General features: G+C 74.9%; 61 protein-coding genes (2 of these 61 only partly in view). 39 read left to right on the forward strand and 22 right to left on the reverse strand.

Translation table 11 applies throughout. The annotated features are described in order from the left end of the window. A protein-coding gene (locus tag AB8M62_RS08635; RefSeq protein WP_369069236.1) for a glycoside hydrolase family 3 C-terminal domain-containing protein crosses the window boundary here: on the reverse strand, positions 1 to 729 show its 5' portion. 1,530 nt of this gene lie to the left of the window's left edge; only the first 729 of its 2,259 coding nucleotides appear in the window; its start codon is at positions 727 to 729; its stop codon lies off the left edge, out of view. Between the two features lie 47 nt (positions 730 to 776). Here AB8M62_RS08635 and AB8M62_RS08640 point away from each other — a divergent pair, with 47 nt between their 5' ends. Beyond that, on the forward strand, positions 777 to 1,382 hold the full coding sequence (locus tag AB8M62_RS08640; RefSeq protein ID WP_369069237.1) for a TetR/AcrR family transcriptional regulator: 606 nt from the start codon (positions 777 to 779) through the stop codon (positions 1,380 to 1,382). Positions 1,383 to 1,392: 10 nt separating this feature from the next. Continuing rightward, positions 1,393 to 2,445, forward strand: coding sequence for a GmrSD restriction endonuclease domain-containing protein (locus AB8M62_RS08645; RefSeq protein ID WP_369069238.1), 1,053 nt, complete (start codon positions 1,393 to 1,395; stop codon positions 2,443 to 2,445). Positions 2,446 to 2,528: 83 nt separating this feature from the next. Here AB8M62_RS08645 and chrA read toward each other — a convergent pair whose 3' ends face one another. The 3 genes from chrA to AB8M62_RS08660 form a co-directional block, all read right to left on the reverse strand. After that, positions 2,529 to 3,974 carry a chromate efflux transporter gene (chrA, locus tag AB8M62_RS08650; protein WP_373694892.1) on the reverse strand — a complete coding sequence of 482 codons (1,446 nt, stop codon included), beginning with the start codon at positions 3,972 to 3,974 and terminating at the stop codon, positions 2,529 to 2,531. Positions 3,975 to 4,051: 77 nt separating this feature from the next. Next, complete coding sequence (locus tag AB8M62_RS08655) at positions 4,052 to 4,483, reverse strand: chromate resistance protein ChrB domain-containing protein (protein WP_369055688.1); 432 nt, start codon at positions 4,481 to 4,483, stop codon at positions 4,052 to 4,054. Beyond that, positions 4,480 to 5,010 carry a Chromate resistance protein ChrB gene (locus AB8M62_RS08660; RefSeq protein WP_369055687.1) on the reverse strand — a complete coding sequence of 177 codons (531 nt, stop codon included), beginning with the start codon at positions 5,008 to 5,010 and terminating at the stop codon, positions 4,480 to 4,482. The genes AB8M62_RS08655 and AB8M62_RS08660 overlap by 4 nt, the downstream gene beginning before the upstream one ends. A gap of 200 nt (positions 5,011 to 5,210) precedes the next feature. Here AB8M62_RS08660 and AB8M62_RS08665 point away from each other — a divergent pair, with 200 nt between their 5' ends. The 3 genes from AB8M62_RS08665 to AB8M62_RS08675 are packed head-to-tail and all read left to right on the forward strand — an operon-like array spanning position 5,211 to position 8,446. After that, entirely contained in the window at positions 5,211 to 6,170 is a 960-nt protein-coding gene (locus tag AB8M62_RS08665) for a ComEA family DNA-binding protein (RefSeq protein WP_369069240.1), read from the forward strand. After that, positions 6,167 to 6,997 carry a ComEC/Rec2 family competence protein gene (locus AB8M62_RS08670; RefSeq protein WP_369069241.1) on the forward strand — a complete coding sequence of 277 codons (831 nt, stop codon included), beginning with the start codon at positions 6,167 to 6,169 and terminating at the stop codon, positions 6,995 to 6,997. Before AB8M62_RS08665 ends, AB8M62_RS08670 begins: the two co-directional genes overlap by 4 nt. Positions 6,998 to 7,021: 24 nt before the next feature. After that, positions 7,022 to 8,446 carry a recombinase family protein gene (locus AB8M62_RS08675; RefSeq protein WP_369069242.1) on the forward strand — a complete coding sequence of 475 codons (1,425 nt, stop codon included), beginning with the start codon at positions 7,022 to 7,024 and terminating at the stop codon, positions 8,444 to 8,446. 1 nt (position 8,447) lies between these two features. On the opposite strand, the gene AB8M62_RS08680 is transcribed toward AB8M62_RS08675, so the two are convergent. Continuing rightward, positions 8,448 to 9,029 (reverse strand): hypothetical protein, encoded by a 582-nt coding sequence (locus AB8M62_RS08680; protein WP_369069243.1) that lies wholly within the window; start codon positions 9,027 to 9,029, stop codon positions 8,448 to 8,450. 107 nt (positions 9,030 to 9,136) lie between these two features. Here AB8M62_RS08680 and AB8M62_RS08685 point away from each other — a divergent pair, with 107 nt between their 5' ends. The 3 genes from AB8M62_RS08685 to AB8M62_RS08695 are packed head-to-tail and all read left to right on the forward strand — an operon-like array spanning position 9,137 to position 9,944. Continuing rightward, the gene (locus tag AB8M62_RS08685; protein ID WP_369069244.1) at positions 9,137 to 9,382 is read left to right on the forward strand and encodes a hypothetical protein; all 246 of its coding nucleotides are present in this window, start codon (positions 9,137 to 9,139) and stop codon (positions 9,380 to 9,382) included. Continuing rightward, positions 9,379 to 9,765: a hypothetical protein gene (locus tag AB8M62_RS08690; RefSeq protein WP_369069245.1), complete on the forward strand. Its 387-nt coding sequence runs from the start codon at positions 9,379 to 9,381 to the stop codon at positions 9,763 to 9,765. The genes AB8M62_RS08685 and AB8M62_RS08690 overlap by 4 nt, the downstream gene beginning before the upstream one ends. Further along, complete coding sequence (locus AB8M62_RS08695; protein ID WP_369069246.1) at positions 9,762 to 9,944, forward strand: hypothetical protein; 183 nt, start codon at positions 9,762 to 9,764, stop codon at positions 9,942 to 9,944. The genes AB8M62_RS08690 and AB8M62_RS08695 overlap by 4 nt, the downstream gene beginning before the upstream one ends. Positions 9,945 to 9,962: 18 nt before the next feature. On the opposite strand, the gene AB8M62_RS08700 is transcribed toward AB8M62_RS08695, so the two are convergent. The 3 genes from AB8M62_RS08700 to AB8M62_RS08710 form a co-directional block, all read right to left on the reverse strand. Next, positions 9,963 to 10,469 (reverse strand): hypothetical protein, encoded by a 507-nt coding sequence (locus AB8M62_RS08700; protein WP_369069247.1) that lies wholly within the window; start codon positions 10,467 to 10,469, stop codon positions 9,963 to 9,965. A 67-nt stretch (positions 10,470 to 10,536) separates the two neighbouring features. After that, entirely contained in the window at positions 10,537 to 11,064 is a 528-nt protein-coding gene (locus tag AB8M62_RS08705; protein WP_369069249.1) for a hypothetical protein, read from the reverse strand. A gap of 41 nt (positions 11,065 to 11,105) precedes the next feature. Then, positions 11,106 to 11,711, reverse strand: a complete 606-nt coding sequence (locus AB8M62_RS08710) for a hypothetical protein (RefSeq protein ID WP_369069251.1) — start codon at positions 11,709 to 11,711, stop codon at positions 11,106 to 11,108. A gap of 264 nt (positions 11,712 to 11,975) precedes the next feature. On the opposite strand from AB8M62_RS08710, the gene AB8M62_RS08715 reads away from it, so the two are divergent. From AB8M62_RS08715 to AB8M62_RS08745, 7 genes are all read left to right on the forward strand, one after another. Next, positions 11,976 to 12,296, forward strand: coding sequence for a hypothetical protein (locus AB8M62_RS08715; protein WP_369069253.1), 321 nt, complete (start codon positions 11,976 to 11,978; stop codon positions 12,294 to 12,296). A 148-nt stretch (positions 12,297 to 12,444) separates the two neighbouring features. Next, positions 12,445 to 12,804 (forward strand): hypothetical protein, encoded by a 360-nt coding sequence (locus tag AB8M62_RS08720; protein WP_369069254.1) that lies wholly within the window; start codon positions 12,445 to 12,447, stop codon positions 12,802 to 12,804. After that, positions 12,801 to 13,301, forward strand: coding sequence for a hypothetical protein (locus AB8M62_RS08725; protein WP_369069256.1), 501 nt, complete (start codon positions 12,801 to 12,803; stop codon positions 13,299 to 13,301). The genes AB8M62_RS08720 and AB8M62_RS08725 overlap by 4 nt, the downstream gene beginning before the upstream one ends. Further along, positions 13,298 to 13,681 carry a hypothetical protein gene (locus AB8M62_RS08730; RefSeq protein WP_369069257.1) on the forward strand — a complete coding sequence of 128 codons (384 nt, stop codon included), beginning with the start codon at positions 13,298 to 13,300 and terminating at the stop codon, positions 13,679 to 13,681. The genes AB8M62_RS08725 and AB8M62_RS08730 overlap by 4 nt, the downstream gene beginning before the upstream one ends. Before the next feature lie 2 nt (positions 13,682 to 13,683). After that, positions 13,684 to 14,160 carry a hypothetical protein gene (locus tag AB8M62_RS08735; protein ID WP_369069258.1) on the forward strand — a complete coding sequence of 159 codons (477 nt, stop codon included), beginning with the start codon at positions 13,684 to 13,686 and terminating at the stop codon, positions 14,158 to 14,160. Positions 14,161 to 14,190: 30 nt separating this feature from the next. Beyond that, positions 14,191 to 14,571, forward strand: coding sequence for a hypothetical protein (locus AB8M62_RS08740; protein ID WP_369069259.1), 381 nt, complete (start codon positions 14,191 to 14,193; stop codon positions 14,569 to 14,571). 310 nt (positions 14,572 to 14,881) lie between these two features. Next, positions 14,882 to 15,625, forward strand: coding sequence for a hypothetical protein (locus AB8M62_RS08745; RefSeq protein ID WP_369069261.1), 744 nt, complete (start codon positions 14,882 to 14,884; stop codon positions 15,623 to 15,625). A gap of 30 nt (positions 15,626 to 15,655) precedes the next feature. Here AB8M62_RS08745 and AB8M62_RS08750 read toward each other — a convergent pair whose 3' ends face one another. Both AB8M62_RS08750 and AB8M62_RS08755 read right to left on the reverse strand, forming a co-directional pair. Further along, entirely contained in the window at positions 15,656 to 16,381 is a 726-nt protein-coding gene (locus AB8M62_RS08750; protein ID WP_369069262.1) for a GIY-YIG nuclease family protein, read from the reverse strand. Between the two features lie 337 nt (positions 16,382 to 16,718). Next, positions 16,719 to 17,696, reverse strand: coding sequence for a hypothetical protein (locus AB8M62_RS08755; RefSeq protein WP_369069263.1), 978 nt, complete (start codon positions 17,694 to 17,696; stop codon positions 16,719 to 16,721). Positions 17,697 to 18,126: 430 nt separating this feature from the next. Here AB8M62_RS08755 and AB8M62_RS08760 point away from each other — a divergent pair, with 430 nt between their 5' ends. Next, the gene (locus AB8M62_RS08760) at positions 18,127 to 18,372 is read left to right on the forward strand and encodes a hypothetical protein (RefSeq protein WP_369069265.1); all 246 of its coding nucleotides are present in this window, start codon (positions 18,127 to 18,129) and stop codon (positions 18,370 to 18,372) included. Positions 18,373 to 18,867: 495 nt separating this feature from the next. Here AB8M62_RS08760 and AB8M62_RS08765 read toward each other — a convergent pair whose 3' ends face one another. Then, entirely contained in the window at positions 18,868 to 19,500 is a 633-nt protein-coding gene (locus AB8M62_RS08765) for a hypothetical protein (RefSeq protein ID WP_369069266.1), read from the reverse strand. A 77-nt stretch (positions 19,501 to 19,577) separates the two neighbouring features. Here AB8M62_RS08765 and AB8M62_RS08770 point away from each other — a divergent pair, with 77 nt between their 5' ends. Continuing rightward, positions 19,578 to 20,018, forward strand: a complete 441-nt coding sequence (locus AB8M62_RS08770) for a hypothetical protein (protein ID WP_369069267.1) — start codon at positions 19,578 to 19,580, stop codon at positions 20,016 to 20,018. Here AB8M62_RS08770 and AB8M62_RS08775 read toward each other — a convergent pair. Then, complete coding sequence (locus AB8M62_RS08775) at positions 20,015 to 20,464, reverse strand: hypothetical protein (protein WP_369069268.1); 450 nt, start codon at positions 20,462 to 20,464, stop codon at positions 20,015 to 20,017. The two genes, AB8M62_RS08770 and AB8M62_RS08775, sit on opposite strands and share 4 nt — an antisense overlap. Before the next feature lie 55 nt (positions 20,465 to 20,519). Here AB8M62_RS08775 and AB8M62_RS08780 point away from each other — a divergent pair, with 55 nt between their 5' ends. The 5 genes from AB8M62_RS08780 to holA all read left to right on the forward strand — a co-directional run bounded on the left by AB8M62_RS08780 (position 20,520) and on the right by holA (position 26,209). Continuing rightward, the gene (locus AB8M62_RS08780) at positions 20,520 to 22,112 is read left to right on the forward strand and encodes a terminase large subunit domain-containing protein (RefSeq protein WP_369069269.1); all 1,593 of its coding nucleotides are present in this window, start codon (positions 20,520 to 20,522) and stop codon (positions 22,110 to 22,112) included. 112 nt (positions 22,113 to 22,224) lie between these two features. Then, a complete protein-coding gene (locus AB8M62_RS08785) occupies positions 22,225 to 23,505 on the forward strand; it encodes a phage portal protein (RefSeq protein WP_369069270.1) in 1,281 nt (426 codons plus the stop codon). Then, a complete protein-coding gene (locus AB8M62_RS08790) occupies positions 23,483 to 24,505 on the forward strand; it encodes a hypothetical protein (RefSeq protein WP_369069271.1) in 1,023 nt (340 codons plus the stop codon). Before AB8M62_RS08785 ends, AB8M62_RS08790 begins: the two co-directional genes overlap by 23 nt. Before the next feature lie 169 nt (positions 24,506 to 24,674). Next, on the forward strand, positions 24,675 to 25,112 hold the full coding sequence (locus AB8M62_RS08795) for a DoxX family protein (RefSeq protein ID WP_369055684.1): 438 nt from the start codon (positions 24,675 to 24,677) through the stop codon (positions 25,110 to 25,112). An 83-nt stretch (positions 25,113 to 25,195) separates the two neighbouring features. Continuing rightward, entirely contained in the window at positions 25,196 to 26,209 is a 1,014-nt protein-coding gene (gene holA, locus AB8M62_RS08800; protein ID WP_369069272.1) for a DNA polymerase III subunit delta, read from the forward strand. A gap of 105 nt (positions 26,210 to 26,314) precedes the next feature. On the opposite strand, the gene rpsT is transcribed toward holA, so the two are convergent. Next, positions 26,315 to 26,575, reverse strand: coding sequence for a 30S ribosomal protein S20 (rpsT, locus tag AB8M62_RS08805; RefSeq protein ID WP_369055682.1), 261 nt, complete (start codon positions 26,573 to 26,575; stop codon positions 26,315 to 26,317). A 187-nt stretch (positions 26,576 to 26,762) separates the two neighbouring features. Here rpsT and AB8M62_RS08810 point away from each other — a divergent pair, with 187 nt between their 5' ends. From AB8M62_RS08810 to lepA, 3 genes are all read left to right on the forward strand, one after another. Beyond that, positions 26,763 to 27,080 (forward strand): hypothetical protein, encoded by a 318-nt coding sequence (locus AB8M62_RS08810; RefSeq protein WP_369069273.1) that lies wholly within the window; start codon positions 26,763 to 26,765, stop codon positions 27,078 to 27,080. Between the two features lie 84 nt (positions 27,081 to 27,164). Further along, a complete protein-coding gene (locus AB8M62_RS08815) occupies positions 27,165 to 28,133 on the forward strand; it encodes an SDR family oxidoreductase (protein ID WP_369055680.1) in 969 nt (322 codons plus the stop codon). Between the two features lie 119 nt (positions 28,134 to 28,252). Next, positions 28,253 to 30,103, forward strand: coding sequence for a translation elongation factor 4 (gene lepA / locus AB8M62_RS08820; protein WP_369069274.1), 1,851 nt, complete (start codon positions 28,253 to 28,255; stop codon positions 30,101 to 30,103). A gap of 238 nt (positions 30,104 to 30,341) precedes the next feature. Here the strand turns inward: lepA and AB8M62_RS08825 are convergent, their stop codons facing one another. Genes AB8M62_RS08825 through AB8M62_RS08835 form a run of 3 tightly spaced genes read right to left on the reverse strand, consistent with a single transcriptional unit; the run spans position 30,342 to position 32,428 of the window. Continuing rightward, on the reverse strand, positions 30,342 to 31,031 hold the full coding sequence (locus AB8M62_RS08825) for a hypothetical protein (RefSeq protein WP_369069275.1): 690 nt from the start codon (positions 31,029 to 31,031) through the stop codon (positions 30,342 to 30,344). Further along, on the reverse strand, positions 31,028 to 31,588 hold the full coding sequence (locus AB8M62_RS08830; RefSeq protein ID WP_369055677.1) for a Uma2 family endonuclease: 561 nt from the start codon (positions 31,586 to 31,588) through the stop codon (positions 31,028 to 31,030). The genes AB8M62_RS08825 and AB8M62_RS08830 overlap by 4 nt, the downstream gene beginning before the upstream one ends. 27 nt (positions 31,589 to 31,615) lie before the next feature. Beyond that, entirely contained in the window at positions 31,616 to 32,428 is an 813-nt protein-coding gene (locus AB8M62_RS08835; RefSeq protein ID WP_369069276.1) for a DUF1206 domain-containing protein, read from the reverse strand. 126 nt (positions 32,429 to 32,554) lie between these two features. Here AB8M62_RS08835 and hemW point away from each other — a divergent pair, with 126 nt between their 5' ends. The 7 genes from hemW (at position 32,555) to AB8M62_RS08870 (ending at position 39,797) form a co-directional block, all read left to right on the forward strand. Next, entirely contained in the window at positions 32,555 to 33,775 is a 1,221-nt protein-coding gene (hemW, locus tag AB8M62_RS08840) for a radical SAM family heme chaperone HemW (protein WP_369069277.1), read from the forward strand. Positions 33,776 to 34,030: 255 nt separating this feature from the next. After that, complete coding sequence (gene mbhE, locus AB8M62_RS08845; RefSeq protein ID WP_369069278.1) at positions 34,031 to 36,871, forward strand: hydrogen gas-evolving membrane-bound hydrogenase subunit E; 2,841 nt, start codon at positions 34,031 to 34,033, stop codon at positions 36,869 to 36,871. Further along, positions 36,868 to 37,275, forward strand: a complete 408-nt coding sequence (locus tag AB8M62_RS08850; RefSeq protein WP_369069279.1) for a sodium:proton antiporter — start codon at positions 36,868 to 36,870, stop codon at positions 37,273 to 37,275. The genes mbhE and AB8M62_RS08850 overlap by 4 nt, the downstream gene beginning before the upstream one ends. After that, on the forward strand, positions 37,272 to 38,804 hold the full coding sequence (locus AB8M62_RS08855; protein WP_369069280.1) for a proton-conducting transporter transmembrane domain-containing protein: 1,533 nt from the start codon (positions 37,272 to 37,274) through the stop codon (positions 38,802 to 38,804). Before AB8M62_RS08850 ends, AB8M62_RS08855 begins: the two co-directional genes overlap by 4 nt. Then, positions 38,801 to 39,208 (forward strand): Na+/H+ antiporter subunit E, encoded by a 408-nt coding sequence (locus AB8M62_RS08860; protein WP_369069281.1) that lies wholly within the window; start codon positions 38,801 to 38,803, stop codon positions 39,206 to 39,208. The genes AB8M62_RS08855 and AB8M62_RS08860 overlap by 4 nt, the downstream gene beginning before the upstream one ends. Next, complete coding sequence (locus tag AB8M62_RS08865) at positions 39,205 to 39,459, forward strand: MrpF/PhaF family protein (protein ID WP_369055670.1); 255 nt, start codon at positions 39,205 to 39,207, stop codon at positions 39,457 to 39,459. Before AB8M62_RS08860 ends, AB8M62_RS08865 begins: the two co-directional genes overlap by 4 nt. Beyond that, positions 39,456 to 39,797: a monovalent cation/H(+) antiporter subunit G gene (locus AB8M62_RS08870; RefSeq protein ID WP_369055669.1), complete on the forward strand. Its 342-nt coding sequence runs from the start codon at positions 39,456 to 39,458 to the stop codon at positions 39,795 to 39,797. Before AB8M62_RS08865 ends, AB8M62_RS08870 begins: the two co-directional genes overlap by 4 nt. A 12-nt stretch (positions 39,798 to 39,809) precedes the next feature. Here the strand turns inward: AB8M62_RS08870 and AB8M62_RS08875 are convergent, their stop codons facing one another. Further along, the gene (locus AB8M62_RS08875) at positions 39,810 to 40,778 is read right to left on the reverse strand and encodes a calcium/sodium antiporter (protein WP_369055668.1); all 969 of its coding nucleotides are present in this window, start codon (positions 40,776 to 40,778) and stop codon (positions 39,810 to 39,812) included. 225 nt (positions 40,779 to 41,003) lie between these two features. Here AB8M62_RS08875 and AB8M62_RS08880 point away from each other — a divergent pair, with 225 nt between their 5' ends. Beyond that, positions 41,004 to 42,053 (forward strand): LLM class F420-dependent oxidoreductase, encoded by a 1,050-nt coding sequence (locus AB8M62_RS08880; RefSeq protein ID WP_369055667.1) that lies wholly within the window; start codon positions 41,004 to 41,006, stop codon positions 42,051 to 42,053. An 83-nt stretch (positions 42,054 to 42,136) separates the two neighbouring features. Here the strand turns inward: AB8M62_RS08880 and AB8M62_RS08885 are convergent, their stop codons facing one another. Together AB8M62_RS08885 and AB8M62_RS08890 are read right to left on the reverse strand one after the other, a co-directional pair. Next, positions 42,137 to 42,739 carry a DUF4870 domain-containing protein gene (locus AB8M62_RS08885; RefSeq protein ID WP_369069282.1) on the reverse strand — a complete coding sequence of 201 codons (603 nt, stop codon included), beginning with the start codon at positions 42,737 to 42,739 and terminating at the stop codon, positions 42,137 to 42,139. Positions 42,740 to 42,949: 210 nt separating this feature from the next. Next, complete coding sequence (locus tag AB8M62_RS08890) at positions 42,950 to 43,804, reverse strand: DUF3097 family protein (RefSeq protein ID WP_369055665.1); 855 nt, start codon at positions 43,802 to 43,804, stop codon at positions 42,950 to 42,952. 143 nt (positions 43,805 to 43,947) lie between these two features. Here AB8M62_RS08890 and hrcA point away from each other — a divergent pair, with 143 nt between their 5' ends. Both hrcA and dnaJ read left to right on the forward strand, forming a co-directional pair. After that, a complete protein-coding gene (gene hrcA / locus AB8M62_RS08895) occupies positions 43,948 to 44,985 on the forward strand; it encodes a heat-inducible transcriptional repressor HrcA (RefSeq protein WP_369055664.1) in 1,038 nt (345 codons plus the stop codon). Between the two features lie 69 nt (positions 44,986 to 45,054). After that, entirely contained in the window at positions 45,055 to 46,176 is a 1,122-nt protein-coding gene (dnaJ, locus tag AB8M62_RS08900) for a molecular chaperone DnaJ (RefSeq protein WP_369055663.1), read from the forward strand. A gap of 75 nt (positions 46,177 to 46,251) precedes the next feature. Here dnaJ and AB8M62_RS08905 read toward each other — a convergent pair whose 3' ends face one another. Beyond that, positions 46,252 to 47,439: a Gmad2 immunoglobulin-like domain-containing protein gene (locus tag AB8M62_RS08905; RefSeq protein WP_369069283.1), complete on the reverse strand. Its 1,188-nt coding sequence runs from the start codon at positions 47,437 to 47,439 to the stop codon at positions 46,252 to 46,254. Beyond that, positions 47,436 to 47,987, reverse strand: a complete 552-nt coding sequence (locus AB8M62_RS08910) for an RNA polymerase sigma factor (protein ID WP_369069293.1) — start codon at positions 47,985 to 47,987, stop codon at positions 47,436 to 47,438. Before AB8M62_RS08910 ends, AB8M62_RS08905 begins: the two co-directional genes overlap by 4 nt. Before the next feature lie 208 nt (positions 47,988 to 48,195). On the opposite strand from AB8M62_RS08910, the gene AB8M62_RS08915 reads away from it, so the two are divergent. The 4 genes from AB8M62_RS08915 to AB8M62_RS08930 all read left to right on the forward strand — a co-directional run bounded on the left by AB8M62_RS08915 (position 48,196) and on the right by AB8M62_RS08930 (position 53,583). Next, positions 48,196 to 48,594, forward strand: coding sequence for an HIT domain-containing protein (locus tag AB8M62_RS08915; RefSeq protein WP_369055661.1), 399 nt, complete (start codon positions 48,196 to 48,198; stop codon positions 48,592 to 48,594). A gap of 22 nt (positions 48,595 to 48,616) precedes the next feature. After that, positions 48,617 to 50,401, forward strand: coding sequence for an N-acetylglutaminylglutamine amidotransferase (locus tag AB8M62_RS08920; RefSeq protein ID WP_369055660.1), 1,785 nt, complete (start codon positions 48,617 to 48,619; stop codon positions 50,399 to 50,401). 25 nt (positions 50,402 to 50,426) lie between these two features. Further along, the gene (ngg, locus tag AB8M62_RS08925) at positions 50,427 to 52,220 is read left to right on the forward strand and encodes an N-acetylglutaminylglutamine synthetase (RefSeq protein WP_373694893.1); all 1,794 of its coding nucleotides are present in this window, start codon (positions 50,427 to 50,429) and stop codon (positions 52,218 to 52,220) included. A 67-nt stretch (positions 52,221 to 52,287) separates the two neighbouring features. After that, on the forward strand, positions 52,288 to 53,583 hold the full coding sequence (locus AB8M62_RS08930) for an osmoprotectant NAGGN system M42 family peptidase (protein WP_369069284.1): 1,296 nt from the start codon (positions 52,288 to 52,290) through the stop codon (positions 53,581 to 53,583). Positions 53,584 to 53,611: 28 nt separating this feature from the next. Here the strand turns inward: AB8M62_RS08930 and AB8M62_RS08935 are convergent, their stop codons facing one another. Further along, positions 53,612 to 54,762, reverse strand: the 3' portion of a protein-coding gene (locus AB8M62_RS08935; protein ID WP_369069285.1) for a sodium/glutamate symporter. It continues 277 nt past the right edge of the window; 1,151 of the gene's 1,428 nt are visible here — the last part of the coding sequence; its start codon lies beyond the right edge, outside the window; it ends in the stop codon at positions 53,612 to 53,614.

Genomic DNA, 54,762 nt, shown 5'->3' on the forward strand with positions numbered 1-54,762 from the left:
GGCGCCCCAGTCGGAGACGACCAGGCCCTCGAAGCCCCAGTCGCCGCGCAGCACGTCGGTCAGCAGCCACGGGTCCTGGGAGGCGTACACGCCGTTGATCCGGTTGTAGGAGCACATGACCGTCCACGGCTGCGCGGTGCGCACGACCCGCTCGAAGGCGGGGAAGTAGACCTCGCGCAGCGTGCGCTCGTCGACGTCGGCGGAGATCGTCATCCGCTGCGTCTCCTGGTTGTTGGCGGCGAAGTGCTTCAGCGACGTGCCGACGCCGCGGCTCTGCACCCCGCGCACGAGCGCGGCCGCCAGCTCCCCGGCCAGGCGCGGGTCCTCGGAGAAGTACTCGAAGTTGCGCCCGCACAGCGGGGTCCGCTTCATGTTGACGCCCGGCCCGAGCAGGACGGCGACGTCCTCGGCGCGGCACTCGGTGCCCAGCGCGCGCCCGATGCGCTCCAGCAGGTCCGGGTCCCAGGAGGAGGCCAGGGCCGCCGCGGGCGGGAAGCAGGTCGCCGGGACGCTGTCGGACAGGCCGAGGTGGTCGCCGCCCTCGCGCTGCTTGCGCAGGCCGTGCGGGCCGTCGGTGACCATCACGGCGGGGATCCCGAGGCGCTCGACGGGCTGCGTGCGCCAGAAGTCGGAACCGTCCAGGAGGGAGGCCTTCTCCTCCAGGGTCAGCTGCCGCAGCAGCTCGTCCACGCGGTCGCCGGGTCCGGGGGTGGGGGCGTCGTCGCTCATGGCGGGGAGGCTAGCCCGAAAGCCGACCAGGTGGTAGGTGTTCACCGGTGACGAGCAGGGGCGACGGCTACGCCAAGGGACGCGCGCGCCGCGAGCTGATCCTCGACGAGGCCGTGCGCCTGTTCGGCGAGGTCGGCTACCGGGGCGCCTCGCTGCGCGAGCTCGCCCAGCGCTGCGGGCTGTCCCACCCCGGCCTGCTGCACCACGTCGGCGACAAGCAGTCCCTCCTGCTGGCCGTCCTCGCCCGCCGCGACGAGCTCGCCGCCGCCGAGGTGGGCGCGGGGAACCGCCTGGACGCGCTCGTGGAGCTGGTGCGCCGCAACGCGGACCAGCGGGCCGTCGTCGAGCTGTTCACCGTCCTGTCCGCCGAGGCCACCGCGCCCGACCACCCCGCGCACGCCTTCTTCGCCGCGCGCTACCGGCGCACCGTCGACGAGCTCGCGGCGGCCTTCGCCGACGCCGGGCACCCCGGCCCGCGCCCGGCCGCCCGCCGCCTCGTCGCCCTCCTCGACGGCCTGCAGGTGCAGTGGCTGCTGGAGCCCGGCGACGTCGACATGGCCGCCGAGGTGCGCCGGCACCTCGACACCGAGCTCGCGGCCGCCCGCGCCGCGCGGTCGGACGGCCGGGGGCACGGCGACGGGGGGCAGGGGTGAGGATGGCCGGGTGACGTCCCGACCGCGCGCCGCCGCGCTGGCGCTCGCCGCCGCCCTGCTGGCCGGTTGCACGCCGGGCGGGTCCTCGGCGTCGGGGCCGTCGGCGTCGGGGTCCTCGGCGTCGCCGTCCGCGTCGCCGTCGACGTCCGCGCCGGCCGCCCCGTCGCCGTTCAGCCCGCCTCCCGCGGAGGAGGCCGGTGACGCCCTGGCCGTCCTGGCGACCCTGCCGGTCAAGGGCCGCGCCCCCCGCGCCGGGTACGACCGCGAGCGCTTCGGCCCCGCGTGGGCCGACGTCGACGGCAACGGCTGCGACACCCGCAACGACGTCCTGCAGCGCGACCTCGCGACCTTCGTCGTGCGCCCCGGCTCGCAGGGCTGCGTCGTCGCCTCCGGCGAGCTGCGCGACCCCTACTCGGGCCGCACCATCGCCTTCGAGCGCGGCCCGGACACCAGCTCCGCCGTGCAGGTCGACCACGTCGTCGCGCTCTCGGACGCCTGGCAGACCGGCGCGCAGGCGTGGGACACCGCCGAGCGGACCGCCTTCGCCAACGACCCGCTGAACCTCCTGGCCGTCGACGGCCCCCTCAACCAGGCCAAGGGCGACGCCGACGCGGCCACCTGGCTGCCGCCGGTGCGCTCCTCCCGCTGCCCGTACGTGGCCCGCCAGATCGCCGTGAAGGCCGCCTACGGGCTGTGGGTCAAGCCCGCCGAGCGCGACGCGATGGTCGAGGTGCTCGCCGGCTGCCCCGGCGAGCCGCTGCCCGACGCGAGCGTGCCCCCGGTCCTCGACCCCGGCGCCGAACCGCCCGCCGACCTCGACGAGCGCGGGCCCGCCGAACCGGACGGTCCCGTGCCCGACGGCCCGGACCCCGAGGTCCTGTCCCCGCAGGACCAGGAGCAGGCGCCGCTGCCGCCCGAGCCGGACGAGCCCGACCCCGGTGAGCTCGTCGTCTTCGAGGACTGCGCCGCCGCGCGCGCCGCGGGCGCCGCTCCGCTGCGCGCCGGCGAGCCCGGCTACGCCGCCCGCCTGGACCGCGACGGCGACGGGGTCGCCTGCGAGTGAGGACCGAGGGGTCCGGGCGGGACCCCGCGGGTGCTCCTGGCGCGACCAGCGCCGTTCGAGCGGTGCCCACCGGGGGCTGCCCGTCAGGTGAGGGGCAGGGTCGCCAGCCCGATCAGCGCGCACGCGCCGAGGGTGCGCAGCACCGACCACTTCAGGCGGAACACCATGACGGCGGCCGCGGCGGCGGTGACGAGCGCCGTCCAGCGCAGTGAGGCCAGCACGGGCAGCTCCAGGTGCACCGGACCGGCGCTCCAGCGCGTGGTGCCGGCGAACAGCGTGTGCAGCGCGAAGTACAGGGCCAGGTTGGCGATGACGCCGACGACGGCGGCGGTGATGCCGCTCAGCGCCGCCGACAAGGACCGGTTCGTGCGCAGGCGCTCCACGTACGGGGCGCCCAGGAAGATGAAGAGGAAGCAGGGCACGAAGGTGACCCAGGTGGTCAGCAGCGAGGCGAGCACCGCGGCCACCCACGGCTCCAGACCGCCCGGGTCGCGGTAGGCGCCCAGGAACGCCACGAACTGCACCACCATGATGAGCGGACCCGGGGTGGTCTCGGCCAGCGCCAGACCGCGCACCATCTCTCCCGGAGCCAGCCAGTGGTAGCGCTCGACGGCTTGCTGGGCGACGAAGGCGAGCACGGCGTAGGCGCCGCCGAAGGTGACCAGCGCGGTGCCGGAGAAGAACAGTCCTTGCTGCGTCAGGGTGCTGCCCGCGCCGGTGAGCAGCGCGACCGCCGCCACGGGCAGCGCCCACGCCGCCAGGCCGATCGTGAGGATCCTCACGGCCCGGGCGGTGGAGGGCTTCTGGGTGTGCAGGACGTCGTCGGGGACGACCGGCGCGGGACCGTCCGCGACCCCGCCGTGCCGGCCGCCGGCAGCGGCCAGGACGTGCGGCGCCCACCGGTGCAGGGCCCACCCGGCGAGGGCCGCCACGGCCACGACGAGCGGGAACGGCGCCGAGAACGCGGCGAGGGCGGTGAACGCCCCGACGGCGAGGGCCAGCAGGGCGCGGTGCGCCAGCGCCCGCCTGCCCACGCGGACCACAGCCTGGACGACGACGGCCAGGACCGCGGGGCCCAGGCCGGCGAACAGGCCGGCGACCAGGGCGGTGTCGCCGGCGGCGGCGTACAGCGCCGACAGCGCCAGCAGCGCCACGACGCCGGGCAGGACGAACAGGGTCCCGGCGACCAGTCCTCCGCGGGTGCCGTTGAGCAGCCAGCCGGTGTAGACGGCCAGCTGCTGCGCCTCGGGGCCGGGCAGGAGCATGCAGTAGTTGAGCGCGTGCAGGAAGCGCTGCGGGCCGATCCAGCGCTTCTCCTCGACCAGGGTGCGCTGCATGACGGCGATCTGCCCGGCCGGCCCGCCGAAGGTCTGCAGCGAGATGGCGGTCCAGGTCCGCACCGCTTCGGGGAAGGGCACCAGGTCGGGACCGGGCGCCCTCCCGCGGACGGGGGTGTCCCCGCCGGGGCGGGTGCTGGGACGACCGGTGCCGGCGCTGCCGGTGTCGTCGGTGGTCTCGTCGGTCGTCACGGTGGTCCTCGTCGCTCGGGCGGGTGGCGGGGCTGGAGGTGCGCGGCCCGCGGTCGGCGGGACGGCCGGGACCGAGCTCAGGCGGGTTCGCGACCCAGCAGCAGGGCGCGGCGGTGGAACTCGTAGAGACCGTCGAAGACCGGGCCGGCCACGGCCAGCGTCGCCTCGTCGTCGCCGATCAGCGACAGGCCGCGCAGCACGACGTCCAGCCCCGGTGCCTCGGGGGCGTCGAAGCGGCCGTCGTCCAGGTCGGCCTCGTGCACGATCTCCGCCAGGCGCCACAGGACCGGGTCGTCCAGCTCGTAGCGGCGCAGGACCGTCTCGAAGGTGCAGCCACCGGCGTGGTGACCCAGCTCCACCCCGCGCATGTCGAAGGGTGTGGCGTCGGGCGGTACCTGGGCGGGGTCGGTGACGAAGAGGAACTCCGCGCGCCGGTCGACGAAGCGGCGGATCAGCCAGGCGCAGGCGGCGCGGTCGATGTGGATCCCGGCGCGGGTGGCCCACTTCACGGACCCACCGCCTGGCCGCGCTCCTGCGCGGCAGCGCTCAGCTCGCGCAGGGCCGCTTCCGCGGCCCCGCGCTGCGGTGGGGGGAAGAAGTCGCGACGGGTGATCTCGCGCCACTGCCCGCGCAGCCGGCGCAGCGCCCGCGCCCGCTCTGCGCCGGTCGAGGTCAGCGCCTGCTCGGCACCGGTGGTCAGCGCGGAGTACTCCTCGGCCCGCGCGTCGGCCATCCGCTGCGCCAGGGCGCGCTCCTGCGCGGCGGTGACCGGGCGGGCCAGCCACACCCCCGCCGTGCCGCCCGCCTGCACGACCTCCTCGGCCAGCCAGTCGAACTGCTCGCGGGTGCGCGCGTCGGCCGGCAGGGCCACCAACCCGTCGCCCAGCTGCGCGGCGCCGCAGCGCTTGAGCTTGCGCCAGATCGCGATCCGCGCGGTGGAGGGCTCGCGCGGCACGCGGTAGCTCAGCAGCACCCACTGCTCCGCTGAGGTGGCCAGCCGCTCCCCGCGCTGGTCGTCCCGCTCACCCTCGACCACGCGGTGATGCAACCACGGTTGCACCTCTTTCGTCCAGACCCGTCGTCCGGTCCCGTCGTCCACCCGCCCTCCGTGCCCGTCCCGGTGCGCCGACTGCCGCACGAGCGGCGAGGGGTCCACAGGCGGACCGGGCCCCGGCCGTCCACAGGGGGCGGCCGCGGGTGGGGGAGGAGCGGTGGCCCCGGCCTAGCGTCCGCCGCGTGCCCGCCCCGACCTCTCGCCGCGCCGACCGCGACCGCGCGGTGGCGCGGGCGCGCGCCCTCGCCGCCCGGCAGCTGTCCGCACCCCCCGCCCGGGACGACGTCCTCACCGGCAGGGGCGCGGACGCCGGTGAGCCGGAGGAGGGCTCCCGGCCGCGGCACCGGGCGGGCCTCGTGCCCCTCGGCGAGGAGCTGCGGCAGCGGGTGGCCGACCGGCTGCCCCCGGGTCTGCGCGCCGTGCGGTGGCGCGTCTCGCGCCCGGCCGTCGCCGGCGCCCTCGCGCTCGCCCTGCTCGTGGTGGCCGCCACCGCGTGGTGGACCTGGCAGCGCTGGCCCGCCCCCGGCGCGGCGCCGGGGGCGGTCGCCGGCGAGGTGGTTCCCGCCCGCACCGGCACCCCCGGCCCGGAGGCCGCTGCGCCGGGGACCGCGGCGCCCGCCGCGGAACCGGGTGCGGGGACGGACGGGGTCCCGGGAGGACCGCCCGTCGCCGGGGAGCCGGCCGCGGCACCCACCGGCGTGGTCGTCGTGCACGTGGCGGGGCGGGTCGCCGCGCCCGGGGTCGTGACGCTCGCCGCGGGCAGCCGGGTCGCCGACGCCCTCGCGGCGGCCGGCGGTGCCGCCGCGGACGCGGACCTGGACCGTCTCAACCTGGCCCGCCCCCTCGTCGACGGCGAGCAGGTCCTCGTCCCGGCGCCCGGGGAGGTCCTCCCGCCGGCACCGGGCGCACCCGCGCCGGCCGCGGGCGGGTCCGCGCCCCCGGCCGCCGATGGCCCGCTGGACCTGAACACCGCCACCGAGGCCGACCTGGACGACCTGCCTGGTGTCGGCGAGGTGCTCGCCGGACGGATCGTCGCCTGGCGCCAGGAGCACGGCCGCTTCACCAGCGTCGACGAGCTGGCCGAGGTGCACGGCATCGGCCCCAAGGTCCTCGACGGGCTGCGGGACCTGGTGACCGCGTGAGCGCCACCGCCGCCGCCCCGGCCGGCGGCGCGGTCGCGGGGGGTACCGGCGCCGCGGTGCCCCCGCCGCTCCTGGACCTGCGGCTGCTGCCGCCCGCGCTCCTCGCCTGGGCGGCCGCCTGGTGGGCGCTGACCCGCCCCGTGCCCGACCAGGCCGTCGCGGTGGCCGTCGCCTGCCTGGCGCTCGCCGTCGCGTTGACCGCGTTCGTGCGCCGCCGGCGCGGCACCGCGGCTCCGCTGACCGCCACCGCGGTCGCGACCGTCCTGGCCGCCGGCCTGGCGCACAGCGCGCTCGCCCGCACCGGCCCGGTGGCAGAGCTCGCCGCCCAGCGCGCGGCGGTGCAGGTGGTGGCCGAGCCCCGCGGGGACCCCCGGCGCGTCGGCCCGTCCCGCCCCGGTGGTCCGGAGCGCGTGGTCGTCGACGTCCTCGTGCGCGAGGTCACCGGCCGCGGGCGCACCCGCTCGGCGCGCACCCCCGTCCTCGTCTTCGCCGACGCCGCCGACTGGACCCGGGCGCCCACCGGCGCCCGCGTGCGGCTGACCGGGCGCCTGGCTCCCGCCGACCCCGGCGACCGCGCCGTCGCCCTGCTGACCTCCACCGCGCCACCGGCGCCCGTCGCGCCCGCCGGGACCGCGCAGCGGATCGCCGAGGACCTGCGCGCCGGGCTGCGGCGGGCGTGCGCCGGACTGCCCGCCGACGCCCGCGGTCTGCTGCCCGGCCTCGTCGTCGGCGACACCTCCGCGCTGCCCGCCGACCTGGAGGAGGCGATGCGGGCCGTCGGGCTGACCCACCTAACCGCCGTCAGCGGTAAGAACCCCAGTCGCTGAGGTGGGTCCTGTCATGCTGAAGACGTGCCTCCCGTGACCTCGAAGCAGCCCCTCCGCTGCCTGCTCTACGCCCGCGTCTCCCGGGACCTGCGCGGGCAGATGGAGAGCCCGAAGCAGCAGCTCGACAGTCTCCGCGAGTGGGTCGCCCGCGAGCAGGGTTGGACGGTCGTGCTGGAGATCGTCGAGGAGGGGAGCGCCAGCGCCTACGCCCGCAAGGCACGGGACCGCTGGCCGGAGGTCGCCGTCGCGATCAAGGCGGGCCGGGCGGACGCCCTCCTGCTCTGGGAGGCATCCCGCGGCACCCGGGAGCTGAGCGGGTTCACGGAGCTGAAGAGCCTGCTCCTGGAGCACGGCGTCCTCCTCGGCTACGGCGGCAAGCTCTACGACCTCGCCGACGAGAGCGACGCCTTCCGGACCGGGCTCGACTACCTGCTCGCCGAGAGCGAGAGCGCGAAGACCTCGGCGCGGGTGAGGCGGGCGATGGCGGCTCGCGCCCAGGAGGGCCGCCCGCATGGGAAGAACCTCTACGGCTTCCGCCGCGAGTACGACCCGGCGACCGGCCGGCTCCTGGCGCAGGTCCCGGACGAGGTGACCGGCCCGATCGTGCTCCGCCTCTTCGAGGAGGTCGCGGCCGGGCACAGCATGTACCGGATCTGCCAGCGGCTCACGGAGGAGGGCATCGCGACGCCCCGCCCGTCCGCGCGCGGGTGGTTCTCGACGACCGTCCTCCAGATCGTCCGCAACCCCGCCTACATCGGGAAGAGAGTCTTCCGCGGCGAGGTGATCGGGGACGCGAGCTGGGCGCCGCTGGTCCCGCAAGAGCTCTGGGATCGCTGCCAGGCGGTCGCGACGGCGGAGAACCGAAGGCGGAAGCCGGACGCCCGCTTCAGCCACTTCCTCTCCGGGATCGCCCGGTGCGGCGTCTGTGGCGGGCCGATGTACGCGCTCTGCAACCGCGGCCGGTACTGGAGCTACGCCTGTCACTGGAAGCACTGTGTGACCCGGAGCGAGCGCCTGCTCGACGAGTACGTGCGCCGCGCCTTCGTGGCACTCCTCGACGAGTACCGGGACGAGCTGGTCGCCGGCCGGGAGACGGCGATCTCCAGTGCCGTCGAGGCGCAGCGCCGGCAGCTCGACGGCCTCCGGCAGCGCCTCGACGACGTCGCCGCCGCCTACGCCGCGGACCAGGTCAAGCTCGCCACCCTGCTCGCCGTCGAGCGGGACGTCCGGCCGATGATCGAGAAGGCGGAGGGCGACCTGCGCGCCCTCCTGGTCCCCGGAGTGCTGCGCGGCCTCGGCCCGGACCCGGCGGCGGCCTGGCAGACCCTCGATGACGAGGACGCCCGCCGGTACCTGAAGGCGGCGGTCGAGGTCATCGTGCTGCCCGCCACCCGGCGCGGGCTGCGCTACATCGAGCCGGAGTGCGTCGAGCTGCGCCCGACGTGGTGACTCAGCGCCGCGCGTGCGGTCCGGTGCGCGGGGCGAGCCATCTCTGGAGCCGTGCCCAGACCCCGCGCCGTGCCGCGCGCTCGGCTTCCTCCGCCGCCTCGTTCGCGGCCTTCTCCTCGGCTTCCTGGCGGTTCCGGACGAGCAGTCGCATCGCCGACTCCTCGCTCCGCTGCCGACGACGCAGCAGCCGCCACAGAAGATACGCTGCTTGATTCAAGAGAAGAAAGCAAACGATAAGCGCTCCGATACTCCAGGCGTCCAGGTCATTATTTGTGAAGGGCGATTCTTGCGTGCTGAGCCATGCCCACAGAATGCTTGAAATAAGCAATAGATAGATGGCGATGCTCCGCCGGAGGCGGTTCGTCCGACTGTGCTCGTGCAAGATGTAGCGCAGCAGGCGGACGCGGACGTGGTCGCGAAGGTGGACCCGGCTTGCCTCGTCCGGCAGCGAATCGAGCAGGTCGAGCTCCTCGCGGATCGCCTCGCGCTCCCGCTTGTCGTGGCGCTGGCTCTGAAGACCGCTGACCACGGTCGCGAGGACGCCGATCAGTGCGGCGAGGACGACGGCCCAGGCATCGGTCACGGGAGGCATTCAAGCGGCTGCACTCCGTCGCCGGCGCCTGGACGCGCGAGCGCGGAGACGTCCTCGACCTGTAGACATGACTACAGCTCACCTGTAGAGTGCTCTACATGGACAGCCTTCCCGCCGAGATCACGAGCGAGATGACCCGTGAGGTCCGGCAGCTCTGCGCCGCCTGGCGCCGGAGCGCCGATCTCCTCGCGCGGGCGACGATGCCGGGTTCCTACCGCGCGATCGCCGAGCGGACCGAGCGCGAGCGGCACGCCGCCTACGCGACCGCCTACCGCGCGATGCTCGTCCGCCGGACGGTGCTCCGGACCGGGGCGCCCGCCGAGTGGGCGGAGGCGTGGGCGTGAGCGACCTCGGCGACCTCTTCGCCCGGCTCCACGCCGAGGCCGACCGGGTGCAGCCCGCGCACCGGGCGCTCGCCTCTCGGCTGGACGGCCTGACGCTGCGCCCGCCGACCGACCTGCGCCGCGTCGGCGCAGAGCGCGCGTGGCGGGCGTTCGCGGACCTGCGCGCGCTCTGCGAGGAGGAGACGATCCCGCCCGGCGCCCCGGCGCTGGTCGAGGAGCTCGTCCCGCTGCTCTGGCCGCCGCTGGACGACGACGGGGAGCCCGTCGTGCCGCGGGAACGCCGGCAGCGCCGGACGCGCGTCCTGGCGGATCGGCTGACCGCCGCGATCCGACGGCACCGGTTCGGGGACGCGCCGGACGAGTGGATCGAGGAGTGGGCGTGAGCGACCTGGACGCGCTGGCCGCGACGGCACGGGAGGCGCAGGAGCGCGCCGCGGCGGCGCGGAGTGCTCTCTACGCCGCCGTCGTCGCCGCGGTGCGTGACGGCATGAGCGAGAGCGAGGCGGCCCGCCGGGCGGGGATCGACCGGATGACGGTCCGGAAGCTGCTCGGCAAGCGCTGACTCAGGACGGTGCAAGAACTACGACCACCAGCGTTGGCGGCGGGCAGGCGCGGACGGAGCCGGAGGAGTGGGCGGCGAGTCATCCTCGAAGACGGGCAGCCGGGCGCTCGGAGACAGGATCCTCTCTCTCGGGTAGACGACGAAAACCGTGCCTATTCCGAGGAGTGCGACAGCTAGCACGAAAAGCACGATGTTGAGAACTCTTATGCCCGTCGGCGAGTCCCAGGAGATAAGCGCGAAGCTAGAGAATACCCAGGCAAAGAAGAGGGCGAGGTAGCCCATTCCGCGCATGTAGCGGTACGCGGCTTTCGTCCACTCGCGGGTCGTGTATTCGTGCATCTGTCGTTTCGCGAGGGCGACGAGCTCCTTCGACTCCTTCGTGCCCGGCAGCTTGCTCGCGAGGTCGATCGCCTCTGCGATCGCCTCACGCTGCCGCTTGTCGCGGGCGTAGCTGAGCAGGGCGACGACCAGGGCTGCGAGACCGCCGATGCCCGCGGCGACGACGGCCGCCCATGCTTCGTTCACGGGGGCATTCAAGCGGCTGCACCCGTCCGCCGACGCGAGGGGCGCGTGAGCTCAGCGACGGGCGAGACTACGGCGCGGTGTTGCGCCGGCGGGGTAGGCGAAGCAGCGACCGCCCACTCGGGGGCGCGGGGATCGGTTGACCGGTGTCGTCGAACGTCGGGGGGCGGTCCTCCTTACCCAGCAAGATGCGCGCCGGGAGGATCAATGTGACCGCGCCGAGCGCGCTGATGATGCCTCCTATGACGCCGAAGACGATGCTCTCCGTGCTCCACGCCCCCTGTCCGGCCAATGCAGCCGGGAGTATCGCATCGACCGCTACGAAGGCCCCGGCAACGAGCATGAGGACACCCATCGCGCGTCCCCAGTACCGCTCTGCCTTCGCCCACTCGCGCGTCACGTACCGCTCGGCGACATGCTGCGCATGAGCGTTCAGGAGGCGTCGGTGCTTGCCAGGCGGCATGAGCTTCGCGAGCTCCAGCCCCTCGCGGATCGCCTCTCTGTCACGCCGGTCGCGGGCGTTCGGCCGGAGACCGACCAACACGGTTGCGGCGGCGGCGAGCACCGCGGCGAGGAGGGCGGCCCAGGCATCGCTCACGGGAGCATCTAACCGGGCGCCTGGCGCGAGCGTCGAAGAACTCAGGAGTCCAGCGCGGACTCGTCGTCGTCCGCTGCCGCGGGCAGCCAGGGGGAGTCGTGCCAGAAGGCGTCCTCGGCCAGCTCCCGCCCGGTCGAGGGATCGAGGACCCCGGCCGCCTGCCCGACGGTCGCGGGCACGAGCGCGAAGCGGCGCAGCGGTAGCCGGGAGAGGGCGTAGTCGACGTGCTCGCCGCCGCGCCGGCTGAGCTGCCGCCCGACCGCCTCGGCGTTCCGGACGACGTAGCCGTGCGTCCGCGCGACCTCGGTCGGCACGACCCAGGGGGAACCCTCGACCGCCTCGGCGAGTGGGGCGCGGAGCTCGTGCCCGAGGTAGGCGAGGTCCCAGGCGCGCGGCGGCCGGACGTCGAGGTCGAAGCCGGCCGCCAGGACCGCGCCGTCCTCGAAGACGGCGAGCTCGCGCGGCCCGGCGGCGAGCAGCGCGCCGACGTGCGCGAGGAACGCCCCCTGCCAGGGCGCGCGGGGGACCTCGATGCCCTCGACGACCTCGATCGGGGCGTCCCCGGTCCAACGCCGCCAGCCGGCGAGGAAGGCGTCGAGGCGGGCGTGGGTGCTCGGCGTGGTCAGGACGACGGCGCGGGTAGGCATGGAGGCATTGTCCCGCAACGGTTTTCGCCGGACCGGTCCCGCGGTCGCTGCACTCTAGTTGAGCATATCCGTTGCAGCAGAACGAGAGTTACCAATCTGTGACCGGATTAGGCGCCCGAAGTTCGCGCGTTCGGTGCCGCGCGCGGGTAACGTCGTCTCCACAAGCCGGGAACACGCCTAGAGCGAGATGACCGGCGGACGCAGAGCGAGAGCCGTGACGAGCGGCCACCCTCCGATCCGCCCACTCTCTCCTCTGGAGCCACCATGAGCACGACCACCCTCGGCCCGATCTGGACGCTCGTCGGCCTCATGCCCGATCACACGGGCTACAGCAGCGTCACGGACCTCCTGCTCGGCTGCGACCCGGACGTCAGCGACCCGACCTACTTCGCCGTCGCCGCGATCGCGCAGGAGGCGGAGCGGCAGCTCGTCGAGGCCGGGTACACGACCCTCGGCAACGGCGAGGTCGTCGTCACGCTGACCGCGCCTCAGTTCGGCGCCGAGGCCGTCGTCAGCGAGAACCCCGCGATGACGCCGAGCGCCATCTTCGAGCGTGCCCGCGAGGCGATCTCGACCCTCTACTGACCCGCCGCCGGGCGGGTCGACGTCGACCCGCCCGGCCCCTCCTCCCCGCCACCACGTAGAGAACGGACCCCCCATGACCCGCCGCCACACGACCGAGACCGCCGCGCAGCACCTCCTCCGCGTCGCGCACGAGCTCTACCCCGCCCGCATGACCGCGGACAAGTACGCCGACTGCCGCCTCGACGGCGAGGCGAGCCTGACCACGATCTACCGCCTCTTCGGCTCCTGGACGAATGCCGTCGCGGTCGCGAACGCGGCCCTCGGCGCCGCCTACCCGAACGTCCTGCCGACCGAGGCGACCGTGCCCGCGCCCATCGAGCAGACGCCGCCGGCGAGCGACCTCGACGAGCTGGCCGAGGAGCAGGCGCTCCTCGCCGACGTCTTCGCACGCTCGATCGCCCGCTTCCACCACCGCGTCCTCCTGGAGACCGACGACCCGACCCTGGCGCTCGACCTGACCGACCTCTACCTCTCCGCCCTGGTCGCGCACGGGGAGCACGGCGCATGACCGCCCGCGTCAAGCCGCTGACCCGGCACGCCCGCGGCGCGCAGCAGACCCTCGTCGGCAGCCTGCTCCTGCTCCGCCGGGACGCGACGCACCGGGACCGCCAGGACGTCGCCTACTTCGTCCTCGCCGGTCCGCGCGCGGCCCACTCGGCGCACTGCCTGAAGCCGCGTCGGCTCGCCCTCCACGGCCCGACGCTGCTCCGGCAGCTCGCCGCCGTGCCGCCGGGCGCCTGGACGGCGGGCTGGCTGCTCCGGGACGACGAGCACGCCGACGGTCGGCTCTGGCTCATGCCCGCGGACGACGAGGGGGAGCTCTCCGAGCACGCCGCCGCGGACGCCCGGCTGCGTCGCTGGATCTCGGAGACCGACCCGGCGCCCCGCCGCGGTCGCCGGGACCGCCGGGTCCGGCTGCGCAAGCTCGTCGACACGGCGGACCTCTGGGACGGGCTCCTCGACTACTGCTCGTCCGAGCCCATCCCGCGGACGGTGTCGCTGTGAGGCCGCGCAACCTCGCCCGGCGCCGCGAGCACGACCGCGCGGTCGTCGAGGCTGAGGAGGCGCGGGTCGCGCGCCTCGAACGAGTCCGGGCCGCCGACCCCCTCGGCGTCGACACCGCCTACAAGGCGATGCAGACGGCGGCGGCAGCCGATCCGCGCGGAACCTTCGACTGGAACACGGTCCGCGCGGCTCTCGACGCCGCCGGGGTCGTCCTCGGCGACGGCCCCGGGGAGCTCTCTCAGCGCACCCTCTCCGCCTCCTACGCCGGAGCGGTCGCCTCCCGGCGGGCCGTCTCCCTCGGCGAGACCACGACGCGCAGCCTCGGTACGCGCGGCAACTCGGACAAGCACGTCACCCTCTACCGCTGGATCGGAGCCTGACCATGACCACGACCACCCCCGCCGCGACTCCGCTCGGCGAGACCTGGAACTACACCTTCGGCGCCCTGGCTTCGGACCAGGCTGAGCAGGTCGGCCACGCCGTCGTCGCCCGCGCGCAGCACCTCGTCCGCCTCCTCTCCGAGCCGGTCCGCCGCGTCGCCCTCTACTCCACGGTCCCCGCGGAGCAGCAGGCGCTCGGGCGGCTGGCGGACGCCGCGCTGATCCTCGGCCCGAACCGCGTCCAGCTCGGCACCACCCGGGGTATCCCGGCGATCCGGCTCCGCTGGGAGGTCCGCGACCACCAGGGCCGCCGCCAGCCGTTCGCCGACCTCACCGTGACCGGGGAGGAGTACCGGGGCGTCCTCTACGACGACGGCGAAGTCCTCGACGTCGCTCACTTCTCCGGCGCGGGCGACGTCGCCGAGGCCGTTGAGTGGGCGTGCTCCGAGCTCGCCGTCCTGACCGTCCCGACCCCCTGACCACCCCGACCCCGAGAGGAGGCACTCCCGATGATCGACACACTTCCCCGGATCCGGACCGCGCAGCAGCGCTGGCTCGACACGGTCGACGCCCACGCCGGCAACGGCCGTGGGCGGGCCGGGCAGGGCTACGAGGAGCTGATCCCGGCCGGGGCGCGGCTCTTCACCCCGGACCTCACCGAGCACTCCTGGGCCGACGCCCGGCTCGCCTTCCTGGACCCCGAGCGCGTCGCCCGCCGCGTCATCGCCCTCGACCTCGGCTACCCCTGGCCGCGGGCTGCCGCCGCGGTCCGCGCGCTCCTGGACGCCGGCGGACGCCGGGACGTCTCCGCGGTCATCTGGCTGACCCACGGGCACGACGGGCCGCGCTACCTCGTCCTCCTCGACGTCCTCCGGCGGCGGTTCTGGTGACCGGCCGGATCCGGCTCAACGTCACGAAGGCGACGGGGGAGCGGCGACCGGTCGCGAAGCGCGCCGAACCGCCCCGGACGGCACCGCGAGCGCCCGCGGCGACCGCGGACCCGGACCACGCCCGCGCCGCCGCGCGCAAGGCGGCGACCCGCCGGCTCCTGGCCGGGCAGGGCCTCACGGTCACCTCGGCGACCGTGGCGCAGGTCGACCGCGCCTGGGCGCGAGCGGGACGCGAACTCCGGTGAGGACGGAGGGCGTCCCGGACAATGGGAACAGAGAGAACCGCTGCCACAGAAGGACTTCCGTAACCGTGACCGAGACGCCCTCCCTCCTCGATCTCCACTACGACCTCGTCGCCGACGTCGTCCAGCTCGCCGCCCGCCGGGTCCGCCGCCTCTACGGCGGCCCGACCGTCGAGGATCTCGCGCAGGAGGGCTGGTGCTGGGTCCTGGCGCACCCGGGCCGGCTTCGCTCGATCCTGGGCGGCATCGTCCCCGAGGAGCAGGCGACGGTCTTCCTGGCGCGCAAGCGCCTCCGGGACGGGCTGGAGGAGATCCTGCGCGGCGTCGTCGTCGCCGAGCACGCGGCCGGGAACGGCTACTCGACCAGGGACCTCGTCTGGTACCGCCGGGAGCTGGTCATGGATCTGCTCCCGGCGGTCTGGGACGACGCCTACTCCCTGGCGGCGCCGAACCGCCGCAAGCGGCACGACGACGAGGCCGGGCCGGCGGACGACGCTCCGGGCGGACGTCGGGACCCGGCGGAGCGCGGCGAGTGGCAGGCGGCCTGCCTCGACGTGCAGCGCGCCTGGCGGACCCTCGACCTGCCCGAGCACGTCGTCCGCGCCGCCCGGCTGATCGCGGAGGGGTACACGCGCAGGGAGGCGGCGAAGGCGCTTCACGTCTCCGCTTCGACCGCGCACGGCTACTACCTGGACGCGGTCGACGCCCTGGTCGTCGCCCTGAACGGCGGGCCGCACGTCCCGCGCTGGTGGGACCAGGCGAGCCGAGGCATCCCGCGTCCGGTGCGGGCCGAGTTCGAGGAGAGCGCATGACCTGGGCGGGCCGCTGGCTGGACTCGAACGTTAGCTCGGCTTCGTGTTGCGACCCTCCTCGGCCATGACGGCGCGGTAGATGTCGGCGATCTCCTCCGGTGTGGTCAAGAACCACTCCGCGCCGCCGCCACTGGCGAAGCGCCGTCCGCGCAGCTCCAAGACGCCGTGCAGCACCTTCTCCAGCGCCCCGGCACGCGGGGTGCGCAGCAACAGCGCGGTCACCGGTCGCTCCGGCATGAAGGTACGAGCGTTACCGGTGCGGCTCTCGACGGTCAGCGCGGTCCGCCCAATCTTGACGGGCCAGCGGGTATCGCCGCCCAACTCAGCGTGACGGCGGTAGATGTCGAAGTAGCAGCAGTAGACGGTCTCTGCGCCCTCTCCGAGTCGCTCCACGGAGTCAGGCATGACGTCCTCGACATCCTCGACATCCTCAGCGTTGGGCACTGGCACCAGCGCCGGGAGAGGCATCGAGGCGGCTTCGTCTGAGGATGCGTCTGTGTCGACGACCGCATAGACACCCCGCGCCGGTGTTGACACGATCCGACCCTGCTCAAGGAGCTGCTCGATCGCCTTCTTCACCTTCGAGACCGCGTTAGTACGCAACGGCCGGCCGGCGATCTGCTGCCAGGTCTCTTCGAAAGCTCGCACCATCGTGGCTCGACGCTGCGGCCCGTGCATGGTCAAGAAGTCGACGATGAAGGTGCCGGCATCGGTCGGGCCGGGCTCACCGCCGTACTGGGCGATCGTCTGGAGCACGGGAGCTACATCGGTCGTCGTCTCGGCCATCTTGACCGGTACCGCGCTTCGTGCCCGCCACGCGATGCCGTCCGCGGTGCCCCAGCCTCTCGCGCAGTTCATCCCGTGGCAGCGCCGCCGTGCCCTTCCGGAGCCTGCTTGCCGACGTCACCCGCGAGGACGTCGGCGAGGACGTCGGCGAGGACGTCGGCGAGGACGTCGGCGAGCACGAGACCTGACTCCTGATCCGGGATGCGATCCGAGAGCGGCTACCACCGTGAGCTCACTGCCTACCTGGAGCAGCGCCGCTTCGTGCAGGACGCCGGCACGGCTCTGAAGTGGGCGGGGCGCGGGTAGCTCACTTCCCGCGCCGCTCCTCGTCCTTCAGAGTCTCAGCTCGCTCAACCTCGTAGCCCATCGTGCGGACCATCGTCTCCAGCGGCTCCAGGTCGTCCTCAAAGTCGGCGAAGGCCGCGAAGGCGTCGAGAGGGCGCTCCTGTGCCTGGATCCGCGTCGGGGCCTCTCGCATCCGGCCGAGGTCCGAACCGCTCAAACTTGCAACCTGCCTACGTTGCCGCGCTGTGAGCCCGTGCGTCGCGTGCTCGTCTCCGGTCTTCGCAAGGTCGATGACCAGCTCGATGATCCGCCCGAGCCGCTCGTCCGACGTCACGTCGGCTGGGCCGAAGTAGCTTGCGAGGTAGTGCAGCCCGGCGACGACCTCCTTCCAGCGTTGGACGCTGTGTCGAGCGAGCTCCTCCTGGAGCTCTGAGAGCGACTCGAGGTTGGCTCGTGCGCGGATCGTCTCGGCGACCTGCCCGCGTAGCGACAAGCTCGCCTCAAGTAGGAGGCGGGGCGAGTCCTCGATCTCGGCGAGGAAGGGACGCAGCCCGGGGACCTCGTCGAGTGAGGTGACCTTGACCGCGATGGTCGGAAGATCGTCGAGAAGCTGCGCGGCGAGGTATAGGTAGAGCCGGACCGCTGAGTCGAGCGTCGTCGGCCGGACCTCGTCGCGATGGTGTGTCCCGTTCCGGTAGGCATGGAGCCGGCGCAGGACCCGCCCCGTCGTCGCGTCGAGCTTCTCCTCAGCCTCCAGGTAAGCGAGCTTCTCCTCGAAGAGCCGCTCGATCCGTCCCCGCTCCTGAAAGGTGAAGTCTTTCCCCTCGACCATGCGCGAAAGGCGCGTGAATGGAAAGCGCTCGATGCAGGCGGAGTAGAGGACTGACTCCGCCGCCCCATCGGCGAGGTCGAGCGCGAGTCGCTGATAGGCGACCGTCCCCTCGTCGAGGAAGCGAGCCGCTTCCCAGAGCTGGACGGCGACGCGCTCTAATCTGTCCATCGACCGCACTCTGCCACGACGACCCCGACCCCCGACAAATCGCCCCGCCGTCACGAAGCCCGAACGGTCACGAATGTTCGGTGCCTATAAGGAAGTCGAGGAGACAGCCCGTTGCCTGAGCCTGGCTCGGCCGGTCCCTCCTCCTGCTACCGCGAGCGCGTCCCCCTACGCGCGCCTTCGCGGTACCGGGGCCGGGTCGAGGCGTAGCCCTCGGGACGTTGCTGTGGTGGCCGACGTCCCGAGTCAGCCCTCCCCGGCCCCTTCAGCTCGCCACCCCTCGGCGCCGACCCGCCCGGCCGCCACCCCGGGCCGCTGCCGCACCCGACCCTCCCGCCGGCGCAGACCCCGGCCCCGGCGCGCACCCCGGCTGCCCGAGCCGCGTCCGCCGGCCCCTGGCACCCGACCGCCCGCTGCACCTGGAGGGACCGCCGTGACCTCGCCTCGGCTCGCACGACTCGTCGAGTTCGACCGCACGACGAAGGAGCTCCGGATCGAAGGGCACATCTTCCCCTTCTTCGTTGGCCCGGACGTCTCGGTCAATCACGACGGCAGCGGGCCGGCGCTCGTGACGCTGACGCTGCTCGCGGACCGTGTCGAGATCGAGACGCGCAGCGCGGCGCAGAAGCTCGACGACGACGGCGTGCCGGATGACTGGAGCGCCGCCTTCCTCGGCTGACGCGCGCTCGGTCATCGCGGCGAAGGTCATCGAGTCGATCAAGCTGGAGGAAAGTTCCGCGTGCGCGCCCGTCGTTCGTGCTCCGTCAGCGGTTGTCCGCGGCTCGCGGAGTCGCGTGGTCGCTGCGCCGAGCACGGACGGGCAGCCGACGCGGCCCGCGGGACCACGACCGCGCGGGGCTACGGCACCGCCCATGCCTACCTCCGGCGCCTCTGGGCCGTCGAAGTCGAGGCGGGGAACGTGAGCTGCGCGCGGTGCGGTCTGCATATCGCGCCGGGCTCGCCCTGGGACCTCGGTCACGACGACGAGGACCGGAGCCGGTACGTCGGGCCAGAACATCGCTCGTGCAATCGGTCGACGCGGGGACGAAGAAGTCTTCGATGAATGGAAACGGGGAGGGGGAGGACCCCTTTCTCGGGAACGTAAATGACCGGTGTCGAGGCATCTCGCAGTCCAGAGCACCTGAAAGTTACCTCTAAGCGCTGCGAGCGGAACTCACCACTCCGCCGTTACGGGCAGCGAGTCGGCGTCACTGCTCATCTCGTCCCAGGTAAGAGGAGGATTGCCGCTTGGAGCATTGGAGCAGGTGACGTTCTCTGGACACCCGTAGTAGTAGATGGCGACAAGCCGAACTGGAGTTTCTGTCGCTGCGGGGACGATGAGCTCGGCGACCCAAGTGTCTAAGGTCGGCCTCTCTGCGGGCTTAGACCGAATCCATTCAGCACGGCGGTAGTCTCCGTATGCCTCAATCACCGGGCCGTCTTCCGGGGCGGAGATCACTACAATTACTGCTCTGTCCCCGAGATTCTCCGCTGAACCCGAAATGCGAAGCGTTGTGCCATCGCCGCCAGTACTAACGACAGTAATACTTGTGATGTCAAGAAGTAGATCTTTTTGTTTTTCGGGCTCGCTGACCTCGGGGATCGGCTCAGAGGGCGCGCTGACCTCGGGGATCGGCTCAGGTAGCTGGCTCGACGCTTGTATCGGCGACTGAGAGGGCGCATCGTTATCACTTGCTGTGACCGCCGCAATTCCCGCCGCGCCGAGGACGCCGATCGTGGCGAGGGCAGCGACGAAGGTCGGCTGCCACTTCAGCATTCGTGGCTCTGGGTCACGGCGTCGCGCCATGCCGTTAATCCTCACGCCTCGCGGAGCGCTCTACAAGGCGTTCGCTCCTACTCGTCCCCATCTGGAGGTTGATCGTCGTGGCGAATCGTTCCCCGGTCGGGCTCGGTTCCGGCGGTCGCGCGCTCTGGAAGAGCGTCACGGAGGCGCACGAGCTCGACTCGACGCAGGAAGTCCAGCTCGTCGAGGCGTGCCGCGCGAAGGACCGGCTCGACAAGCTCGACGACCTGCTCCGCGGCGAGACGGAGACCTGGGTGAAGCTCGTCGTGGAGTCCGAACCGGGCGAGGCCGTCGAGGTCAGCGTCCAGGTCAACGGCGCCCTCTCGGCGGCGAACTCGACCGCGACGATCCTGAAGCAGCTCCTCGCCGCGCTGCGCCTGCCCGACGAGGTGAGCGGCAAGCGGCCCCAGCAGCGCGGGGGCGCGCGGGGCGCCTACAAGCCGACCGGAGCGGCGGCGCCGGCCCCGGGGACCGGGAAGGTCTCCAGCCTCGACCGCGCGCGAGCCCGGATGACGTCCTAGACGACCTGCTCGACCGCGTCGAAGACCCAGCGGAGCGACGTCTCGACGAGCTGCGCTTCTAGGTGCTGCTCGTAGTCACGACGGTTCCGGGTGAACTTCTCCTGGCTCTTCGGCAACAACGCTTCCACGCCGCTGGCCGAGAGCCAGACGCCGACGCCGTAGAAGGCTGGGTAGTAGGTGACGTAGACGTCCGCCGTCGACACCACGCTGACCGCCTGGTGTGTGTCGGCGCCTCGTACCCAGAGGAGCCCGCGGGCGCCGGGGATCGGGTCGAGCGGCGCGATGTTTCCGTGCCGAAGTCGAACGACCTCGGCCAGTCGGTAGAAGTGGTGAGTCGCCGCCACGATCTCGTCGACGAGTGCGAGGGGATCCGGTGCGGCCCGGACTCGAAGGATCGACGTATCGAAGCCTCGTCGGATGCCTTCGACGACCGGGTCACTCGTCACCGTTCACTTCTACCACGCGGAGTCTTTCCGGCGTCCTGAGAGAGCGGAGGTCGCCGTGCCCTTCCTCCCCGCCTTCGAGGGGCAGGTCTGCTCCCTCGGTTACGCCGTCGCGGACGCGATCGAAGCCTTCATGTGCCACGGTGAGGGCGACATTCAAGGGCAGCCGGCGCAGGTCGACGACGAGATGCTCGACCATATCGTCGAGGTCTACCGGCTCGATCCGCTGACGGGCCGCCGGGTCTACAACGAGGCGGTCCTGAGCCGGCCGAAGGGTCGCGCGAAGAGCGAGGTCGCCGCCTGGATCGCGACCGCGGAAGCGTTCCTGCCGGTCCGCTTCGACGGCTGGAACGCCGACGGGCAGCCGATCGCGCGCCGGGTCACGTCGCCGCTCGTGAAGTGCCTCACGACCGAGGAGGGGCAGGCGGGGAACACCTTCAAGACGATCGCCTTCATCGCCGGGGAGTGGGGGAAGGACAACCACCCGGAGATCTACGGCGACGCGGGCGGCGTCCGGCGCTACCAGAGCGCGAGCGCGATCTACCTGCCCGCGGGTGGCGAGGTCCGGGCCTGTACCGCCGGCGCGGCCTCGAAGGACGGCGGTCTGGAGTCGCACGTCGTCGCCGACGAGACTCACCTCTACGTCACGCGCGAGCTGCGCGAGATGTACGCGACGATCTCCCGCAACCTCGGCAAGCGGTACGACGCCGACCCGTGGCTCCAGCAGACGACGACCGCCTACCGGCCCGGGGAGCAGTCCGTCGCCGAGGAGACCCTGACGCTGTGGCGGAAGGCGGAGCTCCCCGAGACCGTCTACGTGAATCACCGCGAGGCGAAGGGTCGGATCGACCTGAAGGACGACGCGCACACCCTGGCGCAGCTCCGCTACGTCTACGGCGCGGCGGCGGACCGGATCGACCTGAACCGCAAGCTCCGCGATATGCGCGACCCGCGCGTCTGTGAGGACGACGCGACCGCGGCCCGCTACTTCCTGAACCGGGCGATCAGTACGAAGAACGCCTGGATTGCGAAGGACGTCCACGAGCGCCAGACCCGCCCCGGTGACGTCGTCGGGGCCGGCGAGTCGATCACCCTCGGCTTCGACGGTTCGCTAAACGACGACACGACGGTGCTGCGCGGCTGCCGCATGAGCGACGGCTTTCTCTTCCGGATCGGCGCCTGGCCGAAGCCGGAGGGCGCGGCCGGGATCGGCTGGGAGGTGCCGCGCTCCGACGTCCTGGCGACGATCCACGAGGCGTTCGCCCGCTACGACGTCGTCCGCGCCTTCTTCGACCCGCACGAGTGGCGAAGTGACATCGACGCTCTCGCCGACCGGTACAGCAACGACGTCGTCCGCCCGTTCGAGACCCGGCGCGAGCTCGCGATGGGCGCAGCGCTGGATCGGCTGCACTCCGGCCTCATGGTCGGCGAGATCTGGCACGACGAGGACCCGCTCGCGCACGAGCACTACGGCAACGCCTACGTCCGGATGAAGGGCTCGGCGCGGCTGGTCCGCAAGGAGCACCCGAACAGCTCGCGCAAGATCGACTCCGTCGTCGGCGACGCCCTCGCCTATGAGGCGCGAGCGGAGGCGCTGGCCGCCGGCTGGACCGAGACCCCGAAGCACTCCGGCGAGGCCGTCTTCTGGTGAGAGAGAGGTAACCCGCGTGCTGAGTCAGACAGGTGCGGTCGACGCGGCACGCGCGATCCTGGAGGGCGCCCGGACGCAGGAGGCGGAGCGGCTGGCGAAGATTGCCGCCGCGATGCGTCCGACTCGGCCAGGCTCGGAGGCGAGCTCGATCCACGTCGCCCCGGACGCCTCGCCGCTGGTCCGCAAGCTCGCGCAGAAGAGCGAGACGAACTTCCTGCCGCTCGTCCTGGACACCTTCTCGCAAGTCCTGAAGGTCGACGGCATCTACTCCTCGACCGCGCGCACGGACCGGTCCGGCGCCTGGGAGCACTGGCAGCGGAACGGGATGGACGCCCGGCAGACCGGTGTCCATCGGACCGCGCTCCAGTACGGCGTCAGCTACCTGACCGTCCTGCCCGGCGACACGGGACCGGTGATGCGCGGGCGGTCGCCGCGGTCGATGACGGCGCTGTACCAGGACCCGGCGGACGACGACTGGCCGATGCAGGCGCTCGACGTCGACCGGAGCCTCCTGAAGCTCTACGACGAGACGCACGTCTACTTCATCGGGCACGAGAACAAGCCGGCGAGCGGTCTGGCGAGCCTGTCGCCCCAGCTTCCGTCCTACCGCGACCTCCACTACATCGAGGCTCGCCGGCATGACGTCGGCGTGACGCCGATCGTCCGCTTCCGGGACCGGATGCTGCTCGACGGCGAGGAGCAGTACGGGCTCGTCGAGCCGCTCCTGAAGATTCAAGAGCGGATCAATCAGACGACCTTCGAGATGCTCGTCGCGCAATACTTCGCCGCCTTCCGGCAGCGGTACGTCATCGGCTGGGTGCCGAAGAGCGAGCAAGAGCGCTTGAAGGCGTCCGCGTCGACGATGTGGACGTTCGACAAGGACCCGGACAAGATGAAGCTCGGGGAGTTCGAGGTCACGCCGCTGACTCCCTACATCGAGAGCAAGAAGTCCGGGCTCTACGACCTCGCCGCAATCGCGCAGGTCCCGGCGCAGAACCTCGGCGTCGACGCCCTGTCGAACATCTCCGCGGAGGCGCTGGCCGCGCTGGAGGCGGGCAAGGACCGGAAGGCGGACGAGATCTCGACCTCCTTCGGGGAGTCCTGGGAGCTCGCCCTCCGGACCTGCGCCGCGCTGGCCGGGGACCGGGTGACGGCGGAGGACTTCGGCTCCGAGGTCCGCTGGAAGGACGCGACCGCGCGCTCCTTCGCGCAGACGGTCGACGGTCTCGGCAAGCTGGCGACGATGCTCGACGTCCCGAAGACGCTCCTCTGGGAGGACGTCCCGGGCTGGAGCTCGACCCGCGTCGAGCGCGCCCGGCAGCTCCGGGCGCGGGAGCAGACCGACCTCCTGGCCGCGATGGGCAGCGATCTTGGCTACGCCCCGCCGGGCTGAGCTCCGCTCGACGGAGCTGCGCACCGCCGGCGAGGCATCGGCGACCGCCGCGGTCCGCCTCTTCGGCGCCGCCGACCTCGACGACCCGGTCGCCTCCTGGCGCACCCTCGGCCCGCCGCTGGCCGCGACCGTCGAGGCCGGACAGCGGGCCGCGGTCGGGGGTGCCCGGAGCTACGTCGAGGATGTCCAGGTCGTCACGGCCCCCGACGCGACCCGCGCCGCGCGGGTCGCCGTGGACGGGCTGGTCGGCACCGCGGCGGACGGCCGGGACCTCGACGCGCTGCTCTACCGACCCTTCGCGACCGCGACCCGGGCTGTGCGGCTCGGCGCGAGCCCGCTCGACGCCCGCCGGCTGGGCGCGACGTCGCTGCATCGCATCGTGAAGACGACCGTCTCCGACACGGGCCGGGCCGCGGAGCGGCTGGAGCTCGCCGCTTTTCGGACCAGCGGCTACGTCCGGCAGGTCGAGTACCCGGCCCGCTCGCGCTGCATCGTGCTGGCCGGGAAGTGGTTCCGCTGGAACCGCGGCTTCGAGCGGCACCCGGAGTGCGACTGTGTCCACGTCCCGGCCCGCGAGGACGTCGCCGGGGACTTCACGACGGACCCGCGGGCCGCCTTTGACGCCCTCGACGCGGCGGAGCAGGAGCGCGTCTTCACCCCCGCCGGCGCCGAGGCGATCCGCGCGGGCGCGGACCCGGCGCAGGTCGTCAACGCCCGCCGGGGCGCGGCCGGACTGGCGCCCTCGTTCGGCCGCCTGACCGCCGAGGAGGTCACCAGCCTCCGCGACGGCCTCCAGCGGGGCCGGCTGAGCACGGTCACGCTCTACGGCCACCCCGCGCCCGAGACCCTCGCCCTGCTCGGCGCGACCGGCGCGCGCGTCCTGCGCACCGACCGCGACGGGGACGTCGCCGTCGCCGGGAACGGCGCCGCGCTGCGGACCCTCGTGCGCGGCTCCGACCCCGCCGACGCCGAGCGCCGCGCCCGGCACACCGCGGGGTGAGGGGTGACAGGCCGCCCGCCCGACTGTTAGCGTCGTCAACAGTTGAAGCTGCAAATTCCTCGCTCGGGGTGGTGTCCGGCGACCGCCCGGGCACCCCTGCGCCCCGTGCGGACTCGTGCAGCTCGACGCGTCCGCACCTCCCCGATCCGCCGACCGAGAGGACGCCCCCGTGCGCCTGCCCGCTCCCCTCCGCGACCTGGCCCTCCTGCTCACCCGCGTCGCCGTCGGCGTCGTCTTCGTCGCCCACGGCTGGCAGAAGCTGTCCACCAACGGCATCGAGGGCACCGCGGCGTTCTTCGACTCGGTGGGGATCCCCGCCGCGACCGCCGCCGCCTGGGTCTCCGCCCTCGTCGAGCTGGTCGGCGGCGCGGCCCTCGTCGTCGGTCTCGCCGTCCCCGTCGCCGGGCTGCTGCTGCTCGCGAACACGGTCGGCGCGTTCGTCTTCGTCCACGCCGGCTCCGGCCTCTTCGTCGACCAGGGCGGCTACGAGCTGGTCCTCGTGCTCGGCGCCGTCAGCCTCCTGCTGGCCGCCGTGGGCGCCGGGCGGTACAGCCTGGACCACCTCGTGCTGGGCCGTCGCCGCACCACCGAGCGCGTGCCCGCCTGAGACGACCACCGACCGGACAGGACCGGCTCGTGCCGCTCGCGTCACGGGCCGGTCCTGTCCGGGGCGCCTGGCAGGCTGTCGCCGTGCCCAGCAGGACCCCCAGCCGCGCCCGCGCCGCCGCCCCCGGTGTCGGGGCGCACGACGTCGTGCCCGCCCCCGTCGTCCTGCTCACCGGCGGCGAGGACCACCTCGCCGACGTCGCGCTGCAGACCCTGTTGGCCAAGCTGCGCGCCGCCCACCCCGACCTGGAGCGCACCGACGTCGCCGCGGCCGGCTACCAGGCCGGCCAGCTGGCCACCTGGACGTCCCCGTCGCTGTTCGACGAGCCGTCCCTCGTCCTCGTCGACGGCGTCGACGCCGCCAGCGACGCCTTCGTCACCGACGTCCTGGCCTACCTGCCCGCGCCCAGCGAGACCGTCGTCCTCGTCCTGCGCCACCGCGGCGGCAACCGGGCCAAGAAGGTCCTCGACGCCGCCCGCGAGGCCGGCGCCACCGAGGTCGCCTGCCAGCCGCTCAAGCGCGACCAGGACAAGGTCGACCTCGTGCTGGCCGACGTGCGCCGCGCCCGCCGCCGCATCGACGTCGAGGCCGCGCGCGCCCTGGTCGCCGCGCTCGGCGGCGACCTGCGCGAGCTCGCCGCGGGCCTCGCGCAGCTGCTGTCCGACACCGAGGGGACCGTCACCACCGCCGACGTCGAGCGCTACCACGGCGGCCGGCGCGAGGCGTCCGGCTTCGAGGTCGCCGACGCCGCCGTCGAGGGCCGCGCCGGCGAGGCCCTCGCGCTCGTGCGGCACGCGGAGGCCACCGGCGTGCCCGGCATCCTCGTCGTCGCCGCGCTCGCCGCCCGCCTGCGCCAGCTCGCCCGCGTCGCCTCCGCCGGGCGCGGGCGCAGCGCCGACGTCGCCCGCGACCTCGGCATGGCCCCCTGGCTCGTCGACAAGGCCCGCCGCGACCTGCAGGGCATGTCGCCGGAGGGCCTGGCCGAGGCCGTCCTCGCCGTCGCCGCCGCCGACCACGCCGTCAAGGGCGGCGGAGAGGACCCCCGCTACGCCCTCGAGCGCGCCGTGCGGGTCACCGCCCAGGCCCGCGAGCGCTGAGCAGCCCCCGGCCGACGCAGCGCAGGACGGGCACCCGACCCCGGACGCGACGGAGGCCGCACCCCGAGGGGGTGCGGCCTCCGTGCGGGCGCGGACGCGCGGGGCTCAGAGCCCCGCAGCGGCCTTCGCGATGGCCGACTTGCGGTTCGCGGCCTGGTTCTTGTGGATGACGCCCTTGCTGACGGCCTTGTCGAGCTTCTTGCTCGCCAGCTTCAGCGCCGTCTGCGCCTTCTCGGCGTCGCCGGCGGCCGCGGCCTCGCGGAACGCGCGCACCGCGGTGCGCAGCTCCGACTTGACGGCCTTGTTGCGCAGGCGCGCCTTCTCGTTGGTGAGGATGCGCTTCTTCTGCGACTTGATGTTCGCCACGTGCGGTGTCTTCCTGTCGTCTGAGGGGACTCGTCCAGAGGGCGGTCCGGGCACCGGGGACTCCGGCGTGGGGGTACCGGGGAGACGGTGTCGGTCCGTGACCTCCGCGCACCGGCGAAGGCGTCGTCAAGCCTAACAGCCGTCACCGCCGCTGGCGGGCCCCGGCCGCAGCCGCGAGCATCGGGACGTGAGCGGGCAGCGGGAGCCGGACGGGCGCTGGGGCGGCAGCGGCCGCTGGGTCGAGGGTGAGCGGGTCTTCGGCCCGCCCTCCGGCACGGTCGACCCCGACTGGGTCGCCGGGATGGTCGTCGACCGCGGCACCGCACCCGGCGCCGACCGGGTCGCCCTGGCGCAGGCCGTCCAGACGGCGTGGGAGGCGCGCGCCGACGGCGCCGACCGGGCCGGGCAGGAGCAGGCGCTGCGCGACGCCGGCGTGGACGCCCCCACCGCCGACGCGGTCCTCGCTGCCCTCGACGACTTCGTCGCCTCCTACGGCACGGGCTGACCCCGCTCCACCGCCGTCCAGGCACCGCCCGGCCGCCGCGCGTTTCCCCGCCCGGGGCGGGGGTAGGTCGCCCTCGTGAAACCGGTGAGCGAGCAGGTGGTCGTCGTCCTCGGCGCGTCCAGCGGGATCGGCCGCGCCACGGCGCTGGCGCTGGCCCGCGAGGGCGCGTCCGTCGTGTGCGCCTCGCGCGGCGCGGAGGCGCTGGGGACCCTGGTGCGGGAGGTGGAGGAGGCCGGCGGAACCGCGGTCGCCGTGCCCACCGACATCACCAACCCGTACGCGCTGGAGGCGCTCGTCCAGGCCGCCGAGGGCCGGTACGGGCGCGTGGACACGTGGGTCAACGTCGCCGGCGTCAGCGTCTACGGCAGCGTGCGCGACGTCCCGCTGGAGGACTTCCGCCGCGTCCTGGAGGTCAACCTCCTCGGCCACGTCGCCGCCACCAAGGCGGCCCTGCCGGCGCTGGAGCGCGCCGGCGGCGGGGTCGTCATCGGCATCGCCTCCGCAGAGGGCGCCCGCGCCGTCCCGCTGCACGCCCCCTACACGGCCTCCAAGTTCGCCCTGCGCGCCTTCTACGACGCGCTGCGGGTCGAGCTGGCGCAGGAGGGCTCGCCGGTGCGGGTGACGACCCTGCTGCCCGCCGGCATCAGCACCCCCTTCTGGGAGCGCTCGCGCAACCTCACCGGCGGGCACCTGACCAAGCCGCCGCCGCCGGTGTACGCGCCCGAGCTCGTCGCCGCGGCCGTCGTGCGCGCGGCCACCCACCCGCGCCGGGAGGTGCCCGTCGGCGGCGCCGCGTACGGGTTCATCCTCGGGCAGCGGATCAGCCCGGCGCTGACCGACGCCCTCATGAGCCTGGTGATGCGCCGCGCGCAGACCAGCGACCGGCCCGACACGGGCACCGACGTCCTGGACCGGCCCGCGCCCGGCCCCGGGCAGGTGCGCGGTGACCACCCCGGGCACGTCGCCCGCCACAGCCCCGCCACGGCGCTCGCCGCGCGGCTGCCGCGCCCGGGGGAGCTGCTGACCGCCGCGCGGGCCCGCCTGGCCCGCTGACCGCCGCGCGGGCGGGCGGGGCGGTCGCGGTCCTGCGCGGGCGGGAGCGCCCCGCCCGCGCGTGCGACGATGGACGTCCGCACCCGCTCGACGAGAGGCCGACCCCGCCCGTGTCCCCGATGGCCGCCGACGCACCGGTCCCCGCCGCGACGCCGCCGGACCGGCTGCGCAACTTCTGCATCATCGCCCACATCGACCACGGCAAGTCGACGCTGGCGGACCGGATGCTGCAGCTGACGGGCATCGTCGACGAGCGCGCCATGCGCGCGCAGTACCTCGACCGCATGGACATCGAGCGCGAGCGCGGCATCACCATCAAGTCGCAGGCCGTGCGCATGCCGTGGGGCGTCGGCGACGTCTCCTACGCGCTCAACATGATCGACACCCCCGGGCACGTCGACTTCACCTACGAGGTCTCCCGCTCGCTGGCCGCCTGCGAGGGCGCGGTCCTCCTCGTCGACGCCGCGCAGGGCATCGAGGCGCAGACCCTGGCGAACCTGTACCTCGCCATGGAGAACGACCTGGAGATCATCCCGGTCCTCAACAAGATCGACCTGCCGGCCGCGCAGCCGGAGAAGTTCGCCGAGGAGCTCGCCGGCCTCATCGGCTGCGAGCCGGAGGACTGCCTGCGCGTGTCCGGCAAGACCGGTGAGGGCGTGCCCGCGCTGCTGGACCGCATCGTCGAGCGCATCCCCTCGCCCGTCGGGGACGCCGACGCCCCCGCCCGCGCGATGATCTTCGACTCGGTCTACGACACCTACCGCGGCGTCGTCACCTACGTCCGCGTCATCGACGGCCGCCTCAGCCCCCGCGAGCGCATCGCGATGATGTCGACCAAGGCGACGCACGAGCTGCTGGAGATCGGCGTCAGCTCCCCGGAGCCGACCCCCTCCGACGGCCTCGGCGTCGGCGAGGTCGGCTACCTCATCACCGGCGTGAAGGACGTGCGCCAGTCCAAGGTCGGCGACACCGTCACCAACGCGCACAAGCCCGCCTCGACCGCGCTCGGCGGCTACCGCGACCCCAAGCCGATGGTCTTCTCCGGCCTGTACCCCATCGACGGCTCCGACTACCCGCTGCTGCGCGACGCCCTCGACAAGCTGAAGCTCAACGACGCGGCCCTGTCGTACGAGCCGGAGACCTCCGTCGCCCTCGGGTTCGGGTTCCGCATCGGGTTCCTCGGCCTGCTGCACCTGGAGATCGTCCGCGAGCGCCTCGAGCGCGAGTTCGACCTCGACCTCATCTCCACCGCCCCCAGCGTCGTCTACGAGGTGACGATGGAGGACGGCAAGACGGTCACCGTCACCAACCCCTCGGAGTTCCCCGGCGGCAAGGTCGCCGAGGTCCGCGAACCCGTCGTGCGCGCCACGATCCTCGCGCCCAGCGACTTCATCGGCGCCATCATGGAGCTGTGCCAGCAGCGCCGCGGCGACCTGCTCGGCATGGACTACCTGTCCGAGGACCGCGTCGAGATGCGCTACCAGCTGCCGCTCGCGGAGATCGTCTTCGACTTCTTCGACCAGCTGAAGTCCCGCACCCGCGGGTACGCCTCCCTGGACTACGACGTCGACGGCGACCAGGTCGCCGACCTCGTCAAGGTCGACGTCCTCCTGCAGGGCGAGCAGGTCGACGCGTTCAGCGCGATCGTGCACAAGGACAAGGCGTACGCCTACGGCGTGCAGATGGCCGGCAAGCTCAAGGAGCTCATCCCGCGCCAGCAGTTCGAGGTGCCCATCCAGGCCGCCGTCGGCGCGCGCATCATCGCGCGCGAGAACGTGCGCGCCATCCGCAAGGACGTCCTCGCCAAGTGCTACGGCGGTGACATCACCCGCAAGCGGAAGCTGCTGGAGAAGCAGAAGGAGGGCAAGAAGCGGATGAAGATGGTGGGGCGCGTCGAGGTCCCGCAGGAGGCCTTCATCGCGGCGCTGTCCTCGGACGCGGCGGGGGACAAGGCGAAGGCCAAGAAGTAGGGGTCGCTCGCGCGGTTCGCGCGGTTCGCGCGGAGGTCGCGGACGGGGTGCGGTGCGGTCCGGGGACGCCGTCTCTCCGCCCTGCGCCCGGCCTCGTGCGGCCGTCGGGCGGGGTGGACGGGCGCGGGCTCCGGACGACGGCGTCCCCGGACCGCACCGCCCTGCGGCCGGTGGTCGCCCCGACCGGTCCGGATGGGGTCGCGTCCGGGTCGTCGGGGCAGCGCCGCGGCGGTGCGGGTCAGCCCTCGAAGGCGGCGCTGACGGTCACGGTGCCCGGCGGCACCTCGGTGAACCCGCCGTCGCGCACGTCGACGCGCTCAGCGGCGGGCGCGACGGGCGCGCCGGTGATCACCCGCACACCGAACCCGCCGGCGCGCCAGGCGGCGACGGCGTCCGCCGGCAGCTGCTCCCACGCCAGCTGGGCGGCGTGCCCGACCTGCGCGGCGGCCTTGCCCGTCGTCATCCGCACGTCCGGGCACAGGCGCACGGTCAGCAGGTCCGCGGCGGGGGAGGGGACGACGAGGCCCTCGGGGTCGGGCAGGTCGAGGCCGCCGACCTGCAGGGGGCGCAGGACGTCGGGGACCTCCTCGCGCCGGTGCGGGGCGAACGCGCGGACCGCGGCGTCGCCGCTGCGGGCCTCCACGTGCGCCAGCTGCCCGGTGCGCTCCCAGCGCACCCCGCGGGCCCGGCGGGTGATCTTGCGGATGCGGCGGTCGCGCCACGCCCGCACGGGCGCGGCGAACTCCCCCTCGGGGTCGGTGGTGCGCTCGTCGGTCAGCAGCAGGACGACGGCGCGCGCCGCCGCGACGAGGACGTCGGTGTGCGCGGGCAGCGGGTCGCGCTCGACCCGCGCCACGAGCGAGAGCGCCCACGCCTCGTCCTCGTCGGGCGGCGTCCAGCCGGTCGCCGGTGGCCCGGTGGTGCTCACTCGGCGAGCAGGTCGGCGAAGCGCACGCCGTCCAGCAGGTCGGCGCCGGGGACGTCGCCCTCCATCCGCCACGCCACCTCGTACGCGCCCGCGCGCAGCCGGTGGCTGGTCAGCCGCTGCGCCTCGAGGTCGGCGAGCCAGTACTCGCCGATGCCGTGCTCCTCGTACAGGACCCGCTTGGTGCCCCGGTCGCGCAGCCGCGTCCCCGGCGACTCGACCTCCACCACGAGCAGCACCGCCTCGGGCTCGTAGTACAGGGGTGGTCGCGGTCCGGTGACCAGGGACAGGTCCGGCACCACGTACCGCTCCGGGCCCAGCCGCGGGACGCGCAGCCCGACGCCCGTCTTCACGAGGCACCGTCCGCGGACCCGGGGCGCCAGCAGCGCCTTGAGGTTGTCGAGCACGTCCTGGTGCTCGGGCGTCGGGGGAGGCGTCACGACCAGCTGCCCGTCCAGGACCTCGTAGCGGAAACCGTCGTCGGGCAGGCGGGCGAGGTCCTCGAACGTCCAGTCCCGGTGCAGGAGGTCGACCTCCGCGGGACCCGGCTCGGCTGCCACGCCGCTCATCGTAGGAGCCGCCCGCCCTCAGGCCCGGCGGCGCCGGCGGGCGGTGACGATCTGGAAGACGCCGTAGGCGGCCAGCCCGAGCGCCACGAGCAGCAGCAGGACGGTGCCGTACGGCTGCGAGGCGATCTCGCGGAACGCGGCGTCCAGACCGCGGGAGCGGGCCGTGTCGCCCGTGGAGGAGATGACCACGAGGACGCCGACGACCGCGAACGCGACGCCGCGGGCCACCCAGCCGGCGACGCCGAGCGCCCGCAGCGCGGGGCTGAGGACACCCTCGACCTTCTCCTCGAACTTCTTCTGCACGCCCCGCACGACGAACGCCACGCCCACGGCCACGACGACGAGGCCGGCCACGACGAGGACCGCGGCACCGCCGGGCGCCTCCAGGACCCGCTGCGTCAGGCTCTGCTGCTGCTCGCCGGCGGAGGTCCCGCCGCCGACCAGGACGCGGACGGTGGACACGCCCAGGGCCAGCGCCACGACCGCCTTGGCGGCCGCGGACAGCCGCCGCGACGTCTCCTCCCCGGTGACCGCCTCGACGACCTGCCAGGCCACCATCGCCAGGAACCCCAGCGCCAGCAGCGCCAGCAGCACGGTGCCGAACGGCTGCTCGGCGATGCGCTGCAGGGCGCCGGTGGAGTCGGCGCTCTCGCCGCCGGACCCGCCGAGGGCGACCTGCGCGGCCAGCCAGGCGACCAGCAGGTACACCACGCCCTCGGCCGCCACCCCGGCCCGGCCGACCTGCTTGAGCGTCCTGCGGTGCCGCTGCGCGAACCGCTCGCCCTGCGCCGCTGCGTCCTGCGCGCCGGCCTTGGCGCTGCGGGTGGACATGGTGCCCTCCTCCTGCCCGGCGGCGCCCGGGTGCGCCGCACCTGTGCGGGCGAGGGTCCCGCGGACGGGCCCCGCGCGCACCCCGGGACGGCCGGGACCCCTCCCGCGGTGGGCGAGACTGGAGGGGTGCCGAGCGCCCTGCCCGACGGCGAGCCCGTCCCCGCCGACGGGGCCCTGCCGCCCACCGCCCTCGCGGGCGCCGCCGACCGCACCTTCGGCGTCTACCTGCACGTGCCCTTCTGCCGGGTGCGCTGCGGGTACTGCGACTTCAACACGTACACGGCCACCGAGCTGGGCGGCGGCGCCTCGCAGGCCTCCTACGCGGACACGGCGCTGGCCGAGCTGGACCTGGCCGCCCGCGTCCTGGCGCCCGCCCGGCGCCCGGCGTCCACCGTGTTCGTCGGCGGCGGCACCCCGACGCTGCTGCCGTCCGGGGACCTGGTGCGCCTGCTGGACGGCGTGCGCGAGCGCTTCGGCCTGGAGGCGGACGCCGAGGTCACCACGGAGGCCAACCCGGACTCCGTGACGCCGGAGTCGCTGGCGGAGCTGCGCGCGGGCGGGTTCACGCGCGTGTCCTTCGGCGTGCAGTCGGCCGTGCCGCACGTGCTGGCGGTCCTGGAGCGCACCCACGACCCCGAGCGGGTCCCGTCCGTCGTGCGCTGGGCGCGCGAGGCCGGTCTCGCCGTCAGCCTGGACCTCATCTACGGCACGCCGGGGGAGTCGCTGGACGACCTGCGCACCAGCCTGGACGCGGCGCTGGCGTGCGCGCCGGACCACGTCTCGGCCTACGCCCTGGTCGTCGAGCCGGGCACCAAGCTGGCCGGTCAGGTGCGCCGCGGCCTGGTGCCGGCGCCCGACGACGACGACGAGGCCGCCAAGTACGAGCTGGTCGACGAGGTCCTGACCGCCGCCGGGTACTCCTGGTACGAGGTGAGCAACTGGGCGCGCGGTCCCGAGCACGCCTGCCGGCACAACCTGGCGTACTGGCGCGGCGGCGACTGGTGGGGCGTCGGGCCGGGCGCGCACAGCCACGTCGGCGGGGTGCGCTGGTGGAACGTCAAGCACCCGGCCGCGTACGCGCAGCGGCTGGCGTCGGGGGAGAGCCCCGCGCACGCCCGCGAGGTGCTGGACGCCGGTGACCGGCACGTCGAGGACGTGCTGCTGCGCTCGCGCCTGGCGGAGGGGATCGAGCTGGCGGCCGTGACCGGGCCCGGCCGCGCCGCCGTCCCGCAGCTGCTGGCCGACGGCCTGGTGCGCCCCGTCGGCGCGGGGTTCGCCCGCGTGGCCCTGACCCGCCGCGGGCGCCTGCTGGCCGACACCGTCGTGCGGGCCCTGCTCGCCGACTGACGACCGCCCCCACCCGCGGTGGTCGTGGACGGGTGGACGCCCGACCGTCCGTGATCACCGCGGGGGAGGGGGAGGCGGTTCGCCCGGGTCACCACGTGCGGGGACGGGCGTGATCGGCTGTCATTCGTCCTGTGAGCGCGCGACGGACGAGCAGGACCCGCCGGTGACCCACCGGCCGCCTCCCGTCCGCCCGCCCGCCGTCCGGCGCCCCGCCGACCCCCGGCCCCGCGGGCGCCGCCGCCGGCGGAGCCGCACGTGATCCTCGTCGCCTCCCTCCTCGCCCTCGCGGTGCTCGCCGCGCTCAGCCCCCTGCTGGCGCGGGTGCTGCGCCGCGAGACCGGGTACGTCCTGGCCGCCGGCTTCCTCGCCGTCGCCGCCCTCCTGCTCACCGAGGCCCCCGCCGTCCTGGACGGGCGGGCCGTCGAGGCCAGCGCCGAGTGGCTGCCCTCCCTCGGCGTGAGCTTCGCGCTGCGCCTGGACGGCGTCTCGCTCGTCTTCTGCCTCGTCGCGCTCGTCGTCGGCGCCCTCGTCATGGCGTACTGCTGCCGGTACCTGGGGGAGGCCGAGGCGCGCGGGCCGGTCTACCCGCTGCTGGTGGTCTTCGCCGGGTCGATGGTCGGGCTCGTCCTGGCCGACGACCTCGTGCTGATGTACGTGTTCTGGGAGCTGACCACCCTGTGCTCCTTCGCGCTGGTCTCCACGGCCGGCACGGCCGCCGCCGGGCCCGGCCGCCAGGCGCTGCTGGTCACCGTCGCCGGCGGCCTCGCGCTGCTCACCGCGGTGGTGCTGCTCGTCGTGGCCACCGGCACCACGCGCGTCTCGGAGATCCTCGACGACCCCGGCGCGGTCCTGGCCTCGCCGCTGGCGGTGCCCGTCGGAATCTGCCTGGCGCTGGCCGCGTTCACCAAGTCCGCCCAGCTGCCCTTCCACTTCTGGCTGCCCGGCGCGATGGTCGCCATGACGCCCGTCAGCGCCTACCTGCACGCCGCGACCATGGTCAAGGCCGGCATCTACCTGCTGGTGCGGGTCAGCCCCGTCTACGCGAGCCAGGACTGGTGGACGCTGCTGCTGCTGGCCGTGGGCCTGTCCACCGCGCTGGCCGGCGCGGTGCAGGCGCTGCGCGAGCACGACCTCAAGGCGATGCTCGCCCAGTCGACCGTCAGCCAGCTCGGCCTGCTCGTGGCCGTCATCGGCGTCGGCACCTCCACCGCGCTGGCCGCGGCCCTCCTGCACACCATGGCCCACGCGCTGTTCAAGGCCACCCTGTTCATGCTCGTCGGGATCGTCGACAAGCAGACCGGCAGCCGTGACGTGCGCGAGCTGTCGGGGCTGTGGCGGGTCATGCCGTTCACGGCCGCCTGCACGGGCGTCGCGGCCCTGTCGATGGCCGGGGTGCCGCCGCTGCTGGGGTTCGTGTCCAAGGAGTACCTGTTCGAGGGGTTCCTGTCCGCCGACGTCCTGCCGTGGGCCGGGCCCGTCGCGGCGGGCCTGGCCGTGGCCGCCTCCGCGCTGACGTTCGCGTACGCCGCGCGCATCGTCTACGACGCCTTCGGCGGGCCCACCCTGCAGGCCCGGCTGCGCGACCCGCGCCCGGCGTTCCTGGCCCCCGCCGCGATCGCCGCCGTCGCCGGCCTGGCCCTCGGCCCGGCCGTGGCGCTCTTCGACCCGGTCGTGCGCTCGGCCGCCGCGGCCGCCCTGCCCGGCGGCGACCCGCCCGAGGTCTACTTCTGGCACGGCTTCGGGATCGAGCTGGCCCTGTCCGCCGTCACCGTCACGATCGGCCTCGTCCTGTTCCTGGCGCGCGACCCGGTCGACGCCGTCCTGCACCGCCTGCCCGACCCGTGGGGGCACCGCGGCTTCGACCGCCTGCACGCCGGGCTGCTCGCCCTCGGCGGCGCCACCCGGCCCCTGGACGAGGCCGGCGGGCGCGCCGGGCACCTCGCCCGGCCCCTGGCGGGGGTCGTCGTCCTCGGCGGCGCCGGGCTCCTGGCCGCCGGTGCCCTGGGCCCGGCCGCGCCCCGCACCACCGACGTCGACCCCGGCGAGTGGCTGCTCATCGGCCTGCTCGCCGCGGGCGTCCTCGGCGCCGCCCTCACCGGCTCCACGCTCGTGCTCGTCGCCCTCATCGGCGTCGTCGGCCTGTTCGTCACCCTGTGGCTGCTGCTGGCCGGCACGGTCGACGTCGGCACCACCCTGCTGCTGGTCGAGGTGCTCACCACCGTCGCCCTCGTGCTCGTCGTCCACGGCGCGCCGTCGGCGCTACCGCGCTCGGGCCGCGGGCGCCGCCTGGGCGCCGGCGTCCTGGCCCTGGCCGCCGGGGCCGTCGCGCTGGCCGCCACCGCCGCCTCCACCGGCCGGCGCGAGCGCTCGGGCGCCGGCACTTTCTTCGTCGAGAACGCCGAGGCCCTCACCGGCGGCACCAACGTCGTCAACACCGTCCTCGTCGACTTCCGCGGCGTCGACACGTTCCTGGAGAGCGTCGTCGTCGGCGTCGCCGCCCTCGGCCTGCTCGCCCTGCGCGGGCGCGCCCCCGTGCGCCACGGCCTGCCCGACCCGCACGCCCACGAGCGCTCGTCGGTCCTGGGCCTGGAGGACGTCGTCCTGCGCGTCAGCCTGCGCCTGCTCGTGCCCGTCATGCTCGTGCTGTCCCTGTACCTGCTGTGGCGCGGGCACGACGAGCCCGGCGGCGGGTTCATCGCCGCGCTCGTCGCCGGCACCGCCGTCGTCCTGCGCTTCCTGGCCGGCGAGCCGGACGGCGTGCGCACCGAGCGCGGGCGCGCCCTGCTGGAGCCGCGGCTGCTGGCCGGCGCCGGGACGCTGCTGGCCACGGCCGTCGGCCTGGCGCCCGTCCTGACCGGCGGGGCGCTGCTGACGCCCTTCGACGTGCCGGGGCTGTCCGCCGTCGGGATCAGCTCCGCGCTGCTGTTCGACCTCGGCGTCTACCTGCTCGTCCTCGCGCTGGTCACCGCCGTGGTGCGCTCCCTGACCCCCGACGAGGCCGACCCCCGCGAACCCGACCACCCCGACCACCCCGAGCACCCCGCAGCGGCGGGGCGCGCCGAGCCCGCCGCCGCGGGGGACGGGAGCGCGCGGTGACCACCCCGATCGTCGTCGGACTGCTCGTCGCGGGCGGCACGTACCTGCTGCTGCAGCGCGGGATGCTGCGCGTCGTCGTCGGCTTCGTCCTGCTCGGCCACGCCGCCAACCTGCTGCTGCTGGCCGCCGGCGGGCCCGCCCTGCGCGGCGTGCCGTTCGCCCAGGAGGGCCTGGACGAGGGGACCGCCGACCCGCTGCCGCAGGCCTTCGTCCTCACCGCCATCGTCATCGCCTTCGCCATCACCGTGTACCTGCTCGGCCTGCTGCGCGCCGGGCGGCCCGGCCCCGAGGACGGCGGCGGCACCCCGCCGCCGGGCGAGGAGGACGCGGCCGCGGCGCGCGGCGGCCGGGGCAGCCACCGCGCGGACCACCGCGGCGACCCCGAGGCGGAGGGCTGGACGTGAACGCGCTGCTCGTGGCCCCCGTCGCCCTGCCGCTGCTGGTGGCGGCCGTCCTGCTGCTGCTGCGCGGGCGCCTGGACCCCCGCGCCGGGACCGTCCTCGCCGCCGCCTGCACCGCCGTCGTCGTCGCCCTCGGCGCGGTCCTGCTGGCCCGCGCCCTCGACGGGCAGGTGCCCGTGACCCAGCTGGGCGGGTGGCCCGCCGGCATCGCCGTCGTCCTCGTCGCCGACGCCTTCAGCGCCCTGCTGCTCGTCCTCACCTCCGCGGTCGTCCTGCTCGGCCTGCTGTACGCGTTCGGCACCGGCGAGGCCGGCTCGGAGATGTTCGCCCCGCTCGTCCTCGTCGTGTCCGCCGGCGTCTCCGGCGTCCTGCTGACCGGCGACCTGTTCAACCTCTTCGTCTTCGTCGAGGTGGTCCTCGTCCCCAGCTACGTGCTGCTGCTGCTGGCCCGCGGCGCCCGCGCCGTGGGGCCCGGCCGCCTGTACGTCACCGTCAACCTGCTGGCCTCCACCGTCTTCCTCGCCGGCACCGGCCTCGTCTACGGCGTGGCCGGCACCGTCCAGCTCGGCGAGCTGGCCGGCGCCGCCCGCGAGGACGGCGCCCTCGCGCTGGCCGCGGCCCCGCTGCTGCTGGCGATGGCCGTCAAGTCCGCCGTCGTGCCCCTGCACACGTGGCTGTCGCCCACCTACGCCGCCGCCGGGCCCGCCGTCGTCGTCCTCTTCTCCGGCCTGCTCACCAAGGTCGGCCTGTACGTGCTGTTCCGCCTGTACGCCGTCCTGTACGACGGCGACGACCGCTGGCTGCCGGTCGTGCTCGTGCTGGCCGTCCTCACCACGGTCTTCGGCGTCCTGCGCGCCGTCGGCGAGCACGGCGCCCGCTCCGTCCTGCTCTCGCACGCGGTCAGCCAGATCGGCTACGTCCTCGTCGGCCTCGGCCTGTTCACCGTCGCCGGGCTGTCCGCCGCGACGTTCTTCCTCGTGCAGTACGTGCTCGTCAAGGCCGCGCTGTTCATGGTGTCCGGGGCGGTCGAGCGCCGCTGCGGCACCGACGAGCTGTCGCAGCTCGGCGGGCTGGTGCGCACCCAGCTGCCGCTGGCCGCCGCCTTCGCCGCCTCGGCGCTCGCCCTCGTCGGGGTGCCGCCCACCTCCGGCTTCGTCGCCAAGCTGCAGCTGGCCACCGCCGCGGCGGCCGCGGGCGCCTGGTGGGTGCTGGCCGCCGTCGTCGCCGTCAGCTTCGTGACGCTGGTGTCGATGCTCAAGCTGTGGAACGGCGTCTTCTGGGGCGAGCCCGGGCCGGCGTCCGGGCCCGCGGCGCGGCCGGCGGAGGGTGCGGGCGGCGGCGCTGTCGCGGTGGCCGCCCCGGCGCGCCCGTCGGCGCTGCAGCGCGCCGCGCTCGTCGGCCCGCCCCTGCTGCTGGCCGCCACCGCCCTCGTCCTCGGCGTGGCCGCCGGACCGCTGCTGAGCGCCAGCGACGCGGCCGCCCGCGCCCTGGTCGACACCGGCGCCTGGGTCGCGGCGGTGACCGCCCCGTGAGGCCCCTGCGCCGCACCGCCGGGCAGGCCGGTCGCCTGCTGTCCTTCGCCGCGCACTACGCGTGGCACTTCCTCGTCGCCAACGTCGTCGTCGCCCGCGAGATCGTCACCCCCGGCTCCCAGCTGGCGCCGGCCGTGCTGCGCTTCGAGCTGCGCTGCCGCACCGACGTCGAGGTCGCCTCCTTCATCGCCCTCGTCGGGCTGACCCCCGGCGCGCTCGTCGTCGGCTCCGACGACCGCCGCGAGCGCGGCGAGCCCGTCGTGACCCTCGTGCACCTCCTGCACGCCCACGACCTGGACGCCGAGCTGGCCGAGCTGCGCGACCTGGAGACGCGCATGCTCGCCGCCTGGCGCCGCGACCCCGGCGACGTCCCCACCCCCCAGCGCGCGGGAGGACCCTCGTGATCGTCGACGCCGCCCTCGTCGTCCTGGCCCTGTGCCTGGCCGCCGCCACCTGGCGCGTGCTGCACGGGCCCACCGACGCCGACCGCGTCCTCGGCGTCGACTTCGGCTTCATCGTCGTCCTGGCGGCCGTCGCGCTGCTGTCGCTGCGCCTGGACGCCGCCCCGCTGCTCGACCTCGTCCTCGTCGGCACGCTCGTCGGCTTCCTCGCCACGGTCGCGCTGGCCCGGCTCGTCGCCCGGAGGCGCGCGTGATCCAGACCGTCGTCGGCCACGCGTCCGTCGTCGTGGGCACCCTGCTGCTGGGCATCGCCGCGCTCGGCGTGGTCCGCCTGCCCGACGTCTACACCCGCACCAGCGCCGTCGCGAAGGCCGCCGGCCTCGGCCTGGTGCTCGTGCTGCTGGGCGTCGCCGTCCTCGTCCCCGGGTGGGGACCCGTCCTCGTGCTGCTGGTCGCGGTCGCCCTGCAGCTGTTCACCGTGCCCATCGGCGGCTTCGAGATCGGCCAGGCCGCGCGCGTGGCGCGCGCGCCCGTCACCGACCGCACCGTCCACGACGACGCCGAGCTGCCCCGCCTCGACGACCTGCGCTGAGCCGCCCGCCGCTCAGGCCCGGGCGAGCAGGTAGGTGGTGTAGCCGGCCCACGCCAGCAGCATCAGCGAGCCCTCCAGCCGGGTGATCCGCCCGCCCGTGCGGGCCAGCGGCAGCAGCAGCACGGCCGCGGCGATCATCACCGGCAGGTCCAGCTGCAGGGAGGGCACCGTCACCGGCAGCCCGTCCGGGGCGACGACCGCCGTCAGGCCCGCCACCGCGCCGATGTTGAACAGGTTGCTGCCCAGCACGTTGCCCACGGCGATGCCGTGCTCGCCGCGCGCCGCCGCCAGGACCGAGGTCACCACCTCGGGCAGCGACGTGCCCACGGCCACGACCGTCAGGCCGATGGCCAGCTCGCTGACCCCGAGGTCCGCGGCGATCGACGTCGCCCCGCGCACCAGCAGCTCCGCGCCCAGCACCAGCGACCCCGTGCCGACGACGACCAGCGCGAGGTCGCGGACCACCGCGCGCGCCGCCGGCCGCGGCCGCGGTCCCGGGGTCAGCTCCCCGTCGGCGGGCTCCTGCCCGGCCGAGCGGCGCTCGCGGTGCACCGTCCAGGCGACGTGGGCGGCGAGCAGGACCACCAGGACGGCGCCGTCGACGGTCCCGACCCGCTGGTCGAGGGCCAGCAGCAGGAGGAGCACCGAGAAGCCCACGACGGCGGGCAGGTCGGTGCGCAGGACGCTGCGCTGCACCGGCACCGGGGCCACGACGGCCGCCAGGCCGAGCACGACGAGGACGTTGACGGTGTTGCTGCCCACCACGTTGCCGACGGCCAGCGGCGCCGCCCCGGACAGGGCCGCCCCGATCGAGACGGCCAGCTCGGGGGCGCTGGTGGCCATCGAGACCACGGTGAGGCCGACGACCAGCGGGGAGACGCCCAGGGCGCGGGCCAGCCGCGAGGCGCCCCGCACGAGCCACTCACCGCCCACGGTCAGGGCGACGAGCCCGCCGAGCAGGAGGGCGGTGTCCACCAGCACGCGCCGATGCTCCCAGCCGCCGCCCCCGCCCGCCCGCCGCCCCGCCGCACCCCGCACGACCTCGCTCGCCCCCTCCGTGATCTTGCAGGGACTCCCAGCGAGATCACGGCGATCACGGACGCGTGAGGGCTCACCCGTCCGTGATCACGGCGAGGAGGCGCGAGGGTTGGGGGAGGGGCGCGGGGGAGGGGCGCGGGGGAGCGGGGCGGTCGCTACGGTGCCCGGGTGCGCCTCGCGGTGAGCCTCGGCTACCTGACCGGCGCGGACGTGGCCACGGCGGCCGCGGACGCGCTCGCCCTCGCCCGCGCCGCGGAGGACGCCGGGTACGCGGCCGCCTGGGTCGCCGAGGCCTACGGCTCCGACGCCCCGACCGTCCTGGGGTGGCTGGCCGCGCGGACGTCCCGCATCGACCTCGGCTCCGCCGTCCTGCAGGTGCCCGCGCGCAGCGCCGCGGCCACCGCGATGACCGCCGCCACCCTCGACGGCCTGACCGGTGGCCGCTTCCGCCTGGGGCTGGGCGTCTCCGGCCCGCAGGTGGCCGAGGGCTGGCACGGGCAGCGCTTCGACGCGCCGCTGGCGCGCACCCGCGAGTACGTCGAGGTGGTGCGCACCGCGCTGGCCCGCCGGCCCCTCGTCCACGAGGGCGAGCACCTGACGCTGCCGCTGCCCGGAGGGCGCGGCAAGCCGCTGCGGCTCATGCTGCCGCCGGTGCGCCCCGACCTGCCCGTCTACCTGGCGGCCGTGGGCCCGCGCAACGTCGCCCTGGCCGGGGAGGTCGCCGACGGGTGGCTGCCGGTGTTCTTCGCCCCCGACGCCGCGGACGAGCAGCTGGAGCGGCTGGCCGCCGGCCGCGCCCGCCGCGTCCCGCGCGAGGGCGAGCCGGCCTTCGACGTCGCCCCGACGGTGCCGCTGCTGCTGACGAGCGCGACGGGGTCGGCCCGCCGGGACGCCGAGGCGCCCGTCCGCGCCTACGCGGCCCTCTACCTGGGCGGCATGGGCAGCCGCACCCAGAACTTCTACGCCGCCCTGGCCCGCCGCCTCGGCTTCGGCGCCGACGTGGACCGCGTGCAGGACCTGTACCTGGCCGGGCACGCCCGCGAGGCCGCCGCCGCCGTGCCCGACGGGTTCCTGGACGCCACCTGCCTCGTCGGCACCCCGGCCGCGGTCCGCTCCCGCCTGGACGCCTACGCCGCCGCGGGCGTCACGACGCTGTCGGTGCTGCCGCTGGCGCCCACCCGCGAGGAGCGGGTCGCCGCGCTGCGCGCGATCGCCTGAGCCGCGCCCGGACGCACCGCGGCCCCGCCCGGCGGGTGCCGGACGGGGCCCTGGTGCGGTGGTCGTGCGGTGGTGCGCCGGTCTCAGCGCACGAGGCGGAAGATGCCGGGGTAGCGGTAGGCGCGGCCCTGGCTGGCGGCCACGGCCGCCATGATCGACAGGACCAGGCCGATCAGGTAGGGCACGCCGGTCGCGACCAGCAGGAACGAGCCGATGCCCAGGGTGGCGAACGCGATGATCCCCGTGATGATCCCGATGACGAGCGAGTACACGACCATCGCGATGTTGAGGTTCAGCGCCTCCGCGGAGTGCTCGCGCACGAACCGGCTGCGGTCCTTGAAGACCAGGAAGACGACGAGCGGCCCCAGGAAGGGCAGGCCCACCAGCCAGGCCGCCAGCCAGGACAGGTGGCCGGCCAGCGCCCAGGTGCGCTCGCTGCCCGGGTCCATCGCCGCCAGGCCGCCGGAGCCGTACTGCTCGGTCCGGCCGGACCACTGGGGGTGCTGCGGCTGGCCGTAGCCCTGCCCGTACGGCTGCCCGTACTGCTGGTCGTAGCCCTGCCCGTACTGCTGGTCGTGGCCGCCGTGCTGCTGCTGCTCGGGCTGGCCCCACTGCTGCCCCGCCGGCTGGTCTCCCGCGGGCGGCTTCGTGAAGTCGGGTCGCTGGGACCCGTACGGGTCGCTCACGGTTCCTCCAGGGTCGGTGGGCGCCCCCGCCGCTCGGCGGGAGCACTCCGATCCTCGCACCGGCGCGCGCCCCTGTCGCGGGTCCGGCGGGCGGGCCATCCCGTCGGCGCACCCGGTCCACCCGGAGGTCGTAGGCGGCGCGCGCCCGGCCTCCGCCGCAGGGGGCGCGCGACCCCGAGCGGCCCCCGACCCGCCCCGGCCCGGGGTGCCTCAGGCGTCGGCGCCGTCGGCGGTCACGAAGTCGACGAGCTCCTCTACCCGCCCCGACAGGGCCGGCTCGAGGTCGGCGATGGTGCGCACGGTGCCGAGGATCCGCTTCCAGCCGTGCGCGACGTCCGCCTGGGTGGCGTGCGGCCAGCCGAGCTCGGCGAGGATCCCGTGCTTCCACGACGTGCCGCGCGGCACCACCGGCCAGCGCTCCCAGCCGAGGCGCTGCGGGCGCACGGCCTGCCACACGTCGACGAAGGGGTGCCCGACGACGAGGACGTGCGGGCTGCGGGCGACGGCGGCGACGATCCGCGACTCCTTGCTGCCGGCGACGAGGTGGTCGACGAGGACGCCGATCCGCCGGCCCGGCCGGGGCCCGAAGGCGCGCACGGCGGCGTCCAGGTCGTCCACGCCGTCGAGGACCTCCACGACGACGCCCTCCACGCGCAGGTCGTCGCCCCACACGCGCTCGACGAGCTCGGCGTCGTGGCGGCCCTCGACGAGGATGCGCGAGGCGCGGGCGGTGCGGGCGGCGGCACCGGCCACGGCCACCGACCCGGAGGCGGTGCGACCGGGGGCGGCGGGGGCGGCGGGTCCGCGCGGGGCCACGAGGCGCACCGGCTGCCCGTCCACCCAGAAGCCCGGCCCGAGGGGGAAGGTGCGGGTGCGCCCGCGGCGGTCCTCCAGGACGACCACGTGCACGCCGCCGCTCTTCTCGGTGCGCACGACGGCGCCGACCCAGCCGGTCTCGACGTCCTCCACGACGAGCCCGGTCACGGCGGTCTCCTCGCGGGAGGCGGGCCGGCGCGGGTGCGGGTCGCGGGCGAGGACGTCGGAGCCGTACCGGTCAGCAGCCACCCGGGCACCCTACGGACGCGGCGCGCCGCCGCCCGGCAGCGGGCGGCGCGTGTCCGGGGCGAGGTCTAGACTTGGCACTCACCCGTGCTGAGTGCCAGCGCGGGCGGTGGGACCGGGACGGCGAGCGGACGGGGGAGGTGCCGATGAGCGACGACCGGCGGCTGGCCGTGCTGCGCGCCATCGTCGAGGACTACGTGTCGACGCACGAGCCCGTCGGCTCCAAGGCGCTCGTCGAGCGCCACCGCCTGGGCGTGTCCCCGGCGACGATCCGCAACGACATGGCGGTGCTGGAGGACGAGGGCTACATCACCCAGCCCCACACCAGCGCCGGGCGCATCCCCACCGACAAGGGCTACCGGCTGTTCGTGGACCGCCTGGCCACCGTCAAGCCGATGTCGACGGCCGAGAAGCGCGCCATCCAGACGTTCCTGGACGGCGCCGTGGACCTCGACGACGTCGTGGACCGCACCGTGCGGCTGCTGGCGCAGATCACCCGGCAGGCCGCCGTCGTGCAGTACCCCTCGCTCTCGCGGGCGGCCGTGCGGCACGTGGAGGTCGTGCCGGTGGGCGGGCGCAGCGCCCTGCTGGTGCTCATCACCGACACCGGCCGCGTCGAGCAGCGCGTCGTGGAGCTGCGCTCGGCCGCCGACCCGGCCGCGCTGGTCACCTCGCTGACGGCCCTGCGGACCCGGCTGAACGCCGCGGTGGCCGGGCACCGCCTCCAGGAGGCCCGCGACGCCCTCACCGAGGTCGTCCAGCAGACCCCGGCCGGGGAGATGGCCGTGGCCGCGGAGGTCGCGGCGGCGCTGGGCGACTGCCTGACCGCCGGCCTGGCCGAGCGGGTGGTCATCGCCGGCACGTCCAACCTCGCCAAGTCCGGCCCGGACCTGGCCGCCTCCCTGGGCAGCGTCCTGGAGGCGCTGGAGGAGCACGTCGTGCTGCTGCGCCTGGTGCAGGAGATGGCCGAGGACGGCGGCGGGGACGGACTGGCCGTGCGCATCGGCTCGGAGAACCTGCACGTCGGGCTCACCGAGACGTCCGTGGTGACCACCGGCTACGGCGGCGAGGGGCGGGCGCTGGCCCGCCTCGGCGTCCTGGGCCCCACGCGCATGGACTACCCCACGACGATGGCCGCCGTCCGCGCGGTGTCACGCTACGTCTCGCGGATCCTCGCCACGTGAGCCCCGTGAGCCCGCCCAGGCGCGCGGCCCGCCCCCACCGACCGACCCGACAGGAGACCTGAGCGCCTCGTGAGCGACTACTACGACGTCCTCGGCGTCAGCAGGGACGCCTCGGCGGAGGACATCAAGCGCGCCTACCGCAAGCTGGCGCGCAAGCTCCACCCCGACGTCACGGACGACCCGGAGGCGGGCGACCGCTTCAAGGAGGTCTCCCAGGCCTACGAGACGCTGTCCAACCCCGACAAGCGGGCGCTGTACGACCGCGGCGGCGGCCAGCAGCCGGGCGCGGCCGGGTTCGGCGCCGGGTTCGGCTTCAGCGACATCATGGACGCCTTCTTCGGCCAGGGCGCCGGGGCGGGTGGGCGCGGGCCGGCCAGCCGCACCCAGCGCGGCCAGGACGCCCTCATCCGCGTCGACGTGGACCTGGCCGAGGCGGCGTTCGGCGCCGAGCGCTCCATCCAGGTGGACACCGCGGTGCTGTGCCCGACGTGCAAGGGCACCTGCTGCCAGCCGGGCACCAGCCCGCAGACCTGCGACATCTGCCACGGGCAGGGGCAGGTGCAGCGCGTCGTGCGCTCGCTGCTCGGGCAGGTCATGACGACCGCGCCGTGCCCGACGTGCCACGGGTTCGGCACGGTGCTGCCCTCGCCGTGCCAGGAGTGCAGCGGCGAGGGCCGCGTGCGCGCGCGCCGGCCGCTGACGATCCGCATCCCGGCGGGCGTGGACACCGGCACCCGCATCCAGCTGGCCGCGCAGGGCGAGGTCGGCACGGCCGGCGGCCCGCCCGGCGACCTGTACGTGGAGGTCCACGAGCGCCCGCACCCGGTGTTCACCCGCTCGGGCGACGACCTGCACTGCACGCTGGAGGTGCCGATGACGGCCGCCGCGCTGGGCGCCTCCATCCCGCTGGAGACCCTGGACGGCACCGAGGCCGTCGAGGTGCGCCCCGGCGCCCAGCCGGGCGAGCAGGTGACGCTGCGCGCCCGCGGCGTGGAGCACCTGCGCTCCACCGGCCGCGGCGACCTCGTGGTCACCCTGGAGGTGCGCACGCCGCGGGACCTGGACGACGAGCAGGAGTCGCTGCTGCGCCGGCTGGCGGAGCTGCGCGGCGAGGTGCGCCCGGCGGGCACGCTGCAGCCGGCCCACCAGGGCGTCTTCTCCAAGCTGCGCGACCGCTTCTCCGGCCGCTGACACCGCCGACCCGCCTCTGACCCACCGCTGACCGCGGGCCGCGCTCCCCCCGAGGGAGCGCGGCCCGCGGCCGGTTCAGCGGACCGTGACGGTCTTGGTGTCCGGCAGCGGCGCGGCGCCCTCGCCGCCGGACTCGTCCGGCGCCACGACGGTGACGGTGTAGTCCCCGGCCGGCAGCGCCGCCGTGAAGGAGAAGTCGCCCCACGTGCCGTTGGCGCCGGCCTGCACGGCGTCGCGCGCGATCTCGGTGCCCGCGGCGTCGGTGACCGTCCACAGCAGGGTGCCCTCGAACGCCGTGCCGGTGCCCTCCACGGTCACCGACCCCGGGGTGGCGGTCGACACGCCCGTGATCCACACCGGGGCCTGGACCTCGGCGCGCGGGGCGCGCGAGACCGTCTGGGCGACGGCCCGCCCGAAGACGGGCCGCCCGGCGGCCCCGTCCACGCGCACCTCGACGGGCACGTCCTGCCCGGCGGCCGCCGTCACCGTCCACACCAGCTGCTGCACGGCCAGGTCCGCGTCGCCGGTCTCCACGTCGCCGGAGACCGCCGAGGCGGCCACGTCGACGACCAGGCGCCCGTCGGCGGCGGTGACGCTCGCGCCGGCGTCGGGGCCGAAGGGGCTGGCGTAGTCCGGGTCGGCGGGCGAGCCGCCCAGCAGCGCCCGCAGGGCGAGCGTCGCGTCGTCGGCGCCGCCGGAGACGGGCACCCACTCGCGGAACAGCCGGGGGGAGCCGTCCCCGCCCAGCCAGTAGACCGGGACGCTGGCGGCGCCCGAGGGCAGCGCGGCACCGGCGGACGCCGGGGCGCTCGTGGCGGGCGCCGACGTCGGTGCGGCCGGCTCGCTCGTGGCGGTGCTCGGCTCCGCGGGCGCGGGCGCGGGCCGCGCCGGCTCGGAGGTCGGGGCGGCCGGCTCGGACGTGGCCGGCGCGGCCGGCTCGGACGTCGCCGACGTGGCGGCCGCGACGGTCGTGACGCTGTCGCCGCCGCGCTGGGTCAGGGCGAGGGCGCTGCCGCCCACGACGACGACGGCGGCCGCCGCGGCCACCGCCGTCCAGGCGCGGGTGCGGCGGCGGGAGGACTGGCTGGCCATGAGGATCTCCTGGAGGCGGTCGGGCGGGTCGACCGCGGCGGCGCGCGCGGCCATGGCCTCGCGCAGCGCCCGGGCGGTGGGGTCGGTGGCCGGGTCCGGCAGGGGGCCGGCGCCGGTGACGCCGGGCGCGTCGCCGTGGTCGGGCTGGTCGGGCTGGTCGGTGCCGCTCACGGGGTCTCCTCGGTCCGCACGGCGGCGCGCAGGGCGGCCAGCCCGCGGTGCGCGTGCGTCTTGACGGCCCCGCGGCTGACGCCCAGGGCCTCGGCGATGTCCTGCTCGGACAGGTCGGCGTGGTAGCGCAGCACGAGGACCTCGCGCTGGCGCGCCGGCAGGGCGTCCAGCGCCGCCAGCACGCGGCGGTGCTCGGCCGCGCGCAGCGCCCGCTCCTCGGGGCCCTCCGGCTCCGGGTCGGGCAGCGGGCGGTGCCGGTCGGCGACCTGGCGGTGCCGCAGCACGTCGCGGGCGCCGTTGACGACGGCCTGGCGCAGGTAGGCGGCCGCCGCGCCCGGGTCGTCCAGCCGCCGCCAGCGCCGGTGCAGCGCGACGAAGGCGTCCTGCACGACCTCCTCGGCGGTGGCGCTCTCCCCGAGCAGCAGGACGGCCAGGCCGACCAGGCGCCGCCAGTGGCCGGCGTACAGGTGGGCGACGGCCGTGTCGGCGTCCCAGCCGCGCGGGTCGTCCCCGGCGGGCCCGTCGACGGCCCCGTCGCGGGCGCGCACGAGCACCGGGCGGGCCTTGCCCCCGCCGGAGCCCCCGCCGGAGCGCCCGCCGCGCTCGGGGCGCGCCTCAGCCACGGCCGCACCCCCCGTCCTCCACGTCACACGAGTACGACGAGTGACCAGCGCTCACGGTTGACATCCAACCGGAGCGGATCGCGGCGGCGGGTGATCACCGCGCCCGGCGCGCCGCCCGGTAGCCTGCGGCCGCATGACCGACCAGGACGGACCCCCGGAGACCGGGGAGGGCGAGGCGTCCGGTGCGGCCCGCGCCCCCGACGACCTGTTCCTGCGGATCGTGGCGGGGGAGCTGCCCGCGACGATCGTGCACTCCGACGAGCTCGTCGTCGCCTTCCGCGACGTCGCCCCGCAGGCGCCCGTGCACGTCCTCGTCGTCCCGCGCGAGCGCTACGAGACCGTCGCCGAGCTCGCGGCGGCGGCCCCCGCGACGCTGGCCCGCCTCGTCGAGGTCGCCCAGCGCGTCGCCGACGCCGAGTGCGGCGGGCAGTTCCGGCTCGTCTTCAACTCCGGCCCCGCGGTGGGGCAGTCGGTCATGCACGTCCACGGGCACGTCCTGGGTGGTCGCGGCTTCACGTGGCCGCCCGGCTGAGCGAAGGGTTGGATGGTGCGCCATGTGCGGCTTGTGCGGTGAGGTCAGGTTCGACGGACGACCGGCGGACGTGTCCGCGGTCCAGCGCATGTCCGCGCCGCTGGCGTCGCGGGGCCCGGACGGGGAGGGGTACTGGGCGCAGGGGCGGGTCGCCTTCGGCCACCGGCGCCTGTCCATCATCGACCTGTCGGCGTGCGGGTCGCAGCCCATGGTGGACACGGAGCTCGGCCTGACGGCCGTGTTCAACGGGTGCGTCTACAACTACAAGGAGCTGCGGGCCGAGCTGCAGGGGCACGGCTACCGCTTCTCCTCGACCTCCGACACCGAGGTCATCCTCAAGGGCTACCACCGCTGGGGCACCGACGTGGTGCACCACCTGGTGGGGATGTTCGCCGTCGTGCTGCACGAGCGCGACAGCGGCCGCGTGGTGCTGTTCCGCGACCGCCTCGGCATCAAGCCGATGTACCTGGCCGAGACGCCGCAGCGGCTGCGGTTCGCCTCCACGCTGCCCGCGCTGCTGGCCGGCGGCGAGGTCGACACGACGATCGACCCGGTCGCGCTGCACCACTACCTGACCTGGCACGCCGTCGTCCCCGCGCCGCTGACGGTCCTCAAGGGCGTGCGCAAGCTGCCGCCGGCGACCGTGCGGGTCGTCGAGCCCGACGGCACCAGCCGCGAGCACCGCTACTGGGCGCCGGACCACGTGCGCCGCGAGGAGTTCGCCGGCTTCTCCGAGCGCGACTGGGAGGACGCGGTCCTGGAGGCGCTGCGCGTCGCGGTGCGCCGGCGCCTGGTCGCCGACGTCCCCGTCGGGGTGCTGCTGTCCGGCGGCCTGGACTCCAGCCTCATCACCGGCCTGCTCGCCGAGGAGGGGCAGACGGACCTGGCCACCTACTCCATCGGGTTCGAGGCCGTCGGCGGGCGCGAGGGCGACGAGTTCGCCTACTCCGACGTCATCGCCGAGCGGTACGCCACGAACCACCACCGCATCCGCGTCACGGGCGACGAGCTCGTCGGGGCGCTGGGGCACGCCGTGGGCGCGATGAGCGAGCCGATGGTCAGCCACGACGTCGTCGCCTTCGACCTGCTGTCCCAGCAGGTCTCGCAGACGATCCGCGTCGTGCAGTCCGGGCAGGGCGCCGACGAGGTGTTCGGCGGCTACCACTGGTACCCGCCGCTGGCGGGGGTGCCCGTCGAGCGGGGCGTCGAGGCGTACGCGAAGGCGTTCTTCGACCGCGACCACGCCCAGATGCAGCAGGTGCTGCGGCCGGAGTGGATGCCCGGCAGCGACGTGTCGCTGGAGTTCGTGCGCGAGCACTTCGCCCGCCCGGGCGCCGAGACCGCCCTGGACGCGGCGCTGCGCCTGGACACCGAGGTGATGCTCGTCGACGACCCGGTCAAGCGCGTGGACAACACGACGATGGCGTGGGGCCTGGAGGCCCGCGTGCCGTTCCTGGACCACGACCTCGTCGAGCTGGCCGCGGCCGTGCCGCCGGAGATGCACCTGGCCGAGGGCGGCAAGGGGATCCTCAAGCGGGTCGGGTACCGGGTCATCCCCCGCGAGGTCATCGACCGGCCCAAGGGCTACTTCCCGGTGCCGGCCATCACGCACCTGGAGGGCAAGGTCCTCGGCCTGGTCCGGGACGCCCTGTCCAGCGAGGCCGCCCGCCGGCGCGGGCTGTTCCGCCCCGAGTACGTGAGCCACCTGCTGGACGCGCCGAACGAGGAGCTGACCCCGCTGCGCGGCAACAAGCTGTGGCAGCTGGGGCTGCTGGAGCTGTGGCTGCAGCAGCACGGGGTGGACTGACCGGCCGGGGACGGGAGGCACCGCAGTGAGCACTGTCAGGGGACGCCGCCGCACCACCGTCGCGGGCCTGCGCCAGCGGGGGAGGGAGGCGCCGGCGATCTCCAGCCGCAGCTGGCAGCGCCCGCCCCGGCACCTGGTGCGGGACATGGCCGAGGACGTCGTCCTCGACATGGGCTGGGGGCGGCTGGTGTTCGGCCAGACGTTCACCGACCAGCGGGCCGTCGTCGACGCCCTGCGGGCGGAGGAGACCGGCGAGCGCGACATCGCCATGTACGTGCGCGACCCGCAGGTGCTCGTCGGCCTGGCCCCGCACGAGCTGTTCGTCGACCCCTCCTACACGTACCGCCTGCCGCTGCAGCGCTACCGCCCGCCCCGCGACCGCAACCCCGACGTGTTCGTGCGGATGGTCCGCGACCGCGCCGAGCTGGACGAGGTGAACCGGCTGTACGCGGCCAACGGCATGGTCCGCTCCGACCCGGACGTCATGTGGGCCAACCACCGCACCCGCACGTTCACCTACCTCGTCGCCGAGGACACCCGCACCCGGCGCATCGTGGGCACCGTCACCGGCGTCGACCACGTCCTGGCGTTCGGCGACCCGGACGAGGGCTGTTCGCTGTGGTGCCTGGCCGCCGACCCGCAGGCCGCCCCGCGCGGGGTGGGGGAGGCGCTGGTGCGCGTCCTCGTCGAGCGCTACGTCGCCCGCGGCCGCGCGATGCTGGACCTGTCCGTCCTGCACGACAACACCGGCGCCATCGCGCTGTACCGCCGGCTGGGGTTCCACCCCGCGCCGCCGGTGGTCGTCAAGCGCAAGAACCCCATCAACCGGCCGCTGTTCTCCCCGCAGCCGGACGGCCTGGCGCAGCTGAACGCCTACGCGCGCATCATCGCCGACGAGGCCCTGCGCCGCGGGGTGCGGGTGCAGGTCACCGACGCGCCCAGCGGGGAGATGCGCCTGACGTTCGGGGGGCGCTCGCTGCTGACCCGCGAGTCGCTGTCGGAGCTGACGAGCGCGGTGGCGATGAGCCGCTGCGACGACAAGCGCGTCACCCGCCGGCTGCTGGAGCGCACCGGGGTGCGGGTGCCGCGCGCGGTGGAGCTGGGCGAGGACCCGCTGTCCGACCCGGACGGGCTGGCGGCCGCGCAGCGGCTGCTGGAGGAGACGGGTCCCGTGGTGGTCAAACCCGCGCGCGGGGAGCAGGGCAAGGGCATCACCGTGGGCGTGGCCGACGCCGAGGGGCTGCGCCGCGCGGTGGCCGAGGCGGCCCGGTACTGCCCCGACGTCCTCGTCGAGGAGCTGGTGGCAGGGCAGGACCTGCGCGTGGTCGTCATCGACCACCAGGTCGTGGCCGCCGCGGTGCGCCGGCCCGCCGCCGTCATCGGCACGGGCACCGACACCGTCGAGGCGCTGGTGCGCAAGCAGAGCCGCCGGCGCGAGGCCGCCACTCACGGGGAGTCGCGCATCCCGCTGGACGCCGCCACCGAGGCCGTGGTGCGCGAGGCGGGGTGGGCGATGGACGACGTCCTGCCGCGCGGGCGGCGCCTGGAGGTGCGCCGCACCGCGAACCTGCACACCGGCGGCACCATCGACGACGTCACCGACGACCTGCACCCCGACCTCGTGGACGCGGCCGTGGCCGCCAGCCGCGCCATCGGCATCCCGGTGACGGGCCTGGACTTCCTCGTGCCGGACGTGTCCGGTCCCGAGCACGTCGTCATCGAGGCCAACGAGCGCCCCGGGCTGGCCAACCACCAGCCGCGGCCCACCGCGCAGCGCTTCCTGGACCTGCTCTTCCCGGAGACGCGCACGGGCTCGTGAGCCCGGTGCGGGCGGCGGCGCGCCCCGGGTGGTCCGCGCCCGACGGCGGCGGGCATCATCGGGCGCGATGAGCACCGTCGACCGCCACCTGCCGCGCAGCGCCGAGCCCAGCACCCGCCCCGGCGCGGTGCCCGCCGCCGGGCAGCGCCGGCAGACCGTGTCCGCCGCGGTCGGCGCCCCCAGCGGCACGCGCGACGTGGAGATCGACCGCGAGTACCTGACGACGACGCTCATGGAGATGCTGCGCATCCCCAGCCCGTCGGGGCGCACCGACGCCGTCATGCAGGCCGTCGGCCAGCACATCGACGCCCTGGGCCTGTCCTTCGACCTGACCCGCCGCGGGATCCTGCGCGCGACGCTGCCGGGGCGCACGAGCACCGTGCGCCGGGCCGTCGTCGTGCACGCGGACACCATCGGGCTGATGGTCAAGCGCGTGAAGGACGACGGCCGCCTGGAGGTCGTGCCCGTCGGCAGCCACAGCGCCCGCTTCTCCGAGGGCGCCCACGTGACGATCTTCACGGACGACTTCGACCGCGTGTACACGGGCACGGTCCTGCCGCTGAAGAGCTCCGGGCACACCTTCGGCGACGAGATCGACACCCAGGGCGTGGGCTGGGAGTTCGTCGAGGTGCGGGTGGACGAGCCCGTCGAGTGCGCCCGCGACGTCTTCGCCCTCGGCATCCAGGTCGGCGACTTCGCCGCGCTCGACGCCGCCCCGCAGATCACCCGCGGCGGGTACGTGAAGTCGCGCCACCTGGACGACAAGGCGGGCCTGGCCGCGTGCCTGGCGGCGCTGAAGGCGCTGCGCGACGCGGAGGCGCCGCTGGCCGTGAGCGCGCAGTTCCTCGTGACGATCGGCGAGGAGGTGGGTTTCGGCGCCACCCACGGCCTGGCCCCCGACGTGGCCGAGCTGGTGGCCGTCGACAACGCGGTGGTCGCCGAGGGGCAGAGCTCGCGCGAGGAGCTGGTCAGCGTCGGCATGCTCGACATGACCGGCCCGTTCGACTACCACCTCTCGCGCCGGCTGCACTCGCTGGCCCGCGAGCACGGGATCCCCGCCGTGCGCGACGTCTACAAGCACTACCGCTCCGACGCCGCGCCGGCGCTGGAGGCGGGCATCGAGGCGCGCGCGGCCCTGCTGGGGTTCGGGCTGGAGTCCAGCCACGGCCACGAGCGCACCCACGTCGACGGGCTGGTGGCGCTGGCGCGGCTGCTGGCGGTGTACCTGCAGAGCGGGCTGACGTTCGACGACTGGGACCGCGCGGACTTCGGCGACCTGGCCGACTTCCCCAGCGTCAGCGTGCAGCCGGCGCAGAAGGAGCCGCTGGACCGCACCGTGGTGCCCGACCGCGCCGAGGGCTGAGCCCCCCCGCGCGCGGCGGGCCCGCGCGTCAGGCCGGTGCGCGCTCGCGGGCGCCGCGCCGGCCGAACACCGCGACGCCGACCGTCACCGAGGCGAACAGCAGCACGCTCATCGCCAGCAGCAGCGGCCAGGAGCCGAACTGCGCCAGCAGCGGGATCGAGGCGGCCGTGACGAGCCCGCCGCCGAAGAACGGCTCGAACACCAGCTGCTCGTAGCCGAACGCCTCCATCGCCGGCGTCCTCGCCTCCGGGTCGGCCACGCGGATGAGGATGAGGCCGGTGGCGGTGACGCCCAGGGACTGGCCCAGGTCGCCGATCCCGCGCTCGAACCAGTACTGCGGGAAGATCCGCTTGGCCAGCACGAGGAACAGCCCCACGTTCCAGGCGACACCGGCGACGGCCAGGACCGCGAACGTGCCGAAGTTCGCCGCGATGGTCTGCAGCGACAGCGTCCCGAGGGCGCTGATGATCAGCAGGTCCAGCGCGATCCCCTGGATGCGCAGCATCATCCGCCGGTCGACGATGCCGGTGCTGTCGCGGCGGTCGACGACGACCTGCACGGCGATCCCGCCGATCATCGCCAGCGGGAACAGCGGCACGTGCTCCAGCAGCTGGACGGTGTCCGCCCACAGCGCCCGCTCCAGCGCCTGCAGCCCGGACAGCACCACGGCGCCCAGCAGCACCGCGACCGCGATTACCGCGAAGTGGATCGCGAGCGGTTCCACGGAGTTCGCGCGGACCGTCATCATCGCCGCGGGCGGCTGCTGCTCGCGCTCGTACAGCCCGCGCTGCTCGGCCAGCGACGTCCTCGCCCGGTCCTCCAGCACCTCCGCGCGGCCCGTGCGCACCGCCCAGTTGATGAGCCCGATGCCGATGACGACCCCGGAGACGACGCCGACGGTGGCCAGCCCGAGGGCGAGGTCCTGCCCCTCGGGGAACCCCAGGTCGCTGAACGTGGTGCCCAGCCCCGCGGCCGTGCCGTGCCCGCCCTCGAAACCGACCTCGATGAGCGCGCCCACCAGCGGGTTCGCGCCGAACACCGGCACCAGCAGCACCAGGGCCAGGACGATGCCCACGACGTACTGCCCGGCGCCCATGGCGACGCCGAAGCAGATCTGCGGGCCGGCCAGCCCGAGCGCGGTGCGCGGGGAGGGCAGGCGCTCGCCGAGGAACAGGGTGG

Origin of the sequence: Kineococcus terrestris (assembly GCF_041020755.1) — a bacterium.
GTDB classification, from domain to species: Bacteria; Actinomycetota; Actinomycetes; order Actinomycetales; family Kineococcaceae; genus Kineococcus; species Kineococcus terrestris.

What these genes read in the sequence shown, in the direction of transcription:
- AB8M62_RS08720 (WP_369069254.1), top strand. Translation starts at nt 12,445, where the DNA reads ATGACCGCGGACAAGTACGCCGACTGCCGCCTCGACGGCGAGGCGAGC.
- AB8M62_RS08755 (WP_369069263.1), bottom strand. Translation starts at nt 17,696, where the DNA reads ATGGACAGATTAGAGCGCGTCGCCGTCCAGCTCTGGGAAGCGGCTCGC.
- hrcA (WP_369055664.1), top strand. Translation starts at nt 43,948, where the DNA reads ATGAGCGACGACCGGCGGCTGGCCGTGCTGCGCGCCATCGTCGAGGAC.
- AB8M62_RS08735 (WP_369069258.1), top strand. Translation starts at nt 13,684, where the DNA reads ATGACCACGACCACCCCCGCCGCGACTCCGCTCGGCGAGACCTGGAAC.
- AB8M62_RS08920 (WP_369055660.1), top strand. Translation starts at nt 48,617, where the DNA reads ATGTGCGGCTTGTGCGGTGAGGTCAGGTTCGACGGACGACCGGCGGAC.
- AB8M62_RS08710 (WP_369069251.1), bottom strand. Translation starts at nt 11,711, where the DNA reads ATGCCTACCCGCGCCGTCGTCCTGACCACGCCGAGCACCCACGCCCGC.
- AB8M62_RS08835 (WP_369069276.1), bottom strand. Translation starts at nt 32,428, where the DNA reads ATGTCCACCCGCAGCGCCAAGGCCGGCGCGCAGGACGCAGCGGCGCAG.
- lepA (WP_369069274.1), top strand. Translation starts at nt 28,253, where the DNA reads ATGGCCGCCGACGCACCGGTCCCCGCCGCGACGCCGCCGGACCGGCTG.
- AB8M62_RS08765 (WP_369069266.1), bottom strand. Translation starts at nt 19,500, where the DNA reads ATGGCGCGACGCCGTGACCCAGAGCCACGAATGCTGAAGTGGCAGCCG.
- AB8M62_RS08930 (WP_369069284.1), top strand. Translation starts at nt 52,288, where the DNA reads ATGAGCACCGTCGACCGCCACCTGCCGCGCAGCGCCGAGCCCAGCACC.
- AB8M62_RS08785 (WP_369069270.1), top strand. Translation starts at nt 22,225, where the DNA reads ATGCGTCCGACTCGGCCAGGCTCGGAGGCGAGCTCGATCCACGTCGCC.
- AB8M62_RS08725 (WP_369069256.1), top strand. Translation starts at nt 12,801, where the DNA reads ATGACCGCCCGCGTCAAGCCGCTGACCCGGCACGCCCGCGGCGCGCAG.
- AB8M62_RS08715 (WP_369069253.1), top strand. Translation starts at nt 11,976, where the DNA reads ATGAGCACGACCACCCTCGGCCCGATCTGGACGCTCGTCGGCCTCATG.
- AB8M62_RS08740 (WP_369069259.1), top strand. Translation starts at nt 14,191, where the DNA reads ATGATCGACACACTTCCCCGGATCCGGACCGCGCAGCAGCGCTGGCTC.
- AB8M62_RS08915 (WP_369055661.1), top strand. Translation starts at nt 48,196, where the DNA reads ATGACCGACCAGGACGGACCCCCGGAGACCGGGGAGGGCGAGGCGTCC.
- AB8M62_RS08685 (WP_369069244.1), top strand. Translation starts at nt 9,137, where the DNA reads ATGGACAGCCTTCCCGCCGAGATCACGAGCGAGATGACCCGTGAGGTC.